Origin of the sequence: uncultured Gordonia sp., assembly GCF_937858515.1 — a bacterium.
Taxonomy (GTDB): Bacteria; Actinomycetota; Actinomycetes; order Mycobacteriales; family Mycobacteriaceae; genus Gordonia.
This window is the reverse complement of sequence record NZ_CALLZT010000169.1, coordinates 56,782-102,135: the sequence shown is the minus strand read 5'-3', so window position 1 is coordinate 102,135 and position 45,354 is coordinate 56,782. Positions and strand designations below refer to the sequence as shown.

Below are 45,354 nucleotides of genomic sequence, written 5' to 3'. Positions count from 1 at the left end.
CGCACGTCCGGTGGTGTGAGAGGAGGGCCGGGAAACCCGGCCCTCCTACTCGATTCCTACGGCCAAAGGACTGGCGACCGCAGGGTCACCTGGTGTCACACGTCGGGGCAAGGTAACTTGTATTTGTGCAGAACGATCCGCGGATCGCGGCCACCGCCTACCGGCACGGCATCGACTCCGCCGACATCCTGCATGCCTGGCGCAACGTGATCAGCGCCGGTATCGGGACCAACGACATGGACATTGCCGTCGGTCCCGCCGAAGACGGCACCCTCCTGGAGATCGGCTTCATCCGCTCGGGCGATGAGGTCGTGATCCTTCACACGATGACCGCCCGACCCAAGTTCCTTCGATGAAAGGTGTGATGACCATGCCCCGCACGGTTGACGAAATCCTGGCCCACGCCGAAGAACTCGCCGACCGGTTCGAGTCCGACGACTTCGACGCCGACATGATGACCCCAGCCGAATACGAACTGGCCTGCGCTGCGCGTGAACGCGCCGCCGTCGAAGTGCGTGTCCGCAACGCCGTTACCGCACTGCGGGGTACCGGTGTCCCATGGGCTCGAGTCGGTGAGCTCATCGGCACCAGCGGCGAAGCCGCCCGCCAGCGCTACAGCGCCTGACAGCGGACTCTCGCGACGTGACCAGCGCGGCCGACGAATTTACCGGTTCCATCCGCGCCACCCGGTCCGCCCAGCCCGATCCGGTTCCGGCCACCAACAGCAGGGTGGTCAGCAGCAGACCCAACGCGGCCTTGGAAACCTACCTCGCTGAGCACTCGGCTTAGGGGAGAGATTGGGGCGCTTGTGCGCGTGGCCTGAGACCATACCCGGCGGCATAGCCCCAGGGCGTCACCACACGCCCGGTACTCACGTCATCTGACCAGTGTCTTGAGTCGCGTGGTCAGCGTGGTCTGCAGTGCTGCGAGTGCGTCGCCGATCGTGTTCCCGACGAACTGAGGCCAGCCGATACCGGCCGGGTTGCGGAGTTGGTCCACGATCTGCTGCACCAGATCTGGCTGCGCCGCAGTCGTCGGCCCCTTCGCGTAATCGACGAGCTTGTCGTACGGGAAACCCGGGCCGGGGTCGGTGTGGTCGGTGCCGCCCCACACACGGGTGTCGTCGTGTCCGCAGATGCCGGGTAGCTCGGCCACCGAAACCTTGCGCAGCGGGATGTCGTAGCGGTCGGACCAGTACCGCACCACGGATGCGGCGGCACGCAGCATCGTGTCCTGCGCAAGCCATTCCCAGCGCGTCTGCTCGGCGTTGCCGACAACGCACAGGTGCAGCAGGATGTTGTTTCCCTGATTCCCGGTCGACCATGTCGCCCAGTCGTCGGTGTTCTGCCGAATCCGTTTGCCGTCCACGCCGACCATCACGTGATACGAGCCCGTCCGAGTCCGCACCTGGTAGGAGGTCACAGCGTCGGCTGTGGAGCTGGTCGCGGTCGCGGACTTCCCGGACTCGGTGGTGTGGATGCAGATCCCCTGGATTCCTGCCGTCGAACGTGGGCCCCCGAATCCGAATTCGTCCGAGCGGTCGCTGTCGTAGTAAGTCTCAGACATGGCCCCGATAGTAGGGGTCGGCCCGTCGTCGCTGCCCACCGATGCTCTTGGTGTGCTCAACGCCACGCCGCGGACTGCACTCCGCGATCTGTTCGGGGCGGTGCGTCGAACACAGTCGTCGTGACACAATCGGGCAGGTGACACGCGCTGATGAGGCCGCATGGGTGGCAGCCCTGATCGATGCGGAGAACCGTGCCGAAGAACTGTTCGGCGAGGTCGTGGCGAGCGGGCTGATCACGCCGGGGATAACCGAACGAGAATTGAGTACCGCAATCCGGGATCTGGCCGCCGACGCCTTCGGAATCACCCGCTACTGGCACAAGCGGATCGTGCGGGCCGGGACCAACACCCTGCACCCGTATCGCGAGAATCCACCGGACCGCGTTATCGCCGCCGACGACATCGTCTTTCTCGATTTCGGTCCGCTCCTGGCCGACTGGGAGGCCGACTTCGGCCGCACTTACGTGCTCGGCGACGACCCGGACAAGCTCGCAGTGCGCGACGCACTCGAACCGGTGTGGCTGGCGGGGAGGGCGGTTTTCGACGCCGATCCCGACATCACCGGTGAAGAGTTGTATGACGCGGTGGTGGCGATCGCCGAAGACGCCGGGTTCCTCTTCGGTGGCGATATCGCCGGACACCTCGTCGGCGACTTTCCGCACGAATCGATTCCCGGCGACAAGATCGCCTCCTACATCGCCCCGGGTTCGACGACGCGCCTGCGTGATCGGTTACCCGACGGCACCCTTACGCACTGGATCCTCGAAATCCATCTCCTCGATCCCGACCGGCGTTTCGGTGGATTCCACGAGCAACTGCTCGATATCCGCCGCCACTGAATCCCGTACCAGGATCGGAGGTGACCGACAATTCGGTAATCTACTGTCAGTATGTGGCACCTGGATTCCGAATTAAGTTCTAGGAGAGCCATTTCCAGAGTTTGGGGGGGCGGCCGCCGGTGGCGGCGGCGGTGCCGGCTTCGGTGAGGTTCGGGTTCTTGGCGAGGTCGCGGTTGAGGTTGGCGCGGTGCGGGGGGCTGCCGTCGAGTTGTTCGGTGATGGCGACGGCGTCGGTGGCCGAGAACACCGGTCCGGTGAGGGCGCGGGTGAACGTCGTGTCGCGCCACAGCTTGTCGGCCAGCAGTGATCGTGTGGCGACGACCATCGCGGTGTGGTCGAAAGCCAGCTTCGGCACCGCGTCGAAGGTGATCCACTGGGCATGGGCGGCGTTGCGGGCTGCCGTGTCATCGAAGACCGCCCACATGGCGATCGACAGGGACGGGCCGCGCGGGTCTCGGGCGAGTTCATCGAAGGTGAGCAACTGGCCGAGTGCGTCCGGCGCACCCAGCCCGAGTTTGGTGAGGGCGCGCAGCGCGGCGTCGCGCAGACGTTCACCACTGGTCACCACCACCCCCGGCAGGGCCGGTTTCCCGGTGAACGGTTCCTTGTCGCGCCGGTGCACACCGACGACGACGCGACGGTCGTCGCGCCGATAACTCAGCGCGACGACGTCGACACACACGATGCTCAGCAGATGAGGTTCGGGCACAACATCCTTCGGTCGGTTCGCTGTGGGCCGTCCGCGGCGAGGACCGTCGGGCACCCGGTTGCCGAACCTATCAGCTCGAGCACGCCTTCGGGAGTGCCGGGCAGTGGCCGGTAGTCCGGTCGTGCCGCCCACGCCCGCGCCGTCAGCGTCTCCAGCTCGGCGATGCCGGTGCCCGACGGCTGCGGCAGTGGGTCGGTGACCCCGGACCAGCCGGTGGCCACGAGCAGTTCCCGGGTACCCACAGCATCCAGGTGCGAAACCCCGATACCGTCGACTCCGCCCGCCGCCCTGATCGCATACCGGAGTGCGGGAAGATCCAGATGCCCTGTCCGCCAGCCGCCCTGGTAGCGGCCCTCGCGGTTGTGGACGTCGGGCAGATCGAGGGACGGATCCTCGGTGGGCATGGGGCCCGCGCCGTGCCGGGTCGCGTAGCTGCGGGTCAGCCCCAGGACATACGGACGATGACCAGCAGCCCGGAGTTCACCGGCGAGCCCGGCAGGGGTGATCGTCGACCATGTGGTGTACGGGTGAAAACCGAACCATTCGTCGAGCAGCACGCCCTGGCTGCCCTCGAAGATCACCGTGCCCGACGACAGCGCCGCCACCAGGTGCGCGTCGATGTCGTCGACGATGGTCAGCAGCACCGCGATGTCGCACAACGCGTCGGCGATCGCCACCACTGGCTCGTGGGTCGCGTCTGGGTGATCGGCCGAATCCAGCAGCGGCCGTGCGTAATCGGCCAGTGCGTCCAGTGCGGCGACGGTGGCCGTGCGGTCCCGAAGCATGCCGACGGTGAGCGCGGGGGAGGCGGGCGCATCCGCGTGTACCGGGAAGTTTCCGATCGAATCACCCTGCCGTGCATGAGCTTCGACCGCCAGTGCGTAGGCACGGGTTTCGCCGATACCCTCTCCGCACGAACCGTGCCGGCCATCGCCGCGCGCGATCTCGCGCGCTCGATTCATCGCCACATGAATCGGCGTCGTCACCAGAGCGCCAGGGTCGACGGTGACCAGCCCAAGCGGGTCACCGACCCCGAGAGCCGCCAGTTCGGCAGCCTCGGCGGCCAGCGAGATCGGATTGACCATCATCGGTGCCCGCAGAATCGTGCGCACGCCCCGCAGCGTGCCCGACCCGAACTGCCGGAACGTGTGCTGCCGCGGCCCGTGACACACGTTGTGCGCGGCCTGCGCTCCCCCGGACCAGCGCACCACCGCCGCGGTGTCGCCGATCGTGGAGGCCAGATAATCGACTGTGGCGCCTTTGGATTCGTCGCCATAGCCGAGACCGACCACCACGATGGGCGAGCCCTTCGGGCGCACTATCGGCGAGCCCGTACGCCGCACGGTCACAGATCCGCCGGCAATCGGCCGCCACCGGTGGTGACCGAGCGCCCCGCGAACGGTTTCAGGGCCTTACCGACGGCGCCGTGGGTGGTGGAACCGGCGGCCTTCAGATCCGCCAATCCGTCCTTGAGGTCGATGGCGTCCTCGGTCATCCCGATCGTCAGCGCGATCAGGTCGGCCACCCCGTCGGGGTCATCGAGTTTGAGGAAGCGCTCACCGACCAGCGGTCGCCAGTGGTTCTCGATCTCCGGATCGTCGTAGTAGCTGGTCAGATTGGGCAGCACGTAGAACGTGTGCCACCGCTGGGCCAGCTCCCGGTACACCTGGTCGACCCGCAGGTCCTCGGTGAGGTCGTCGCCGATGATCCGTCGTACCGACTGCGCGTACACGGCGGCTTTGTTCATCTCGTCGCCGATGAAGAACACATACCCCTTGCGACCGCGTTTATCCCAGGCGTCGGTCTGGGCGCGGGTGTTCAGGAAATAGGCGGCGAGGGCGTAGCCTTCGCGTTTGTCGCCACCGCCACCGCCTTCCAGGAAGATGTCACGCAGTTGGTCGTCGATGCGGTTGTCCGATTCGAACTGTCCGACTTGCAGTGGCACGTCGTCGAATTGATCGTCACCGATCGCCCCGATCATGATCTGCGGATCGGCCACGTAGCCACCCCGGGTGAGTAGTCCGAGCAGGTCGCCGAGCCGCTTCTGCACGGTCACCGGCACCATACCCATCGATCCGGTGACGTCGAACAGGACGACGATCGGTGTCGACGCGGGGTGTTCGTCGCTGTCGCGGGCCTCGCGGCTCTGCGCACCGAACACGTCGAGCGCGGGGGCCGCGGTGCGCTGATCGCGCGGCAGGTTGCGCATGGTGTTGCTGTATCCGAAGTCGGGATCTCCGGCCGCCTTGCGGGCCGCCGCGGCAGCCTGGAAAGCGCTTGTGTCCCAATATCCTCCACCCATGATGGGCCTCCTATCAGTTGTTCTTGGATCTGCCGGGAATGGTGAACGGCCGGAATCGTCTGCGGCCGTACACGTGTCGTAGCAGCAGGTCGTATTCGGCCAGCTGCCTTTCGGGGGAAAGCCGTTGCGCCGCACGCATGAACTGCGACTGGCGCGGTTCGCCCGGTGCGAGCATGGCATCGGTGAGATCGGCCAGGGCCGCACCGTCGCCACCGAGCGCGGCTGTCCATCCGGTGAGCAGCACACCGTGCTGCTCGGGTTCGATGAGGACGGTGTCGACGGTGAGGGCGCCGTGCGCGCGGCCGGCGGCGGCCAGCGTCATCAGGATCCGGCGCAGCATCCACGCCCAGTCCCGGCCGTCGAGGCCATCGGGATAGGCCTCGCGCACCTCACGCAGCGACGCCATCGTCTCCGGTATCCGGTACGCGATCCAGCCGCGTCCGTCGGTGACCGCGGCGTCGACGGTGTCGGGGACGAATGCCGACATTCCGCGCGCCGCGACATCGGGCCACACCTCGCCGAGTGCACTCGTGCATCGGCCGCCGGCGGTCCGGTCGAGTTCGACCCGCTCGCCGGGCTCGCCGGTGCCGTAGCAGGCGACACGATCGTTGGCCCACAAGCGGTTTCGCAGCGCGTAGGTGCCGCCGGCGCCGACCACATGCGGACTCGATGCCGCATCGGTGCCCCGTCGCCAGTCCGCGTACAGCTCCGACAGTCGCGCCGCCACATCGGTGTTGTCGCGCCCGGTCGTGGCGCCGCGGTCGGGGTGGACCGCCATGAGCAGTGATCGGAACCGGAGACGGGCGGCCCTGCGGTCGGTATCGCTGCCGGGGTCGCCGTCGAACAGGTCGCGGGCGGTGCCGGCACGGCAGATCAGGTTGATCGCCTGTCCGGTGGTCGTCTTCCTCATATCTTTTACTCTAACAGAGTAAAAGATTCTGTCAACAGATCTCTGCCCGCCGCCGGATTACGGGTCTACGGTGGATGGATGAGTACGGAAATTCCGGTTCCGCCGCCGACCCTCGCCCTCGACCCGGAGCCCGCGCTGCGCGACAACCGCGCCAGGGAACGGTTCGAGCTGTGGTCCGGTGACGAGCTCATCGGCTTGGAGGGATACCGGCGGCACGATGACGGCACCATCGTTCTGCTGCACACGGTTGCCACCGATGCTTACGAGAGAAAGGGTTTCGCCCGATTTCTGGTGCATTCGGTGCTCGACGAGGTTGCCGCGGAGGGGCTCAAGATCGTCCCGGTCTGTACCTATGTCCAGTCGTTTCTGACGCGCTTCCCGCAGTACCAGGCGTTGGTCGCCGACGACCCCGACGACCCCGACGACCCCGACAACCCCGGTTCGTGAGCTATGCCCGGGGTGTGAGCATCGCGCGCACCGACGCGTAGCCGTCGGGCCGGATGGCCGACGACGCGTCGAAGATCTGTACCGGGCTGCCCGGCTCGTCGTAGCGTGACCAGCCGGGCTCGCCCTTGGTTACGAAACTAACTGCCGCACAATGTAGTTCATCAGCCAGCTGTTGCGGCGGGTAGGGTCCGGCGATGGGCTCCACCGCCGGGCCGTCGAGGCAGTCGAAGAAGAACGGCACATCGATGCAGTGCCCGGCCACTCCGTTGTTCGCCGACGGCCACGAGAACCGGTACGCCCAGGTGGGTCCCGGTCCGCGGGCATGCAGCATCCGCAGCACGTTGGCCCGGAAACACGCGTCGGTCAGTACCCGGCCCGCCAGCCGCACCTTGCCCAGCGCCGCCACGTCCGCGTTGTCGGCGAGGTACGCGGTCCGGCTGTCTCCGGTCAGTCCGGCCAGTCGCAGGACACCACTACGGGGAACCCACCGCAGTATCTTCGCGGCCCGGTCGGGCATCATCGTGAATTCATCGTCGGCGGAACCGACCACGAACGGCTTGTCGCCGCCGACGCCCTGGCGCAACGACGCCAGCGGTGATCGCGGGATAAGATCGCCGTCGACGGTCGGGCCCAGCGGCAATCCACCGGTCCTCATCGATTTCAGTGTGCGCAGGTTGATCGACGTCTCGGCCTCCTGTAGCTCGAGAACGCGTTCCTCGGTCACGGCCGACCATCCGGCGCGGGTCGGGGATACTTCGGCCCGTTCGGCCAAGGACCGTCCGAGTGACTGCGCCCTGGCCGCGGGTAGCGCATTCACCGCCCCCGACATGCAGTACGCGCCATGGAACAGATGCTGCGCGGCTTCCATGCCGAGCAGCGTGGTGACCGCACCGCCGCCCGCCGACTGCCCCGCGATGGTCACCCGGCCGGGGTCGCCCCCGAACGCGGCGATGTTGCGCTGGACCCATTCCAGCGCCAGCAGCCAGTCGCGCACGCCCCGGTTCGACGGCGCCCCTTCGATCCATCCGAAACCATCGAAACCGAGGCGGTAGGAGATGGTCACCGTGACCACGCCGTCTCGGTTGAAGTTGCGGCCGTCGTACCAGGGGCTGGCCGGCGATCCGGCACTGTAGCCGCCACCGTGAATCCACACCATCACGGGAAGACCCGGAACCTGTTGCCGCGGAAGGGGAGTGAAGACATTGACGTTGAGGGTGCTCGCACCCGGCACGCTCGGCTCCGGGATGAGTGTGACACCCGGGTCGCCGCGCTGCGGGGTGGCGCCGAATCCGGCCGCATCGAGAACACCGTCCCACGGCGCTTTCGGGACGGGGGCGGCGAATCTGAGCTCACCGACCGGTGGCTCGGCGAACGGGATCCCCAGAAACGCCGCAGATAGGGGCGTGCCGGACAAAGGTTCGCCCGACAAGGATGCGCCGGTGGTAGGCCGCCACCGCCCGCGCACCCGGCCCTCCGCCGTGACGACCTCCGGATGCTGTGCCGGCTGCGGCGAGTCCCAACCCATGGCACGAATGTACCCGGCGCCGCGGCCGGCGCGTACGGACCGGACCGACGCGTCCGTCAGTCGCGCAGCAGAGGGAGCAACTCGGTGCCCTGGCGTTCGATCTCGCGGAGATACGGGGTGTCGGACAGCACGAACTGAGTGATACCCAGGTCGGCGTATTTGCGCAGGGATTTGGCGACGTCCTCGGCGGACCCGACCAGCCAGGTGGTGCCGGCGCCGCCACCCCCGAATTTGCCGGGCGTCGTGTACAGGTTGTCATCGAGCACTTCGCCGCGCGAGGCCAGATCGAACAGGCGACGCTGGCCGACGGCTTCGCGTCGGCGCACGAAATCGGTGGTGGCGGTCACGGATTCGGCCATCTTCACCACTCTGGCCTGCGCCTCCTCCCACGCCTGGTCGGTGGTGTCCCGGATGAAAGTGGTGATGCGCAAACCGAATTCGAGTGGAGCGTGCTGCCGGTCGACGGTCTCCGACAGTTTCTTGAGCCGGTCGATGCGTTCGGCGACACCGTCGAGCGGCTCGCCCCAGAACAATTGGACGTCGGCCTCGGCGGCGGCCACCCGTTCGGCGGCCTCCGACGCCCCGCCGAAGTAGATCTTCGGGTGCGGCCGACCTTCGCGTGCGGCGATTCTCGGTACAGCGGTGGAGTTTTCGACCGAGAAGTGTTCACCGCGATAGGTGAGGTTCTCTTCGGTCCACAGTCTGCGGATGATCTGGATGAATTCGCGGGTCCGGTCGTAGCGATCGGCCTGCTGTGCCTCGCCGTCACCGTAGGCGCCGAGATTGTCCTTCCCGGAGACGATGTTGATCCGTACCCGGCCGCCGCTGAGATGGTCGAGCGTTGCCACCGACGACGCGAAGTTGGCCGGCCGCCAATAACCGGGCCGCACCGCGATCAGTGGCTCGAATGTGCTGGTGCGCGCGGCGAGTGCGGTGGCCACCGTGAAGGTGTCCGGACGTCCCCACGAGGTGCCGATGAGCGCGCCCTGCCAGCCGTTGCGTTCGAGGGCCAGCGCGTGCTCGGTGAGTGTGTCGAGACTGTTGTGGCCGTCGACGGCGGTGTCGCCGCGATGACCGGGCTCGTTCTGATTGGGGATGTACCAGAGGTATTCGGTGTCGGCGATGCTCATGACTGCTTTCCCGCTCGGCGATGGCTGAGGACTCCACGAAAGCTAGTGCCGCACAGTGGTTTCGCGTCGACTTGAGATCACCGCGGGCACAACAGGTGACGACGAATGCTGCCGGGTGGTTGTCTGTCGGCCGGATCGCCCCGCCGATGACCCACTCGACCGGAAGGAAGCCCGTGTCCCACGGACCCACTGAACTGACCTACACCGCCGACCCGGATCGCTACGACGACGCGTCGTTCCGGCGTACCGGACGCTCGGGCCTCGACCTTCCCGCGTTCTCCTTCGGGCTGTGGCAGAAGTTCGGCAGCGACTACCCCTACCAAACGCAGCGCGAGATCATCCTGCACGCTTTCGATCTGGGTATCACCCATTTCGACAACGCTGACCGCTACGGTCCGCCGCATCGGTCCGCTCAGCAGAACTTCGGCCGGGTGCTGGCGAAAGACCTTGCGCCGTACCGTGATGAGCTGATCCTGTCCACCAAGGCGGGCAATCCTATCGGGCCGAGTCCGTATCTGAAGGGCGGCTCACGCAAATCGCTGCTCGCCTCGCTGGATCACAGTCTGCGCGACCTGGGCACCGACTACGTCGACATCTTCTATCACCACAGCCCCGACGAGTCCACGCCGTTGGAGGAGACCGTGTCCGGTCTGGTGTCGGCGGTGCGGCAGGGTAAGGCGCTGTACGTCGGCATCTCCAACTATCTGCCCGAACGAGCCCATGCCATCTCCGAAGCCCTTGCCGCCGAGCATGTTCCGCTGCTCATTCATCAGCCGCGGTACTCGATCTTCGACCGGCGCATCGAACAGAACGGGCTACTCGACACCGCCGAGCGTGACGGCTTCGGGCTTATCGTGTATTCGCCTCTGGCTCAAGGACTTCTGACCGACAAATACCTGGAGGAGATTCCGGACGGTGCGCGGGCGGTCAACTCGACATTCCTGAACCCCCGTGTCATCGATGACACCTACCGGCAGCGTGCCCGCGAGCTGAACAAGCTCGCCGAGTCCCGTGGACAGTCGCTGGCGCAGCTGGCGTTGCAGTGGGTGCTGCGCCGCCCGCAGGTGACCTCGGCGCTTATCGGTGCCAGCTCCACCTGGCAGCTCGATCACAATGTGGCGGCCCTGAACTTCCCCGATTTCACGGACGAAGAACTGGCCCTTATCGACGAACACGGCGTGCACGGAACCGGGCTCGGCCTCTGAGACCTCCGAGTCTCTGGGGCTTCCGAGTCTCTGGGGCCTCGAATCTGGGACCTCTGAGCGGGACCGGACACGGGTCGTTCGACGTACTCGACGGGACTTTGGTCTGGTGAAGCTGAGCCTTGCCTGAGCGTACATTTCTCATCTGAGGTGAGAAATGTCTGAATCAGCCCAGCACACAACGACGTCCGCCGATGCCGATGGCCCCGCCCGCATCCGGCGCAGCACGCTCGATCGTGTGCATCCCGGCCACACCGCGACCGTCGTGGGAATCTCCGGCAACGCGGAACCACATGTGGCACACCGTCTCGCGGTGATGGGTCTCGTGCGCGGGACCGAGGTGACGGTATTGCGTGCGGCGCCGTTGCGTGATCCGCGCCAGTATCGTTTCCGGGACACCTCGATCTGCCTGCGCGGGGCGCAGACCTCGCTGATCGAGGTCGACATCGACGAGCCTGCCGGGGCGGCATCATGAGCGAGCACTGCGAACACGGCCACGAGACCGAGACAACTTGTCCGCATTGTGATTCCGGAACGGCGGTCTCGACGAAGGTGCTTGCCTCGTCGTCGGCGAAAGTGGCACTCGTCGGTGCGCCCAACACCGGAAAGTCGACGGTGTTCAACGCCGTCACGGGGCTGAAGGCGAAAACTGGCAACTATCCCGGCGTCACGGTCAGCAGAACCGTCGGCATCGTGAAGACCGCCGACAAACAGATCACCCTCGAAGACCTTCCCGGTACCTACGACCTGACGCCCGTCAGCATCGATGAGAAGGTCGTCTCCGACGTGCTCGCGGGAAAGATCACCGGCGTGGCCAAACCCGACGCCATTCTGCTGGTGGCCGACGCCGGAACCCTGCGCCGCTCGTTCGGCCTGATCGCCGACGTCATCTCGCTCGGCCTGCCGACCGTCCTGTGCCTGACGATGATCGACGAACTCACCCGCCGTGGCGGATCAGTCGACTCCGGCAGACTCGCCACGGCACTTGGTATTCCGGTGGTGGCCATCGACGGCCGGCGCAAAGGCTCGGGCACGCAGGTACGTTCGCTGCTCGGCGACATCACCGGCTGGGCGCATCCGGTGATCGGCCCGCCGTCATCGGGCACCGAGGAATGGGCGGCGTGGACCGAATCGGTACTGGCCGAATCCGACTACCGGTCGCCGCGGCCCGACCCGCTCACCGAACGCATCGACCGTTTTCTGCTGCATCCGGTGCTCGGGACACTGATCTTCTTCGCGGTGATGTTCGGCTTCTTCCAGACCATCTTCGCGCTGGCCGCACCGCTGCAGGACTATGTCGAAACCGGATTCGCCGAACTCAGCAGCTGGGTGTACGACGTCGGCGGTGACAACTGGTTCACCGGATTTGTCGCCGACGCGCTCATCGGTGGTGTGGGCGGCGTGCTCGTGTTCGTACCGCAGATCGCATTGCTGTTCGTTCTCATCACATTCCTCGAACAACTCGGATACCTCTCACGCGCGGCGTTTCTGATGGACCGCGTGATGGGCACAGTCGGTCTGGAAGGCCGGGCGTTCGTGGCGATGCTCTCGTCGGTGGCGTGCGCGATTCCCGGAATCATGGCAACACGCACCATGCCGTCGGCGCGGCAGCGGTTCGCCACCATGATGTCGCTGCCGCTGATGACGTGTTCGGCGCGAATGCCGGTGTACACCCTGCTCATCGGAATGCTCATCGCGTCGGACTCGAAGGTGTGGATCTTCAACGCCCAAGGTGCCGTGCTGTTCGGCCTGTATCTGCTCGGCGCGATGTCGACGATGACCGTCGCCAAGATCATTTCGGTGTTCTCTGCGCGCCGCGGGCCGATGATGCCGTTCACGATGGAGATGCCGCCCTACCGGGTGCCGTCGTGGAAGCTGATGCTCGTCGAGATCTGGTCGCCGGTCAAAGGTTTCATCCGCAAGGCGGGCACCATCATCCTGTTCGCGACCGTGGTGCTGTGGGCGTTGCTCAACCTGCCCATGCGCTCGGATGCCGACCTCGTCTCCGCCGGTATCGACCCCACCGACTCGGCCGCGGTGTCGACGTACACGATGAACAACAGCATCGCGGCAAGCCTCGGGCACGGCGTCGAACCGGTCTTCGATCCGCTCGGCTTCGACTGGAAGACCAATGTGGCGGTGTTGTCGTCGCTGGCCGCACGCGAGACGTTCGTCGCGACGCTGGGCCAGATGTCGGCGGCCGAGGATCCCGAGGACCCGGCTTCCCGGCTCGAAGCGGCACGCTACGACGACGGCGAGAACAAGGGGGAGAAGGTCTTCACCCCGCCGACCATCGTCGCGCTGCTCATCTTCTTCGTATACGCGCTGCAATGCACCTCGACGCTGGCCGTGCTGCGGCGGGAGACGGCCACCTGGCGCTGGCCGCTGATCATCTTCGGCGCGTACTCACTGCTGGCGTGGTTGATGGCGTACCTCGCGCACACCATCGCCGTCTGGGTGTGGTGATGCCGGCGGTGCCGAACGTTGTTGCCATGCATCCAGAACCAGGCGAGCTGCCGGGGCAGATCCGGTGGATCATCCCTCCCGGCGTCCTGGATATCCGGGGACCGGTCCGGGCACCGCGCGAGCTCGGCCGGATGCAGAACGAGGGAACGATCGATGAGATCAGCGTGGGTCCGCGTTCGGTGCTCATCACCGCGGACTCGTCGGCGTGGCGGCGGATCGGCCCGGCCGTCCGTGCCGCGCTGACCGACGCACTGCGCACCCCCGGTGACTGGCTCCCGAACGCGATGGTCCCCGACGATCGCGCCTCCTCAGACAGGGCGATAGAAGACATCGCCCGCGACGTGATCAGAACCCAGGTCGGGGATTACGTACGTTCACACGGCGGCCGGATCGAGCTGGTCGACGTGTGCGACGGCGTGGTCACGGTCGATCTGGGCGGTGCGTGCCGAGGATGCCGCGCCGCGCACGACACCCTGCGGTCGGGTTTCGAGGGCGAATTACGTCGCCGGTGCCGCGACGTCGTCGGGGTCCGCGCCCGAGGCGATCGACTGTAGGGGACTGTCGGCGGATCCGGGCTCGTTCCGTCGTTCGATGCGCTCGCCGCCTTCGTCGGGTAAGGATGGGTGACATGATCACAGTCGAACACCTCACCAAGAGATACGGCGACTATGTCGCGCTCGATGACGTGTCATTCACTTCAAAACCGGGACGGGTCACCGGTTTCCTCGGTCCCAACGGCGCCGGGAAATCGACGACGATGCGCATCATCGCAGGTCTGACGCCGGCCACGGCCGGAACGGCCACCGTCGGCGGTGTCGTATACCGCGACATCCCCAATCCCTCCACCCAGGTCGGCGTGCTGCTCGACGCGTCGGCACAGCACGCCGGACGCACCGGTGCCGAGATCCTGCACCTGAGCGCGATGACGCTCGGGGTGAGCCGCGCCCGCGTCGAGCAGATGCTGGCGATGGTCAGCCTCACCCCGGAGGAGGCCAAGCGCCGCGTGCGCAACTACTCACTCGGCATGCGCCAGCGCCTGGGTATCGCGAACGCGCTGCTGGGTGACCCGCGGATCCTGATCCTCGACGAACCAGCCAACGGACTCGATCCGGCGGGAATCCACTGGATGCGGACACTCCTGCGCGACTACGCCGACCGAGGCGGCACGGTGCTGCTGTCCTCGCATCTGCTGCATGAGATCGAGATCATCGCCGACGACCTGGTGGTCATCGGGCACGGTCGGATCGTCGCGCAGGGCACCAAGGATGAACTGCTCGCAGGCAACGGAACCCGCGTGCGGTCGCTCGACGACGGCGCGCTGGCGCAGGCCATGACGGACGCCGGTATCGTTGCCCGGCCAGTCGTCGAGGGCGGCTTCATCGCCGACGCAGCACCCGAGGACATCGGCCGGCTCGCCGCCCGCATCCAGATCCCGCTCGTCGAACTGCGCCCGGGCGACGGGGCCAACCTCGAACAGATGTTTCTCGATCTCACCGCGGCGACCGCGCGTGAGGGTTCAGCCACCCAGGGGGCACCGCAATGACCACTTCAGCCACCCCGACAACCACAGGAGTCGGCGCGGGAAGGTCCGGCATTCCGTTGAGCCGGCTCATCCGAGTCGAGATGCGCAAACTCATCGACACCCGCGCCGGATTCTGGCTGATCGCCTCCATCGGCCTGATCACGCTGGCCGTGATGATCGGCCTGCTCGCAGGCAACCGGAACAAGCCGGAGAATCTGAGCTTCGGCGAGATCTTCGGCCTGATGAACATTCCCACCGCGATCATCCTGCCGGTCATGGCGATTCTGCTGGTCACCGGCGAATGGAGTCAGCGCACCGCGCTCACCACATTCGCGATGGAACCCCGCAGGGAGCGGGTGGTCATCGCCAAACTCGTCGCCGCATTCGCCGCTGCTGTGGGGGCTGTCGCGCTCAGCCTCGTGCTGGGCGCCATCGGCACTGTCATCGCCGGAATTCTCTATTCCGATCCGGCCGGGTCGTGGTCATTCTCGGCCGCCGGTATCGTGAATGCGTTTGTCATCCAGATCTTCGGTCTGCTGCTCGGATTCGGGTTCGCGGCGCTGATCCTCAACACGCCGGGTGCGATCGTCGCCTACTTCGCGTTGCCCACCGCTCTGAGTATCGTCTCGGAGCTGTTGCCCTCGTTCGGCGACAGCGTGGGTGAATGGATTGATTCGGGGGCCACGCAGGTTCCGTTCCAGTCCGGTGACTGGGCCACGGGCGGCGAATGGATGCGCTTCATCGTCTCGGGCATCGTCTGGATCGGAATTCCGTTGGCGTTCGGAATTCTGCGGATTCTGCGGACCGAGATTAAGTAGCCACTCAGGGTACGATCACCCGTCCCAGCACAGATGCGCCGCCGGCTACCGGAGCCGGCGGCGCATCTGTGCTGGGTGGGCGAAGATTCAGCGGGCGGACTCGTATGCCTCGATGACGCTGTGCGAGATGCGGCCGCGGTCGCTGACCTCATAGCCGTTGGCCTGTGCCCACTCGCGGATCGCCTGGGTCTGTTCCTTGGTCCTGCCGCTGCCGCTGCGGGTTGCCACGGCGCGGCGAGCGCCACGGGCGGGCGCGGTGACGCGGGAGACATCGATATACGTCGCGAGGGCGTCACGGAACGCCTGGGCATGTTCCGCCGAAGTGTCGAACTCGTACGTCTTACCGTCGAGGCTCCACTCGATGGTTTCGTATTCATCGAGTGCTGCACCATCCAGATCATCAATGACCTGGATCACTTCCTTCTTTGCCATTCTGCGCTCCGTTCGTGATAGCCAAAGTCGTGACGAACCTATATCGGCCGGACTACGGACCGAAAGGCTGAAACTCAGCATACAACAACAAAACGATGCTTCGGCCATCGCCGTTGTCCGCGAAGGTGTATATGTTCGAAATGCGGCGACGAATGTGTGCGGAGGGGTTCGGCACAGTGTCGAAGAAATGTCCCTGATTCACAGGGAAATGTAAGGTTTCTACCGAGGTGTGGTCGAAGTTACGCCATTGTCGGTGGTGTCGGCACCTGGAGTGCTGTTTTCCGATTCCGTGGAACCCGGATCACCGTCGTCGGTGGTATCACTGTTGTCGGCGGCATCACCACCGGGTTCCGGTGCGGTGTCGGTCACATCCGTCGTGCCGGTATCGGTATCGTCCGGATCGGCGGCCGAGACCATTGATTTCGGTGCCGGATCTGTGGCGTCGAGATAGGCGACCTGGGATCCGGTGATCAGGAATCCGCTCTTGGTACGCGATTCCAGGCAATACAGTCCGGACACGTCCGTGAGGCACGAAATGCGCGACATCGTGATCGTGGTGCCATAGGGCAGCACGGTGCTCCGGTAGAGGAGATTGACATCCTTACCCGCGTCGCACAGTCCCAGACCGGCCCCTTCCGAGTTCAGCGTCACCAGGTTTCGTGACCGGTCGCACGCCATGGCACCACCGCCGGTCGAGGACGTGCCTGCGGTCGGTTCGCCGGTGAGATCGCCGTCGAGGGCCCGGCATACGAGAGTGCGGCTGTCGAGCGAGGTGGAGCAGTTGAGCTGGCGGTCCGGCGTGGAGAAGTGATAGCCCGACGCGTTGCCCCGCGAGCCGTTGCGCGTAGTGGCGCCCATGCCGTAGTCGGCGATATCGGCGCGCGGTGCCATGGAGATGACTCGCCCGATGGTTCCCGCCCGCAGCCGGTTCGGGGTATCGACGCCCTCGTCGCCGCGCGTCCTCGGCGTCGATGTCGACGGTGCCGCGACGGTCGACAACTCATCGGTGGGGGGCAGCTCGATGCGCTCGGGGGGCGAGTTGTCGAGCAGGGAGCACCCGGCGGTCAGCAGCGCCGCGACCACCCCGAGGCCCGCGACGGCGACCCGGCGGCGAGTTCCCGGCCGGGGGCCGCAGTGTGCGTGCCTGTCGGGTTCGTGCGCCCCGAGTCCGTGCCTCCCGTGTCCGTACCATTGCACCGTGGCAACCCCTAAGATCGTGCTGTTCTACGTATTCACCCCCCTGCCGGACCCTGAGGCGATCAGGTTGTGGCAGCAGGCGGTCAGCGAGTCGGCCGGGGTCACCGGCAGGATAATCGTGTCGCCGCACGGGATCAACGCCACGGTCGGTGGCGACATCTCCGCCGTCAAACAGTACGTGAGGGCCACCCGCAAGTACGCGCCATTCTCCGGCGCGGACATCAAATGGTCCGAAGGGACAGGCACGGATTTCCCCAGACTCAGCGTCAAGGTGCGCCCGGAGATCGTTACGTTCGGGGTGCCCGACGAACTCGAGGTCGATGAGTCCGGCGTGGTCGGCGGGGGCGAGCACCTGACCCCCGAACAGGTGCATCAGCTGGTCGCCGACAAGGGCGAGGACGTGGTCTTCTTCGACGGACGCAACGCCATCGAGGCGCAGGTCGGCCGGTTCCGGAACGCCGTCGTCCCGCCCGTGGCCACCACCCGCGACTTCGTGCCGCTTCTGGACGCCGGGGCCTTCGACCACCTCAAGGACCGCACCGTGGTCACCTACTGCACCGGCGGGGTGCGCTGCGAGGTGCTCACGCGGCTGATGAGGGCCCGCGGCTTCGGCGATGTCTACCAACTCGACGGCGGCATCGTGCGTTACGGCGAGACCTACGGTGACGACGGCCTGTGGGAAGGGTCGATGTTCGTCTTCGACGACCGGATGACCGTCGACTTCTCCGACCACACCGAGGTGATCGGGCGGTGCTCCGAATGCGGCGCACCCACCGCCAACATCGAGAATTACCCGGATCGGCTCGGCCGGGAACTGCGCGTCGTGTGCCCGGAGTGCGTGCCCGGCGCGGTTCCCGCGGGGTCGTGAGCTCGCGCCGCGACCGGCGGGCGATCCCGGTCGTCATCGTCGCCGGATTTCTGGGTGCCGGTAAGACGACGCTGCTCAACGCGCTGCTCGGCAACACGGCCGGGGCGCGCCTGGGAGTGGTCGTCAACGACTTCGGGGCCATCAACGTCGACGCGCTGCTGGTGTCGGGGCAGAGTGCGGGGACCATCAGTTTCGGAAACGGCTGTCTGTGCTGCACCGTCGACGCCGACGGCCTGGCCGAGGCGCTGAGCGGGCTCGCCGCCGCGCCGGCGGGGCTGGACGCCATAGTCGTGGAGGCCAGTGGGATCGCCGAACCTCGTGCATTGATCAGGATGGTGGCTCGGGTCGCCGATCCGGCGGTTCGGTACGGCGGGCTCGTGTACGTGCTCGATGCGGTCGCCGCCGCAGGCACGCATGTGCGCCATCCGGAGATCGGCGGCCACATCGCGATCGCCGATCTCGTGGTGATCAACAAGGCCGACCTCGCCGACGATCGCACCCTGGCCGGGGTGCTCGCGATGGTCGGTGAACTCAATCCGACGGCGCCGCGGATCGTGACCACCGAGGGCCGCATCGACTGCGACGCGCTGTTCGACCTGTCGGATCGGCCCGAACCCGGCGACGACCTGCCACGGCAACTGACGCTCGACGAACTGCTGCGTGCCGACGATCGCGGGGCGGGGGAGCAGGGCCACCATACGCACCTGCATGATGCTTTCGATTCGGTATCTGTGCAGGTAGTGGGCCCGATCGATCCCCGGCGGCTGGCCGCCATGCTTGAGCGGCCACCCACCGGGTGCTACCGAATCAAGGGCGTGGTGTGGCCGGCCGGTGCGGCTGAGCAGTTCGCGGTGCATGCCGTCGGCGGGTTCGTGCGCACCGAGCGGACCGGAGTTCGGCGGATGCCCGCCGCGCCCGTAAGCAGCCTGGTTGTCATCGGCACCGATCTCGACGCGGGCCAGGTCAGGGCCGATATCGAGGGATTGTCCGCCGACCCGGACCTCGACGACGAGTTCGGAATCCTGCGCATCACCCGGCATCTTCCGGCCGCGTCACAGCTGTCTAACGATTGATCCCGACGGCTCACGCCGGATTCTCTTCCTGGCGCATCTCTGGTTCACTTGTTACAAATGTGACTGTTGTGACCAAAGTTGCGCAATTGAAGGGAGGCGGCACCGACACCGCGCACGTTGTGCGTCGTCGTGCCCACGCTGCATGATCAAGACCCGATTCGCCCGAGCGCGCACGATTACCGTCGCGGTTTCCATCGCCGCGGCGTCCTCGGTGGCCGCGACCACCCTCGTCGCTCCCGAAGCCCATGCCGCCCCGCTGGCAGGCACCACCGTGTTCCTCGATCCGGGACACCAGGGCAGCGCCGCCGGTCACCGGCTCGACGCGCAGGTGCCCGACGGTCGCGGCGGCAAGAAGGACTGCCAGACCACCGGCAGCACCTCCGTCAACGGAGTCCCCGAACACACCGTCAACTGGCAGATCACCAGGCTCGTGAAGGCAGGACTGGAAAGCCAGGGCGTCAAGGTCGTGCTCAGTCGCCCCAACGACACCGGCTGGGGTGGCTGCGTCGACCAGCGCGCCGCAGCGGCGAGCCGATCCCGCGCCGCGGTGGCGGTGAGCCTGCACGCCGACTCCACCTCCAGAGGGCCGGACGCGGGCAAGCGAGGCTTCCACATCATCGTGCCCAAGCTGCCGATCCCTGACAAGACGGTCAATCGCGTGCAGTCCGGCGCCGGCCGCACGGCATCGGTGGCGATGCGTGACGCGTTCGTCAGCGCCGGCCTGCGGCCCGCCAATTACGCGGGTGTCCGGGACGGGCTGCAGGGGCGCTCGGACATCGCGGCCGTCAACCTCACCACGGTGCCCGCGGTATTCATCGAGATGGGCAACCTGTCCAATCCCGCCGACGCAATGGCGCTGACCTCCAAGGAGGGGCAGCTCAAATACGCGCTGGCCATCACCGACGGCATCACCCGCTATGTCACCAAGACCGCGCCGACGGCCGAGACACCCCCGGTGAGCACGGGTAACCCGCCGCAACCGGCCCCACCGGCCGCCGACGACAATCCGTTCGCCGGCCTGCGGATCGTGCTGCCGTTCGTGCAGAAGCTCATCGCCGCAGGAGACATCGCCGAGGTCATAAAGATTCTCGCGACCGACGGATCGGACGTGTTCTCGCAGGTCCTCAAAGCGATGCTCGAGATCGTGTACGGTCTCGCGGGAGGCAAACTGCCGTTCTGATCCACCCGGGTGCCGGGGTCGCACCATTGCTCACCGGGCGTCGGGGGTGGTGTGAGCCCCGGCCGATCGCTGATTAAGGTCAAGCCATGGCATTGAAGGATCTCGTCCTCATGAAGCCGCCGGTGCCCACGCTGCGCGGTCGTACGGTGCTCATCACCGGCGCGGCCAGCGGCATCGGCAAAGCGACGGCGATCGCCGCCGCCCGCGACGGGGCGCGACTGGTGCTCACCGACCTGCGCGCCGACGACCTCGATGCCGTCGCGGCGGATATCTGCCGGTCCGGGGGCACCGTGGTGTTGCACCGCGCCGGTGACGTCTCGGACTACGACTGGGTGGTGGCCTTCGCCCGTGAGGTCGATGACCAGGTCGGCACCATGGACGTCGTCATGAACGTTGCCGGGATATCGGCCTGGGGCACCGTGGAGAACCTTGAGCATCGGCACTGGCGGTCGATGGTCGATGTCAACCTCATGGGCCCCATCCACATCATCGAGTGCTTCGTGCCGCAGATGGTGCGGCGAGGCGAGGGCGGGCATCTGGTGAACGTGTCATCCGCAGCCGGGCTGCTGGCCCTGCCCTGGCACGCCGCCTACAGCGCCAGCAAGTTCGGTATCCGGGGAGTGTCCGAGGTCCTGCGGATGGATCTGCGCCGGCACAACATCGGCGTCTCGGTAGTGTGTCCGGGCGGCGTGGCCACCCCGCTGGTCGGGACCGTCGACATAGTCGGCGTCGACAGGAACGACCCCAGGGTGCGTAAGCAGATGGACAACTTCCACAAGATCGCGGTCAGCCCGGAGAAGGCTGCCGCCGCGATCATCACCGGTGTCGAGAAGAACCGGTTCATCGTCTACACCTCGTTCGACACCCGCTTCGGCTACTGGTGGAAGCGTAAGTTCGCGCTGCCCTACGAGGTTGTGATGCGGATCGCCAACAATCGTTTCAGCAAGGTGGCGGCCCGCGCCCGTGCGTAGCCTGACCGGCCCCGCTGCCGGGCCCTGCTGCCCGGCTATTGCGGCGATGGCAGCATAGGCGCGTGACCTCATTCGATCCCGGCGTCCTCCTCGTATCCGCGACCCGATCGGAGGCCCGCTACGTTCCCGACGGCGCGCGCCTGCTGATCACCGGCATAGGCAAGGTGGCCGCAGCCCTTGCTCTCACCCGTGAGTTGGCATCGGGTGCGCCGACACAGCGGATCGTCAATATCGGCACCGCGGGTGCACTGCACGATCACCATGCCGGCCTGTTCGTGCCGTCGACCGTGATCGAGCACGACATCAGCAGTGACGCCCTCACCGCGATGGGCTATCCGGTGATCGACAGCTGGGATCTCACGGGCGGCGACGGAACGGTGCTCGCCACCGGCGACACCTTCGTCGCCGACCCGGCGCATCGGGCGGAGCTGGCCACCCGCGCCGACCTCGTCGACATGGAGGGTTGTGCGATCGCACACGTCGCGGCCGCATTCGAGATTCCGGCGACGCTGGTGAAGGTGGTCAGCGACAGCGCCGACGAGAAGGCGCTCGACTGGCCGCAACTGGTCGATCAGGCAGCGCGGGAACTCGGCGAGTGGGTGCGCGGCGAACTCTGACTCAACCCGGTCGCGTCAGGAGCGCTCGGGGGGCGGTGCGTCGAACACCTCGGCGCGGATATCGGCGGGCGATCCGGGGATGAACGACTTGGCGGCCGCCGCCCGGGACACCTGCCCGGCCGTGGCCCGGCGCTGACCACCCTGGGCCGGGGTGCGTGCGGACCCCGAGCGTGGTTTGGGCGCGTTCGAGCGGGTCGGCGATTCAGTGCGGGCGGCTCGTGCCGGTGCGGGGTCGCCGCCCGGTCCGTGTGGACGTGCCCGGCGGCCACGGCCGCGACCGGGCGGTACGACCACTGGCTGCTCGCCCGACGTCGGCTCGGATGCGTCCGGCGTGTCCGGGCGTTTGCGGCCGAGTCTTCTCGACGACCGCGCGCGTGCACCGTCTTTCGAACCGGTCTGCGACGAGTCCTTCGCCGGCGATGAGTCCTTCTTCCGCTCCGGTGCCCGCTCCGCGGCCGGTGGTCTGGTGACGAACCAACGGGCCACCACCAGCGCCAGCGTCACCAGGAAAGTGATCGCCAGCCATGGAAACACGTCGGCGATCGGCAGCAGGACCTGCAGGATCAGGCTCTTGAGGCTGGCCGTGGAGCGGTCGGCGTTGACCGTGTACAGGGTGATGATGCCCACGCCGAACGCCACCAGCGGCGGCTGGGCCGCAGCGGTGAACAGGGCCCGACGGCGCACCAGCAGTGCCGCGGCGACACAGCCGACGAGGAAGCAGAACTTGAACGTCGCGCCGAGTTCGTCGGTGCTGCGGGCGTCGATACCCGCGCCGACCGCGGTGATCGCGACGGCGATCAGAACCGCACCCCACCAGGGCACGCCACGCAGGGTGGGCAACACCGACTGCTGGCCGGCGGGCACCGCCGATGCGGTTCGTTGCGCAGAAAACACACCTAGACGGTACCGGTTATATGCCCGGATGCGTCGCAGCGCTGCCCCATGTGTTTCTCCGGTGCGGCTGTGTTCTCGTTCGATGTCCCGGTGTTCGGAGTTCAGTGTTGCTGGGCACGACTACCGGGAATCATGGGACGCACGGTGTCGTCGCCGGTCTCACGGGCCCGGACGGCCGATCGGGGTACGGAGTCGACTTCGCCTGGTGTGGTGGGTTCTGCCAGGTCACCGAGCGCTTCGAGGCCCGCGAGTTTGCGGGCGGTGACCGCGACCCGCGTGTCGATCACCCCGACCGCAGAGTTGTACGACTCGACGGCCCGTCGTAGAGACACCCCGACACGGTCGATGTGGGTAAGGACACTGTCGATGCGCTGGTGCAGTTCGACACCGAGCCGGTGGATCGAGGCAGCGTCCTGGGCCATCGCGTCGGTCCGCCACGACAGCGCGACCGTGCGCAGCAGGGTCATCAGCGTTGCGGGTGTGGCGGGGACCACATTCAGGCCGAAGGCGTACTCGATCAGGTCCGGGTCGGCGCGGGCGGCGGCATCGAGCACCGGGTCGCTGGGCAGGAACAGCACCACCAGTTCGGGCGTGTTGTCGAACGACGACCAGTACGCCTTTGACGAGAGCTGTTTTATGTGCCCGCGCAGGGCCCGCGCATGCGCCGTCAGCGCCTCGGCGATCGCGTCAGGGTCGGTTTCGGAGGCGGCTTCCAAGTAGGCGTGCAGCGGCACCTTGGAATCGACGACGATGTCGCGGCCCTGTGGCAGATGCACCACCATGTCGGGACGGATGCCCGACGGGTCGTCGCCGCGGCTGCCCGCCCGCGACACCTGCGTCGAGAAGTCGCAGTGCCTGCTCATTCCGGACAGTTCGACGACCCGTTCGAGCTGCACCTCGCCCCAGCGGCCCCGCACATGCGGCGTGTGCAGGGCGTTGGTCAGCGCGCGGGTCTGGTCCTGTAGCCGGTGCGATGTCTGATGCATGCCCCGGACCTGCTCGGACAGCCCCGCGTAGGCGTTGATGCGGCCGTGTTCCACCCGGCGCAGTTCCTCGCCGAGCTGGTTGAGGGTGCTGCGTAGTGGATCGACGAGGTGGCCCACCGCGGACCCGATGGCCGCCGACTGCCTGCGGGCGGCGTCCTCGGACGCGGCGGCCAGCGATGCCGCGGCCATCTGATGCGAGGACCGCAGGGTGGCGGCCTCGGCGCGGGCGGCGGCCAGTTCGGACCCACCGCGGGCGGCGTGCGCGGTCCACCCCAGCGCACAGCCCACGAGCAGCGCGACCACGGCCAGAAGAACAGCGGCGAGACTCATGTGACACATGATGCATGCCGGGTACGACAATCATCGATACCGTTGCAACCACGATGGTGATGTGCATTACACCGCATGTAAGAATGAGGGTATGAGCACACCGTTTCGTCTGGGCGGCACCGATCCGGGAGCCGGAGACGTACCCCTGTCGGAATACCCCGAGTGGGCGCGCGACCTGCTGACCGGCCTCTACGGAGCCGACGCCGTCGACGCCGAGACCCGGCGTGAGGAACGCCTGTCGGCACAGCCGCGTCCTGCCGCCGACGTGACCGCCTCCGCCACCTGCCTTGAACTCGAGGCGATCACCCACCTGGCACGAGCCATCGAAGGCTGGTTCGGCCGCCGCCGCCGCTCCCGGCACTCGTAAGTCCGCGCCGCGCCTGAATCGTTCACTCTTTCTGCCGCCTGTTCCGCCGGTTGAGGCGCGAGGAGCGTAAGCGACGATCCTCTAAACCCCGCAAGATGGCATCGTCCTCTCACCGGATTTCACCGGAATGTGTGAGGATGCGAAGGTGACCGACACACCCGCTGACGCGCAGGCCGACGTGCCCGAGCTGTACCCGACCCGCACCGAGATCATGTTGCGCGGGCTACGATCGACCGCTTTCGTCAGCCTGCAGGTGGTGGCGTGCGCGCTTGGTCTGTGGGTGCTGTTCTGGGTGCTGGGCCAGGCCTGGGTGGTGCTGCTGCCGGTGCTGTTCGCTGTCGTCCTGTGCACGGTGCTGTGGCCGCCGGTCCGCTGGATGCGCGCACATCGCGTACCCCCGGCCGCCGCGGCCGTGGTGATGATGCTGGTCGGTCTCGGCGTGATCGCCGGAATCCTCGCGATCATCGTCCCGTCGATCATCGACCAGGTTCCCGACCTTGCGAGCAAAGCCACCGACGGCATCAACAAGGTGTACGACTGGCTGCAAGGCCCGCCGCTGAACATTGACGACGAGCAGGTCGACAACGTGGTGGCCACCATCATCAAGAAGGTGCAGTCGAGCGCCACGACGATCGCCGCCGGTGTGTTCACCGGTGTCGGTACGGCCACCTCGATGATCGTCACGATGTTCACCACGCTGATCCTGGTGTTCTTCTTCCTCAAGGACGGGCCGAAGTTCGTTCCGTGGCTCGACCGCAGCATCGGCCGTCCCGCCGGCTACCACATCGGTGAGGTGCTGCTGCGGATGTGGAACACCCTCGGCGGTTTCATCCGCACCCAGGCGCTGGTCAGTTTCATCGACGCCTTCTTCATCGGCGCAGGCCTGTTGATCCTGCAGGTACCGCTGGCCGGGGTGCTGACGGTGATCACCTTCATGGGCGGCTTCATTCCCATCGTCGGCGCATTCGTCGCCGGTGCGCTGGCCGTGCTGATCGCGCTGGTTACCAACGGCATGACCACCGCCCTGATCGTGCTGGGCATCATCCTGGCGGTGCAGCAGTTGGAGGGCAACGTGTTGCAGCCGTGGCTGCAGGCCAAGTCGATGGATCTGCACGCGGTGGTGGTGTTGCTCGCGGTGACCCTCGGCGGCACGCTGTTCGGTATCACCGGCGCCTTCCTGGCGGTGCCCGCCGCGGCGTGCATCGCGGTTACGTTGCGGTACCTCAACGAGCAGATCGCGGATCGGGCGGGGGAGACGCTGCCGCCGGTGGGCGCCCCGATCACCGAGGCGATCGGCGAAGACTACGAGCTGACGCCCGACGATGACGGGCCCTCCGGCGAGGATGACGACTCCGGCGCCGACGCGGACGTTCCCGCGGGTTCCGGCGGTTCAGCCGGAAAGCCGGAGTCCGGGGAGGACGGCGGGTAGCCGGTCCGCAGCGCCCGATAGACTGACCCCCCGTGAGCCTCACCCTCGGGATCGTCGGTCTGCCCAACGTCGGCAAGTCCACCCTTTTCAACGCCCTGACCCGTAACGACGTCCTCGCCGCGAACTATCCGTTCGCGACGATCGAACCGAACATCGGTGTCGTCGAATTGCCCGACGTCCGCCTGACCAGGCTCGCCGAGATCTTCGGTTCGGTGCGGATCCTGCCGGCGACGGTGTCGTTCGTCGACATCGCCGGCATCGTCAAGGGCGCCTCGGAGGGCGAGGGGATGGGCAACCAGTTCCTGGCCAACATCCGCGAGGCCGACGCCATCTGCCAGGTGGTGCGCGTGTTCGCCGACGACGACGTGGTGCACGTCGACGGCCGCGTCGACCCGCTCGCCGACATCGAGGTCATCGAGACCGAATTGATCCTCGCCGACATGCAGACCCTGGAGAAGGCGATCCCGCGACTGGAGAAGGAGGCGAAGAAGAACAAGGACCTGGCCGCCGAACTGACCGCCGCCAAGCAGGCCCAGGAACTCCTGAACTCGGGCAAAACCCTGTTCTCCCAGCATGATTCGTTCGATCTCTCGTCAGTGCGCAGCCTGCACCTGATGACCGCGAAACCGTTCCTGTACGTCTTCAACGCCGACGAATCGGTCCTCACCGACGACGCCAAGAAGGCCGAACTCCTCGCCGCGATCGCCCCCGCCGATGGCGTTTTCCTCGACGCCAAGGTCGAATCCGAACTCCTCGAACTCGACGAGGAAGACGCCCAGGAACTCCTGGACTCCATCGGCCAGACCGAACCCGGCCTACGCTCCCTGGCCCGCGCCGGCTTCCACACGCTCGGTCTGCAGACCTACCTCACCGCCGGCCCGAAAGAGGCCCGCGCCTGGACCATCCACCAGGGCGACACCGCCCCCAGGGCCGCCGGTGTCATCCACACCGACTTCGAAAAAGGCTTCATCAAAGCCGAAATCGTCTCCTTCGACGACCTCGACACCAACGGCTCCATGGCCGCCGCCAAGGCCGCCGGCAAGGTCCGGATGGAAGGCAAGGACTACATCATGAAAGACGGCGACGTCGTGGAGTTCCGTTTTCAAACAACATCAGGCGGCAAAGCCGCTGCCAAGTAGGCGGACTGCGCGGGTGCTGGGCAACTGTTGACCTTACGAAACGAGGTGCGGCATGACGTCCGTTCCACTATCTCCACGTCCGCTTAGTCAGTTCATTCACGTACCGGACATGCGATACAACAATCGCTATTTCGGACCCGATTCCGATGATGACTGCCCGTGCGGGTCACGGCGTCGTGCTCGCAGCTGCCATCGCGCCCGTGACCAATCCTGGGTTGCGCAACCCCCTCGACCCCTCGTCACCGGCCCCAGGACCGGTTATGCCAACCCGGACTGCTATGGGAATGTGAGCGCGGACTGCTCTCGGGATACCACACGTGAACACTGGCTTAGTGCCGAGACGCTGCGGCACATCGCGGCCGATGGAAGTGTCGTCAGAGTGGGCAACGCGGCGTGGCTGGGTGAACGGCCATATGCCGACGTGGGGGTCAACTCTCTGTCCTCTCGGATACTCTGTGGACGACATAACGGAGCGCTGAGTCATCTCGATACCGTGGCGTCGGCATTCTTCCAGGCTTTTCGGGATGAACAAGCCGAGATGATGCTGCATCGCGAGACCGATACTGAGTTCCGTTGCGCGTTTGCCGTGCTGAACGGTCCAACTCTGCAACTCTGGCTGCTCAAGGTGTTATGGGGTGCGCTCGTTTCCGGTCTCGCAACGGTCGATGGGCGGATTGCCAACCGATTCAGGCTCGGTGTCGATTCGGCGCAGCTGGCGGAGATTCTGTGGAGAGGAGCGGCGTGGCCCATTACCTGGGCGTTCTACATGTTCCCCCGTAGTTTCGAGGGGCCGGTACGCATGAACTCGGCCGGACTCCGATTCATCAATGTTGGACCCGAGATCGTAGGTGGCACCGTGAAACTCAGCGGGTTCGACTTTTGCCTCGCATTTGAGCGCCCGCACGTTCCTTTTATTCGCCAGCCTGGCGCAATAATATTGCAGCGCAAAGGCTTCAGACACTGGAAGATGTTCGCGTTCTGCTGGCCAGACGAAGGACATCAACCAATACATGCGGGATGTAAGGTGCCCCCCGGTGCGGATGTCTACGAACGCCCCGAGTGTCGTCCAGGTGGCGGTGTAATCGACCTTTCTCAGCTAAGGCATACCCGCTCCACGCTTGACTAACGTGCGATTCACCCATTTAGCGAAGATGAGCGGTGACCCCTTCACGATCACGATGCAATGGGTCACGCATGTGCGCCGCTCCGGCGCTCCTCGGACGAGCGCTCGGGTGGCGTCGCAGTAGGCGGCTTGATCGGCGACCAGAGGCGAAGGTCTTCTCGTGCAAAGCGATCTCCGATCCGGCGGCCGGGTGATTGTCAGTTCGGTGATGGCGATCTCGGTGAGCACCTCGTTGCGGTCGCACACGATGACGTTCGTCGTAGGGGCCGCGGTGCGCGGCATCCGGGGTGATCACACCGAGCCGGACGTTCGGGCGGTCCAGTTCGCCGCGGAGGTGTTCGAGCTGCGCCGCCATCACCGCGCCGTCGCCGACTGTCCGGTGCAGCGCCGCTTCGCCGATCAGGATGTGGAAGCGGTGCCCGCCGCGCTGCAGGACGAGCTGGCGGACAATCCGCATGTGGACGGCCTCGTCCAGGTCGTCACGTCCACCGGTGATCGCGGTGCAGGCGTGCAGGATTGCGTGGGCGTAGTCCCGCTCAGAATCGCGGCGATGCAGTCGTGCTGTTGACCGGTGAGTGACGGCGCGGGCGTCTACCAACCTCACGATGAAGTCGGCGTACGGGGGTGCGTGGATCGGCCACCGGAGGAAGGCCAGCTCGGGCTCTGCCTCCAACGCGTCGAGGTCGCCGGGATTGACCCGGATCAACTGCCCACGCGTATGGACGGAAAGGTTCCGTCAGCGACGCGGCGCTGAATGGTGGTGTAGCTGCAACCAAGGTCGCGGCGGTGCGGCTTTCATGCTGACGAGACGGCAAGGATGGGACATGGAACACGCTCCACGCTGGATATCGAAGTCCCGTAGTCAGCGGGGTGCGAGCGCGAGCGCGGGTGCGTGTGTGGGCGGCACCGGGACATCTAGTGATGCCGTGACGGTAGCTCAGAGCAGTGGATACAGTCAGACGACGGCACCGTGCCGCGCATGGGAGAGGTGGGTTAATGTGGCCGAGCAACGCGGGCCTGTAGAGGACGACGATATCCGCGCGTTCATCTGCCCGAGCTGCTCCCAAGTCGCAAGCAGTCGCGTCATCGGCAGGTTCGTGCAGAACGTATCGTGGGAGCCGCCGGCCGAGTTCGCGCTTCTTGCGTGCAGCTCGGCGGAGTGCCAAGCTCCCGTCGTACAAGTCCGCGAGGATTTCGGCGGAGGGTACGAGTTGGATACACCTGGCATCTACTTCCCGACGCCGCGCCGCCTCAACCCTGCCATCCCCGAAGAGCTGCGAGCAGAGTTCAGCGAGGCCCGGACTTGCTTTGACGCGAAGGCGTACCGGGCGAGCGTGATGATGGCCCGGCACGCGCTGGAGCGGACCTGTCACATGAACGGCGCGACCAAGGGGACGCTTCAGACGAAGCTAGAAGCCCTTGAAAAGCAGGGCACCATCAGCGGCGATCTCACGGAATGGGCTGACCTCCTGCGGCTTACGGGCAACGCAGGTTCGCACGATGACGACGACGTGTCACCCGAAGACGCCAAGGACATGCTCGACTTCACTGAAGCACTGCTCAATCACCTCTACGTGCTGCGTGCCCGGTTCGATGAGTTCAAGGCCAGGAGGCAACAGAAGGCCTCCCCGAACAACACCTAATTGGCTGTCTATTCGCGCCAGATGACCTGAACCATCTTGGGGTCGAATACCTTTCAGCCCCGCGTTCCTCGGCGCAGCCCACCGTGCACAGGGTGTCGATCATGGCGCGCTGCGACATCAGGCCCACATCCAGGAAGGCTGCCGAGGGGTTGCCGGTGGCGAGGAGTTCCCCGAGTGCGCTGCCGGTGCGTTGCGTGGACGGCTTCGGTTCGGTGGCTTCGAGTTCGACGCACACGCGGTCGGTCGCGGAGCGGTGGCGCAGCCCGTCGATGATTCCGGCGCCATAGTCGGCGTCGATGGTGGCGAGCCGGGCGCGTAGCGATTCGACCCGTTCGAGATGGAAGGTAAGGACTACATCATGAAAGACGGCGACGTCGTAGAGTTTCGCTTCAACGTCTGATCTGACCACCTCGAAGTCCCGGTCTTGTTCGTCGTGCAGGTTCGTCGGATTGTCGTAGGCACCTGGTATCCCTGAGCTGGCAGGTCGCATCAATGACAGCCGTCCGATGCGTCGGGACATGAAGGGGTGGGCGATGGCTGAACTGGCGCGGTCAGGTGACTCCGGCGATCTGTTCGATCAGGTGTCGGCGCTGATCGAACAGACGCGTGCGGCCGTCGCCACGCAGGCGAACGCGGCGCTGACGCTCATGAACTGGCAGATCGGGCACCTCATTGAGACGGAGGTCCTGGCGGAGCGGCGTGCCGACTACGATCAGGAGATTGTCGCTACGCTGTCACGACAATTGACTAAGCGGTACGGGCGAGGGTTTGACCGCCCCAACCTGTACCGGATGATCAAGTTCGCACAGGTGTTCCCCGACCCTGAGATTGTGGTCTCACTGGGACAACAATTGAGCTGGACCCACTTCAGGGCACTTTTGCCCGTGTACTCGGCCGAGGCGAGAGCCTTCTACATCCAGCAGACGCTCGACGCCCGCCTCAGTGTTCGCGCGCTACGTGAGCTCATCGGGCGCCAAGGATACGAGCGTCGCGAGATCGCAAACGCGCAGACCCCGGGCGGATCAGCGGTGCCGATGGACTCCTTCAGTGATCCGTACTTCCTCGACTTCCTCGGGTTGAAGGACACCTTCGCCGAACGTGACCTCGAAGAGGCGCTGATCCGTGAGATGGAGGTGTTCCTTCTCGAAGTCGGCAACGGCTGGGCGTTCGTTGCACGCCAGAAGCGGATGACCGTCGACAACGACGACTTCTTCCTCGATCTGCTGTTCTACTCACGTCCGCTGCATCGGCTGATCGCCGTCGAACTGAAGATCGGCAAGTTCCGTCCCGCGTACAAGGGGCAGATGGATCTCTACCTCAAGTGGCTCAACCGCTACGAACGCCGCAACGACGAAGATGCACCGCTGGGTCTGATCCTGTGCACCGAGACATCCCGTGAGCAGATCGAGCTGCTGGAAATGCACAAGGACGGCATTGTCGTGGCCGAATACTGGACGGTCCTGCCACCCAAAGAAGAACTGCAGCAACGGATTACCGAGATCTACCGGGCAGCGAAAGAACGGGTTGCGCGGCACGCACTCGACCAGGTCCGTGGCGACGAGGACGACGAATGAGTAAGCCACCCACACTCGCCGACCATCTTGCGGCCCGCGTCGAGAACAAGCGCATCGTGGTGTCGCGCGACCCCGACGGCGTCCTCCTCGACGCCAAGGTGGAATCGGAACTCCTGGACTCGACCGGCCAGACCGAACCCATCAACGTCTGAGAAGTATGGCTCCCTGCCTCCGCAGCTCAGTGCACGATCTGACGATGACAGGCATCGATCCGCCTCGTCCAGCCGCGTGCATCGAGATGTTCCAACAGCGGGATCGCCACCCGCCGAGACGTGTCCAGCGCCTGGCGGGCCTGCGAGGTGGTGAACGGCTGAGGCAATCGCGCGAGTTCACGCATCGCCAGCGCCGGGGTTCGAGGAAGGACCATGACGCCGTCACCGAGGCACAGTAGTCGGCCTGCACGTTGAGCGGCGGCGAGTTCCTTTGTGCCCAGATGCAATTCGGCGAGCTCCTCCGCAGTCGGTGCGACGAACGGCGACTCCGCCAAGCGCCGTTCCACCTCGGAGACCGCCGATTCGGCAGGGCCTAGGTCACCACGATGATCGGGAAGGAACAGCCGGCCGCCCTCGGCCCGCACTCCCGCGCCTGAGATCACCGCCGGCAGCAGCGCCACGTCGGGAAGGGCCAGCAGATCCCGGGCCGCCCCGTCGCTCAGCCCGGCCGAGAGCGGGTCGCGCCCGTGCAATGCCACCACGGCCCCGCGCAGGCGGGCCTGCCAGTCGTCGAGTTGCTGCTGCGACACCCACCAGCGGCCGACCTCCTCGACTCCGTCGGGCAGTGCGTCGACGGCGAATCCCGACTCCGCCAACCGGTTGCGCTCGACGGCGCCGCGGCGCGCCACTTCCTCACCCACAGCCGAGTCATTGTCGCGAAAGGCCAGATCCTCGCCGCGCCGCACGCCGTCCCCGCGGCGGCGCAGCGGCGGCGGATCCAGGTCGAGCACCCGGGCGCCGCCGACGATCCGGCCCGCTCCGGGATCGCGCAGCACCAGTTGGTCGCCGACATGCAACGGGAGCGGTGAGGCAAGCGTCAGACGATGGTGGTCGTCGTCGAACGATCGTGACCGCGCCGGAACGGCGGCCGACCCGGCATGCACGGTGAGCCATTCGGGAACGGAACCGCCGCCGGACGTCCTGCGCACATCGATCAGTGGCACACGCACGACGGTCCCCGGTGTCACCAGCGCGTCCCCGCGGTGCACGTCGTCGGCGCTCACACCCCGGACATTCACGGCGACACGGCTGACGGGTCCGGCCACGTCGCAGTCGCGTCCGTGGGTCTGCAGGCCGCGCACCGTGACCTCGCGGGTCCGGGTTCCGCCGAGCAGTTCCAGCCGGTCGCCCGCCGTCAGCGTTCCCGCCGGCAGAGTTCCGGTGAGGACTGTGCCCGCACCGGTGATGGTGAAGGCCCGATCCACCCAGAGCCGGACCGGCCCGTCGGCACGCGGCGTCGGGAGAGCACCCAGGACCGCGTCGAGGGTCGTCGCGAACTCGACAATCCCGGTACCCGCGACAGCCGACACCACGACCACCGGTGCCTCGGCCAGCCCCGTATCCGACAGTTCACGTCGGGTCTGCGCGATCACCTCCGCGACCCGTTCCGGAGCCGCCCGGTCGGCGCGACTGATCACGACCAACCCGTGCGAGATCCCCAGTGCGGCAATCGCATCCCGGTGATCGGACGACTGTGCCATCCAGCCTTCGTCGGCTGCGATCACGAAGCAGACGACAGGCGAGGGGCCGAGTCCGGCGAGCATGTTGCCCACGAACCGTTCGTGCCCGGGCACATCGACAAAGCCGACCTCGCGTCCGGACGGCAGCGTGGTCCAGACGAAACCGAGATCGATCGTCAGACCGCGGCGACGCTCGGCCTCCCATCGATCCGGTTCCATCCCGGTCAGTGTTTTCACCAGCGTCGACTTCCCGTGATCGACGTGACCGGCGGTGGCGACGACGTACACGGGTCAGAGCCCGCGCAGCGCGGTCCGCACGGCCTGGAGGAGGTGGTGATCGTCCGCCTCCGGCACGCACCGCAGATCAATCAGGGTGGCACCGTCGTGCACCCGCGGCAGCACTGCGGGTGAGCCGAGTCGCAGCGGCCGGGCCGCCGCTTCGGGCAATCGCACCGCACACGCGTGCAGCGGAACACCCGGTGCTCCGCCGCCACCGACCCGGCCGTCGTGATCGACCACCGTTCCGCCGACGGCCGCTGCGAGCGCCTCGGTGCGTTCGCGCAGCCGCGCCGGGTCCGCATGCAGATAGTCGGTGACCGGCGGCCGTGGGCCGGACAGCGTCGCCTCCAGTGCTGCCAATGCCAGTTTGTCCATCCGGACCGCACGCGCCAGCGGATGGCGAGCCATCGACAGCACCGTCTGCGCGCGGCCGAGCACGATGCCGGCCTGCGGGCCGCCGAGCAGTTTGTCGCCGCTGGCGGTGATCACGTCGGCGCCGTCGGCCAGCGTGGTGGCGGCGTCCGGTTCGTCGGGCAGCACCGGGTCGGGTGCGAGCAGTCCGCTGCCGAGATCGACGACGAGGGGAACGCCATGTTCTGCGCTCAGTGCGGACAGCTCGCGGACCGAGACGCCTGAGGTGAAGCCGGTGACGCGGAAGTTGCTGGGGTGCACCTTGAGTATGCAACCGGTGTCCGGGCCGATCGCCGCGGCATAGTCGTGCAGGTGCGTGCGGTTGGTGGTCCCCACCTCGCGCAACCGCGCCCCGGTCGAGGCGATCAGATCCGGCAGGCGGAATCCCGCGCCGATCTCGATCAGCTCGCCGCGCGATATCACCACCTCGCGGCCGGCCGCCAGTGTCGTGGTCGCCAGCACGAGCGCCGCGGCGCCGTTGTTGACGGCGAGTGCTTCTTCGGCCGCCGGGCAGGCCGCCAGCAGCGCGGCCCGCGTGCCTCGCCCACGTTTGCTGCGCGTGCCGGTGTCCAGATCCAGTTCGACGTCCACGTAGCCGGCCGCCAGGATCAGCGCCTCCACCGCAACCGGCGAGAGCGGTGCACGCCCCAGGTTGGTGTGCACGACGACTCCGGTTGCGTTGAGAACCGGGGTCTGGGTGGAGGTCGTTGCCGCCGCCAGTTCGGCGACGACGACGGCCTCGACCTCCTCCGGTGAGATCTCCCCGGCTCGCGCACGTTCCTGCGCCGAGCGGATCACCGACATGATCACGTGGCCGGCCACCCGCGAGCGTGCGCCGGCCACCTCGGGCAAGGCGAGCAGTGTATCGGTGCGGGGAATGTGGCGCCGTGAATCCTGTTGCTGCACAGCGTCATCCACCGCAGAACTCCTCCTGTGACCGGAAAGCTGGCGGAGACGGACGGGAATCGAACCCGCCAGACCGAGATACTCGGCCTCACTGGTTTTGAAGACCAGGGGACCCACCAGGAATCCAGACGCCTCCGCCGCTCACAATAGCCGCCTATCCTCTGGAGGGTGACTGAGATGCCCAGCGAACTCCGACGCCTCACCTCCTACGCTCACGGCGGAGGCTGTGCGTGCAAGATTCCCGCCGGGGAGCTGGAGGATGCGATCCGAGACCTCATCGGACCCGCGGCCCCCGATGTTCTGGTCGGACTGGACGACGGCGATGACGCCGCCGCGGTCCGGGTCGCCGACGGCCTCGCGGTGCTCTCGACCGCCGACTTCTTCACCCCGGTCGTCGACTCGCCCTACGACTGGGGCCGGATCGCCGCCGCCAACGCGCTGTCGGATGTGTACGCGATGGGCGGCCGGCCGGTCGTCGCAATCAATCTGGTCGGCTGGCCGCGCGGAGTCCTGCCGATGGAGATGATGACCGAGGTGCTCCGCGGCGGTCTCGATGTCGGGGCGGAGGCCGGCTGTCCGGTGATCGGCGGACACACCATCGACGACCCGGAGCCGAAATACGGCATGGCGGTGACCGGCATCGCCGACCCCGACAGGTTGCTGCGCAACGATGCGGCGCAGGCCGGGCTGCCCCTCACCCTGACCAAGCCGATCGGTGTCGGACTGCTCAACAATCGGCACAAGAGCACCGGTGAGAACTTCCCGCAGGCAATCGCCTCGATGACCGCACTCAACCGGGATGCCTCCGCCGCCGCGCTCGGCGCCGGGGCCCGCGCCGCCACCGACGTGACCGGTTTCGGTCTTCTGGGACACCTGTACAAGATGTGCCGGGCCTCCGGTGTCAGCGCGGTGATCGATGCCGCCGCCGTCCCGGTGCTCGACGGCGCACGGGAGGCGCTGCGCGACGGGTTCGTCTCCGGCGGCACGCGCCGCAACCTCGACTGGGTACGCCCGCACCTGGTGACCGGCACCGGGATCACCGAGGACCACCTGCTCCTCCTGGCCGATGCCCAGACCTCGGGCGGTCTGCTCGTCGCCGGCGAGGTTCCCGGCTACCCGATCATCGGCCACCTGACTGCCGCCGAGCCTTCCGCGCCGGGGGAGCCGGCGATCCTCACAATCCGATGATCGAGTCGTCGGTGATCCCGGCCGCACGCCGGGCTTCGAGTCGCCGGCGCTGCGGCTCCATCGTGTAGCGCGGGTCCTTCGCCGACTCAAGCCCGGCCTCGAAGACCCCGAAGCGGGTGCAGGCCGAGGCCGCCATCAGGGTGATACCGGACGCTGCGGCGAGGAGCCGTCGTGCCCGGCCGCTCCGCCCACCGAACAGCGTCGCACCCAGACCCCCGGCGACGGCGAGCCGCTCGGCCCAGCGCATCAGGTTGCCCGGTGTGCCATGGTGCAGGGGTTCGGCGGCCACCGGATCCATCCGCTTCTCCATCAGACGGGTGGCGACGACGTCGCCGATCACCCCCAGCACCGCCAGGTTGCGGGCCGGGCCCACCTCGTTCGCCGGTGTGGTGACCAGCGCCAGGCCGCCCGCGGCCAGGCTTGCCGAACTGACGAAGACGAAAGGCAGATCGCGGTGCGCGGCATGCCAGGTCGGCATGGCGGTGTCCCCGAGCAGTACCGCCGTGTACGCGGCCAGCGGCGCGCCCATCAGACCTGCGCCGAGCCCGGACACCGGTTCCACGGCCCGCAGCACCGGCCGCAACGGACCGAGCGGCAGCCGGTCGCCGGTCATCCGGTCCACCTCGCCGACGGCGGCGACGCCGACGAGTCCGCTGTACCCCGTCAGAATCCAGGAGCCGACACTCATCGGCGAGGTGACCTTGAAGGTGCGCATCATGTGCAGGAAGCGTTCGGGGCGGCCGAGGTCCGCCACCAGCGCAAGGGCGCCGAGCGACGCGGCACCCAGCCCTGCGAGACGGGTGTTGCGGCGCAACGTCTCCCGGCCGGTGAGCTGAGCGCCGGCCCCCAGCACCGCGGATCCGCCGGCCACACCGCCGAGGAACAGATACAGGCCGATCGGCCACTCCCACGGCGGCGCCTTCACCACCGGACGGCCGTAGTAGCCGTGCTCGTCGAGTTCGGCCACCTCCACCGTCGGCACCATCAGATCGGCGGCCCGGCCGGATCCCTTGCGGCCGTTGTCCTTGCGGCCGTTGTCCTTCCGGCCGCCTCGACGCTCCGGCCGAGGCGGCCGGAACTGGTCGTACTCGGAGCTGGTCATCGACGCCGGTCCTTCCACGAACCCAGGAACGAGACGGCCGCCGCTGCGGCCATTCCGGCCACCGCGAGCCCGGCACGCTTGTACATGGCCGGCAGATCTGCTGTCGGCACCCGCGGGTCCGGCGGAAGTCCGTACACCTCCGGCTCATCGAGCAGCAGGAACACCGAACCGGTGCCGCCCACGCCGTCGTTCTCGTTGGCGCCGTACAGCCGCGCTTCGGTCATGCCGGCCGTGTGCAGCTGCGCCACCCGGTCGTGCGCCTTGGCGACCATCTCCGCCCGATCGCCGAACGAGATCGACGTCGTCGGACAGGTCTTGGCGCAGGCCGGGGTCTCGCTCGCCCGCAGCCGGTCGTAGCAGAGCGTGCACTTCTGCGCGATGCCCCTCTTGGGCACAGCGGGCTGCTCACCTTTGCGCTCTCCGTCGCGAGTGGTCGGTGCGACGGTACCGTCGCTGCGCCGCTCGACCACGCCGAACGGACAGCCCGCCACGCAGGTTCCGCAGCCGTTGCAGATGTCCGACTGCACCACCACGGTCCCGAACTCGGTGCGCATCATCGCACCGGTCGGACACACGTCCAGGCACCCGGCGTGCGTGCAGTGTTTGCACACGTCCGACGACATCAGCCAGCGGAACTCGGGAGTGTCCGGGGGTGTCGGTGCCGCGGTGGGTTCGGCGGCAGCGGGCTCGGCATCGACGCTCGTGCGCAGCTGCGGCATCCCCAGCCCGACGAGCCGCGCGCCCGATTCACGCGCGGTCTCGATCCGCTCGGCATTCTGCTCGATGAAGGCGACGTGACGCCAGGTGCTGGCGCCCAGGGCCACCGAATTGTCGTACGACATCCCGGTGAATTCCAGGTCGCCGTGGCGCGGATTGCGATTCCACTCCTTGCACGCCACCTCGCAGGCTTTGCAGCCGATACAGATCGAGGTGTCGGTGAAGAAGCCGCGCCGCTCTTCGATGATCGGCCAGGCGGCGTCGGCGCTCGGGTCCGTGGGGCCGGTCAACTGTCCCATTGCCGGTCTCCTTCCTGCACCCGGGGTCCCTCGGCATCGTCGGTCGCGGTCACTCGCTCATTGTCCGTCTCCATGGTGACACCCGCGCGCCGCTGGTATTCGCGAACCAGATCGAGTGCGGCTGCACCCCGCGGACGCCGGCCGGCGATCATCGCGCACGACCCGACCTTGGACTCCTGGATGAACACGTTGGGGTCCATCGTGACACCGATCAGGTCGTTCGCCGCGTCACCGGTGACGACGGCGTCGCCGCCCTGCCCCCAGTGATATGGCAGACCGATCTGGTGGACCGCACGCCCGTTGATGTCGAGCGGCCGCAGCCGGTCGGTGACCAGCACACGCGCCTCGATCGCCGCGCGGGGCGAGATGATCGTCGCCCAGCCCTCGTTGACCACCCCGACCTCTGCGGCCAGGGCCGGTGAGATCTCACAGAACATTTCCGGCTGCAGTTCCGCGAGATACGGCGACCATCGACTCATCCCGCCGGCCGTGTGGTGCTCGGTGAGCCGATAGGTCGTGAAGACGTACGGGTACACCTCCACGCCCGGATCACCGGCGCTGGGCGCGTCCAGATTGTCCGCGCGCGGCATCATCACGCGGGCCGGCGCCTGCTGCTGCGGGTACAGCGCATTGCGTACCGGCGACTCCTGCGCCTCGTAGTGCGTGGGCAGCGGCCCGTCGACCAGCCCGCTCGGCGCGAAGAGCCAGCCCTTGCCGTCGGACTGCATGATGAACGGGTCGTCGCCACCGATCGCGTCGGCGCCGACCGCACCGGGCTCCGGCTGATGGCCGGGCGGGGTCGTCGCCGGGAAGTCGGGAATGTCGTCGCCGGTCCAGCGACCGGCCGCTTCGTCCCACCAGAGGTACTTCTTGCGTTCACTCCACGGACGGCCCTGCCGATCGGCGGAGGCACGGTTGTAGAGGATCCGGCGATCGGCCGGCCACACCCATCCCCACTCCGACTGGGTCACGCTCGGCCCGCCCCGCGGTTCCCGGCGGGCCGCCTTGTTGACGCCGCCGGCGGCGACGCCGGCGTAGATCCAGCAGCCGGCCAAGGTCGAGCCGTCGGCCTTGAGCTGGGTGTACGAGTCCAGCGGGGCGCCCGCGTCGGGTCCCGTCGCATACCGCCCGTTGATCTCGGCGAGCACCGCTTCGGGATCGACGTCACCGTGGTCGTTCAGTGGATAGTCCCAGGTCATATCCAAGATCGGCCGATCACGCGGATCGTCCGAATCAGCCAGCCGCGCCCGGATCCGGGCGCCGAGATCGTGGTAGAAGTCCAGTTCGCTCTGCGCCTCTCCGGGCGGCGACAACGCCTGGTGCCGCCACTGGACCATGCGTTGGGTCTGTGTGAAGCTGCCCGCCTTCTCCACGTGCGTCGCGGCCGGTAGGAAGAACACCTCGGTGCCGATCTCCTCGGTCTTGAGTTCGCCCGACGCGATCTCCGGTCCGTCCTTCCACCAGGTCGCGCTCTCGATCATGTTGAGGTCGCGCACCACGAGCCACTTGAGCTTGGCCATCGCCAGGCGCTGCTGGCGGGCGTTCGCCGAACCGACGGCCGGGTTCTGGCCGATGATGAAATAGCCGTCGACCTTGCCCTCCAGCATGTTCACGACGGTCTGGTAGGTCCCGGCCGGGCCGTTGAGGCGGGGCAGGTAGTCATAGGCCCAGTCGTTCTCCGCAGTCGCCGCATCACCCCACCACGCCTTGAGCAGGCTGACGGTGTAGGCGTCGGCGTATGCCCAGTAGCCCTTGCCGGTGGCCGGGGTGACCGCCCGCACGTAATCGGCGAAGGTGTCGTGCTTGCCCACCGACGGCATCGGCAGATATCCCGGCAGCAGATTGAACAGGGTCGGGATGTCGGTCGACCCCTGGATGCTGGCGTGACCGCGCAGCGCCATGATGCCGCTGCCCGGGCGTCCGACATTGCCCAGCAGAAGTTGCAGGATACCGGCGGTACGGATCACCTGCGCACCCATCGTGTGCTGGGTCCAGCCGGTCGCGTACCCGAAACAGCCGGTGCGTTCGGGGCCGGAATTGTCGGTCAGCGACCGCGCCAGGTAGTCGAAGTCGGCCGCCGAGACGCCACACATCTGCTCGACCATGTCCGGCGTGTAGCGGGCGAAGTGCCGCTTGAGGATCTGGAACACCGACTGCGGATCGGTGAGCGTCTCGTCCCGGCCACCCGTGTACTGCCAGCTGGCTGTGTCATACGTTCCGGTCTCCGGGTCGAAGCCGGAGAACAGCCCGCCGAGGTCTTCGGGGTCGGCGAAATCGGCGTCGATCAGAGCCGCCGCGTTGGTGTACGCGACGACGTAATCGTGGAAGTGCTTGTCGTGGGTCAGCACGTAGTTGATCAACCCACCGAGCAGCACGATGTCCGAACCCACCCGCATCGGGATGTGTTTGTCGACCACCGCCGAGGTACGGGTGAAACGCGGATCGACGTGAATCACGCGTGCACCGCGGGCCTTCGCTTCAGCGACCCACTGGAATCCGACGGGGTGCGCCTCCGCCATGTTGCCGCCCATGAGCACAATGCAGTCGGCATTGGCCATGTCCTGCAGGGACTGGGTGGCACCACCGCGGCCGAACGAGGCTCCCAGACCGGGAACCGTGGCGGAGTGTCATATGCGCGCCTGATTCTCGATCTGGATGGCCCCGGCCGCGGTGAAGAGCTTCTTGATCAGATAGTTCTCTTCGTTGTCCAGCGTGGCGCCGCCCAGCGAGGCGATCCCGAGGGTGTGCCGCAGCGGCCTGCCGTGCTCATCGGTGTCGCGCCAGTGCTCGCGGCGCGCCTGGATGAACCGATCCGCGATCATGTCGATCGCGCTGTCGCGGTCGAGGTCCTGCCAGTCGGTGGCATACGGTGCGCGGTAGCGAACCTTGGTCTGCCGCAAGGGACTGTTGACCAACTGCTCGCTCGATGCGCCCTTCGGACACAGCCGGCCCCGCGAGATCGGCGAATCCTCGTCACCCTCGATGGCGATGACGCGCTCGTCCTTGACGTACACCTTCTGGCCGCATCCGACAGCGCAGAAGGGACAGACGCTCTGGACGACACGATCGGCCGAGACCAACCGGGACTCGAGGGCTTTGGTAAGTGGCGACTCGACGGCAGGACCGCGCCCGAGTTTGTCACCGGAGCGCAGTTGCCGGATGACCGGCCATTCGAGGGGGCTGAACCTCGCCATGCGTCCAGAGTATCCAGCGCGGAACCCTGATCTGCCAGAACGGCGTTTCGACGTCGGATGAGATTGCGGTCGTGCCGCCCGCGCTGCCGGGTCCGTGATTTTCCTTGGCTACGGAACGCCGTCGAGTTCCGCCCTAGTTCTTCGGCTCTGGCATGAGCGGGACGACCAGGTCTACGGCCAGATCGATGGGATCGGTCGAACGCTTCACGCGCGAGATCATGATCGCGCCCTCGATTGCGCTGATCGCTACGAGTGCTGCATCGGCGGCCGCAGATTCGTCGAATCCGGCTTTGACCATCGACTGCGCCAGGAGGCTCGCCCAGTCGTCGACCACTTCCGCCACCACTGGGCCGAGGTCTACGTCGTCGTAGGCATCCAGGGCGGCGGCACCCACCGGGCATCCGGCATGAAAATCGGTCTCGGCCAATTGATGCTTGTAGTACTCGCCGATGCCGCGGATCACGTCGGCGGGGGGAGTTCCGGCTTCGACGGCCGCGCGGAGCAGCGTGCTGACCGAGTCGCCGGCCAGGTGTAGCGCTTCGGTCAGCAGTTCATTGCGCCCGCCGGGGAAGTGGAAGCTGACAGACCCGCGTGGCGCCCCACTGCGGTGCAGCACGGTAGCGATGGTGGTGCCGGCGATGCCGCGCTCACGCATGACCAACGCTGCCGCAGTAATCATGCGTTGTCGAGTGTCTGTCTTGACGCCCATGACGCACCTCCCTAATATGCTATGCAGCATATCATAGTAGGGATAACCGATGCGTGAGCTCACCTTCATCAAAACCGGTCGACTCGAATGGCGTGAACGGCCCGCGCCGGTCATCACCGCGCCGACAGACGCACTGGTCCGGCCGTTTATCGCAAGCCGATGCGACGGCGACACCCTGCCGCTCCACTCGCACGTCTCCCGCCCGATGCAGGCCGGCCTAAAGCTCGGCAAGATCGACCCGGTGATCAGCGGCATCGTCGGCGACGTCCCGTTCCGGGGGCCGTGGGCGATCGGGCACGAGGCCGTTGCCCAGGTCACCGAGATCGGTGCCGAGGTCGACGACCTGGCCGTCGGCGACATCGTGGTGGTTCCGTGGGCGATGGCCTGCGGTTCCTGCTACGAATGCGGGCTCGGCCTGACCGCCAAGTGCTCGACCCTCGGAGTACAGACGCAAGGTAAGACGCTGTCGGCGTACGGCTTCGGCCCCGAATGCGGAACCTGGGGCGGCATGATCGCCGACTGCTTGCGTATCCCGTTCGCCGACTTCAACCTCGTCAAAGTCCCCGATGGCGTCGACCCGCTGCGGGTCGCAGCTGCCGGCGACAACCTCACCGACGCCTGGCGATCCGTAGTGCCGCCGCTCGCGCAACGCCCCGAAGGAAAGGTCCTCGTCATCGGCGGCGGAGGTCAGAGCATCGGCCTCTACGCCGCCGGCCTCGCTGTCGCAAACGGCGCGTCGCAAGTCGACTACCTCGACGACCGAGACGCTCGCCTTGAGGTGGCCGCCGGATTCGGCGCCGTTGTCCGCAAGGTTTCCAAGAACCGCAAACGTTCGCTCATCGGCGCGATCCCGGATCGGTACGACGTCGTCGTCGAAGCATCGTCGAAGCCGCAGGGTCTGCGGGATGCGCTGCGTGCACTGCGGCCGGGTGGGACCTGCACCGGCACCGGCTATTACGTCGACACCGGGACCAAGCTGCCCGTGATGGACATGTACGCGACGAGCGCCACCTTGAACGTCGGTGTCTCGCACGTCCGACCACACCTCCCCGACCTCCTGAGTTTCATTGCGACTACCGGATTCGAAGCCGAACGTGTCACTTCTCTGCTCGCCGACTGGGACGACGCGCCGGAGGCCTACCTCGCCCGCACCACGAAGGTCGTGCTGCAGCGTGACCGTCTGGATGTGGCCGGGCATGCCTGAGTGCTGGCTTCCCGAAGGCTACTGCGCCGGATCGGGGGATTTGCCGATGTCGGGCCCGACGTTCAGGTGCAACCGGTGGTGCCGGTCTTACGAGACCGGCACCACCGGGTGGTGATCGACGTGGTCAGTCGGGGTTCTGCGCCCACAGGTCGGGCCCGAATACCTCGTACTGGATGCGGTCGGCGGGCACACCACGTGCGATGAGCTGGTGCCTGATCGCCTGCATGAAGGGCAGCGGGCCGCACATGAACACCTCGGCGTCGTCGGGCAGTTCGACGTCGCTCAGATCCATGAAGCCGCTTCGCGCGGGGTGCAGCGTTGGAGCCTCGTCCGCACCCTGCTCGTACCAGTTCTGGGCCCTGGCATCGCTCATCGCGAGCACCTGGCGGCGTAGCCCCTGGTAGAGAGCGTGATGGTCGAACGAGGTGTCGGCGTGGAAGAGTCGTACGGTGCGGTCGGGCTGGCGGCGCGAAAGGTCCTCGAGGATCGCGGCGGCCGGGGTGATGCCGATGCCGGCCGAGACCAGCACGATCGGTCGGTCGGAGCCGTCGAGCACCACGTCGCCGGCGGGCTGGGAGACCTTCAGCACGGTGCCGGGTTTGGCATTCTCGTAGAGCCAGCCCGAAACCTGGCCGTCGGGCGCGCCGTTGATGCCGCGCACCCGCTTGATCGTCACCCGCAGGCTGTCGCCGCGAGGTCCCGACGAGATCGTGTACTGGCGGGGCTGGAGCCGCCCGTCCGGCAACTCGACCTGGATCGCGACGTACTGGCCGGTGCGGTGCGCCGGAACGTCGCCTGCGACGGGAGCGAGCAGCAGCGAGAAGACCTCGTCGGCTTCCTCGAAGCGCTCGACCACGCGGTAGTCGCGCCAGGGGTGACCCGGATCGGTGCCGCCGAGCGCATACAGCCGCGCCTCTTCGGCGATCAGCGTGGTGGCGAACAGCCAATAGACCTCGTCCCACGCGGCCCCGACCTCGGGGGTGACGGCGTCGCCGAGCACGGTCTTCACGGCCTTCATCAGGTAGTGCTCGACGATCGTGTACTCGGTGGCCTGGATGCCGAGCGACACGTGCTTGTACGCGATGCGCTGCATCACCGGGGTGAAGTCGGGGGCAGCGGGGTCGATGAGCTGCACCGCGAAGGCGACGACCGAGGCGGCGAGGGCCTTGGGCTGCTCGCCGATCGCCTGGTTGGCGGTGTTGAAGATATTCAGCAGTTCGGGGTGGGCTTCGAACATGTCGGGGTAGAAGGTGGCGGTGATCTGGTCGGCATGTTCGGCCACGACCGCCGCTGTGGCGGTGATGATGGCTTCGGACGCTGGGGACAGTTGCATGACCGTGACTCCTGGGGGCTGATTCGGATGAGGTCGCGCGATGAGCGTGAGTCGATCATGCAATGCAGATGCAACCTGCCGTGGACTTTCCGCAACTTCCATACAGTCCGGTTTGGTAGCCAGGACGAACGCCTTTCGGTGCACCCTCACCGAATCGTGTCGGCCGATGTCTTACGTCTTGTGAGACACTGCACTTATGGCTATGACGATCACCTTCCGTCCCGACGATGACACCAGGCTCGCACTCGAAGAGTTGACGGCCGACGGCACGCCGGTGTCGCGGGTGGTGCGTGATGCTCTCGTCGAGGCCGCGGCCAGGCATGTGAAGGTGCGGCTTCGCACTGAGGCACAGACTCTGGCTGCTGACCCTGACGACTGTGCCGAGGCCGCTCAGGTCCTGCGCGACATGGAGTCCCTGCGTGCGTGGTGACGTCTATCGTCTCCGCGCGCCGCGCGGCACCCGCGGCCACGAACAGCGCGGATCCCGCTACGCGATTGTGGTGCAGTCCGACGATCTCGACGTCCTCTCAACCTGGCTGGTCGCGCCGACGTCGACCTCGGCGCGTCCGGCAACGTTTCGGCCGGGCATCGAGATCGATGGCACCCCGACACGGGTCCTCGTCGAACAGACGAGTGCGGTGGACCCGAGCCGACTCGGCGAGTTGATAGGGCACTTGGGCCTCGATGAACTCCGTGCGGTCGACGCAGCCCTTCGGCTGGTGGTGAGTCTGTAAACAGCGGCGAACGAGTAGACCTCCGCGGCAAGACGGTCGATCGATTCTGAGTGCGAAGCATCAGCCCGGACCTATGCGATTGTTGCTGTGGGTTTGGTCCAGGCGATGGTGTGCCGGAACCCGAGGTGATGCTGCAACTTCGCGCCCGGCATGATCGATCGTGTACCGGCGTCGATCTCGGCGAAGGTCAGTTCCGGGTCCCGCACCGGGAACGGGGGCGGCCACGCCGGTGCCGTTGACGGCCACGGATGCCGCACGAACCCGATGATCGGATTGGTGATCATGGAAGCGGCGTCCCACATACGGTCGGTGACGGATTCCGGCCGCGCGAGACCTACGCAAAGGAA

Annotated in this window: 48 protein-coding genes and 1 tRNA gene (1 of these 49 only partly in view); 28 read left to right on the top strand and 21 right to left on the bottom strand. The window is 66.8% G+C overall.

Annotated features, from left to right (window positions below):
- The first annotated feature begins 125 nt into the window (after positions 1–125).
- The 3 genes from Q0627_RS16715 to Q0627_RS16705 are packed head-to-tail and all read left to right on the top strand — an operon-like array spanning position 126 to position 789.
- Positions 126–356: a hypothetical protein gene (locus tag Q0627_RS16715; protein ID WP_298811522.1), complete on the top strand. Its 231-nt coding sequence runs from the start codon at positions 126–128 to the stop codon at positions 354–356.
- A 14-nt stretch (positions 357–370) separates the two neighbouring features.
- Complete coding sequence (locus Q0627_RS16710) at positions 371–625, top strand: hypothetical protein (protein WP_291014813.1); 255 nt, start codon at positions 371–373, stop codon at positions 623–625.
- A gap of 17 nt (positions 626–642) precedes the next feature.
- Positions 643–789, top strand: coding sequence for a hypothetical protein (locus Q0627_RS16705; protein ID WP_291014810.1), 147 nt, complete (start codon positions 643–645; stop codon positions 787–789).
- An 87-nt stretch (positions 790–876) separates the two neighbouring features.
- Here the strand turns inward: Q0627_RS16705 and Q0627_RS16700 are convergent, their stop codons facing one another.
- Complete coding sequence (locus tag Q0627_RS16700; RefSeq protein WP_291014808.1) at positions 877–1,566, bottom strand: peptidoglycan recognition family protein; 690 nt, start codon at positions 1,564–1,566, stop codon at positions 877–879.
- A 137-nt stretch (positions 1,567–1,703) separates the two neighbouring features.
- On the opposite strand from Q0627_RS16700, the gene Q0627_RS16695 reads away from it, so the two are divergent.
- Positions 1,704–2,405: a M24 family metallopeptidase gene (locus Q0627_RS16695; protein ID WP_291014806.1), complete on the top strand. Its 702-nt coding sequence runs from the start codon at positions 1,704–1,706 to the stop codon at positions 2,403–2,405.
- A 79-nt stretch (positions 2,406–2,484) separates the two neighbouring features.
- Here Q0627_RS16695 and Q0627_RS16690 read toward each other — a convergent pair whose 3' ends face one another.
- The 4 genes from Q0627_RS16690 to Q0627_RS16675 are packed head-to-tail and all read right to left on the bottom strand — an operon-like array spanning position 2,485 to position 6,326.
- Complete coding sequence (locus tag Q0627_RS16690; RefSeq protein ID WP_291014804.1) at positions 2,485–3,114, bottom strand: NUDIX hydrolase; 630 nt, start codon at positions 3,112–3,114, stop codon at positions 2,485–2,487.
- A complete protein-coding gene (locus Q0627_RS16685; RefSeq protein WP_298811517.1) occupies positions 3,093–4,463 on the bottom strand; it encodes an adenylosuccinate synthetase in 1,371 nt (456 codons plus the stop codon). The genes Q0627_RS16690 and Q0627_RS16685 overlap by 22 nt, the downstream gene beginning before the upstream one ends.
- Complete coding sequence (locus Q0627_RS16680; RefSeq protein WP_298811515.1) at positions 4,460–5,416, bottom strand: hypothetical protein; 957 nt, start codon at positions 5,414–5,416, stop codon at positions 4,460–4,462. Before Q0627_RS16680 ends, Q0627_RS16685 begins: the two co-directional genes overlap by 4 nt.
- Positions 5,417–5,429: 13 nt before the next feature.
- Positions 5,430–6,326, bottom strand: a complete 897-nt coding sequence (locus tag Q0627_RS16675; protein ID WP_298811512.1) for a hypothetical protein — start codon at positions 6,324–6,326, stop codon at positions 5,430–5,432.
- A 78-nt stretch (positions 6,327–6,404) separates the two neighbouring features.
- Here Q0627_RS16675 and Q0627_RS16670 point away from each other — a divergent pair, with 78 nt between their 5' ends.
- Entirely contained in the window at positions 6,405–6,773 is a 369-nt protein-coding gene (locus Q0627_RS16670; protein WP_298811511.1) for a GNAT family N-acetyltransferase, read from the top strand.
- A 1-nt stretch (position 6,774) separates the two neighbouring features.
- Here the strand turns inward: Q0627_RS16670 and Q0627_RS16665 are convergent, their stop codons facing one another.
- Together Q0627_RS16665 and Q0627_RS16660 are read right to left on the bottom strand one after the other, a co-directional pair.
- Positions 6,775–8,298: a carboxylesterase/lipase family protein gene (locus Q0627_RS16665; RefSeq protein WP_291014794.1), complete on the bottom strand. Its 1,524-nt coding sequence runs from the start codon at positions 8,296–8,298 to the stop codon at positions 6,775–6,777.
- Positions 8,299–8,354: 56 nt separating this feature from the next.
- A complete protein-coding gene (locus tag Q0627_RS16660; protein ID WP_298811508.1) occupies positions 8,355–9,428 on the bottom strand; it encodes an LLM class flavin-dependent oxidoreductase in 1,074 nt (357 codons plus the stop codon).
- 173 nt (positions 9,429–9,601) lie between these two features.
- Between Q0627_RS16660 and Q0627_RS16655 the strand changes: the two genes are divergently transcribed.
- From Q0627_RS16655 to Q0627_RS16630, 6 genes are all read left to right on the top strand, one after another.
- Positions 9,602–10,633 carry an aldo/keto reductase gene (locus Q0627_RS16655; protein WP_291014790.1) on the top strand — a complete coding sequence of 344 codons (1,032 nt, stop codon included), beginning with the start codon at positions 9,602–9,604 and terminating at the stop codon, positions 10,631–10,633.
- Positions 10,634–10,787: 154 nt separating this feature from the next.
- A complete protein-coding gene (locus Q0627_RS16650; RefSeq protein ID WP_291014788.1) occupies positions 10,788–11,105 on the top strand; it encodes a FeoA family protein in 318 nt (105 codons plus the stop codon).
- Entirely contained in the window at positions 11,102–13,096 is a 1,995-nt protein-coding gene (locus Q0627_RS16645; protein WP_298811505.1) for a ferrous iron transporter B, read from the top strand. The genes Q0627_RS16650 and Q0627_RS16645 overlap by 4 nt, the downstream gene beginning before the upstream one ends.
- 26 nt (positions 13,097–13,122) lie before the next feature.
- A complete protein-coding gene (locus Q0627_RS16640) occupies positions 13,123–13,650 on the top strand; it encodes a NifU family protein (protein WP_298811504.1) in 528 nt (175 codons plus the stop codon).
- Positions 13,651–13,715: 65 nt separating this feature from the next.
- On the top strand, positions 13,716–14,639 hold the full coding sequence (locus tag Q0627_RS16635; RefSeq protein ID WP_291014781.1) for an ABC transporter ATP-binding protein: 924 nt from the start codon (positions 13,716–13,718) through the stop codon (positions 14,637–14,639).
- Entirely contained in the window at positions 14,636–15,436 is an 801-nt protein-coding gene (locus tag Q0627_RS16630; protein WP_291014780.1) for an ABC transporter permease, read from the top strand. Before Q0627_RS16635 ends, Q0627_RS16630 begins: the two co-directional genes overlap by 4 nt.
- An 87-nt stretch (positions 15,437–15,523) precedes the next feature.
- Here the strand turns inward: Q0627_RS16630 and Q0627_RS16625 are convergent, their stop codons facing one another.
- Complete coding sequence (locus Q0627_RS16625; protein ID WP_291014778.1) at positions 15,524–15,868, bottom strand: Lsr2 family protein; 345 nt, start codon at positions 15,866–15,868, stop codon at positions 15,524–15,526.
- A gap of 219 nt (positions 15,869–16,087) precedes the next feature.
- Complete coding sequence (locus Q0627_RS16620) at positions 16,088–17,065, bottom strand: hypothetical protein (protein ID WP_298811498.1); 978 nt, start codon at positions 17,063–17,065, stop codon at positions 16,088–16,090.
- Between the two features lies 1 nt (position 17,066).
- Here Q0627_RS16620 and Q0627_RS16615 point away from each other — a divergent pair, with 1 nt between their 5' ends.
- From Q0627_RS16615 to Q0627_RS16595, 5 genes are all read left to right on the top strand, one after another.
- Positions 17,067–17,933 (top strand): rhodanese-related sulfurtransferase, encoded by an 867-nt coding sequence (locus Q0627_RS16615; protein ID WP_298811497.1) that lies wholly within the window; start codon positions 17,067–17,069, stop codon positions 17,931–17,933.
- Entirely contained in the window at positions 17,930–19,006 is a 1,077-nt protein-coding gene (locus tag Q0627_RS16610; RefSeq protein ID WP_291014769.1) for a GTP-binding protein, read from the top strand. Before Q0627_RS16615 ends, Q0627_RS16610 begins: the two co-directional genes overlap by 4 nt.
- 142 nt (positions 19,007–19,148) lie before the next feature.
- The gene (locus Q0627_RS16605; RefSeq protein WP_291014767.1) at positions 19,149–20,186 is read left to right on the top strand and encodes an N-acetylmuramoyl-L-alanine amidase; all 1,038 of its coding nucleotides are present in this window, start codon (positions 19,149–19,151) and stop codon (positions 20,184–20,186) included.
- A gap of 86 nt (positions 20,187–20,272) precedes the next feature.
- Positions 20,273–21,157 carry an SDR family oxidoreductase gene (locus tag Q0627_RS16600; RefSeq protein ID WP_291014765.1) on the top strand — a complete coding sequence of 295 codons (885 nt, stop codon included), beginning with the start codon at positions 20,273–20,275 and terminating at the stop codon, positions 21,155–21,157.
- A gap of 62 nt (positions 21,158–21,219) precedes the next feature.
- Positions 21,220–21,774: a nucleosidase gene (locus Q0627_RS16595; protein ID WP_291014762.1), complete on the top strand. Its 555-nt coding sequence runs from the start codon at positions 21,220–21,222 to the stop codon at positions 21,772–21,774.
- A 15-nt stretch (positions 21,775–21,789) separates the two neighbouring features.
- Here the strand turns inward: Q0627_RS16595 and Q0627_RS16590 are convergent, their stop codons facing one another.
- Together Q0627_RS16590 and Q0627_RS16585 are read right to left on the bottom strand one after the other, a co-directional pair.
- Positions 21,790–22,668, bottom strand: a complete 879-nt coding sequence (locus Q0627_RS16590; protein ID WP_291014759.1) for a DUF6542 domain-containing protein — start codon at positions 22,666–22,668, stop codon at positions 21,790–21,792.
- Between the two features lie 101 nt (positions 22,669–22,769).
- Complete coding sequence (locus Q0627_RS16585) at positions 22,770–23,984, bottom strand: DNA recombination protein RmuC (protein WP_291014756.1); 1,215 nt, start codon at positions 23,982–23,984, stop codon at positions 22,770–22,772.
- Between the two features lie 91 nt (positions 23,985–24,075).
- Between Q0627_RS16585 and Q0627_RS16580 the strand changes: the two genes are divergently transcribed.
- The 4 genes from Q0627_RS16580 to Q0627_RS16565 all read left to right on the top strand — a co-directional run bounded on the left by Q0627_RS16580 (position 24,076) and on the right by Q0627_RS16565 (position 28,045).
- Positions 24,076–24,351: a hypothetical protein gene (locus tag Q0627_RS16580; RefSeq protein WP_291014754.1), complete on the top strand. Its 276-nt coding sequence runs from the start codon at positions 24,076–24,078 to the stop codon at positions 24,349–24,351.
- Positions 24,352–24,478: 127 nt separating this feature from the next.
- Positions 24,479–25,780, top strand: a complete 1,302-nt coding sequence (locus Q0627_RS16575) for an AI-2E family transporter (RefSeq protein ID WP_291014752.1) — start codon at positions 24,479–24,481, stop codon at positions 25,778–25,780.
- Between the two features lie 32 nt (positions 25,781–25,812).
- Complete coding sequence (gene ychF / locus Q0627_RS16570) at positions 25,813–26,919, top strand: redox-regulated ATPase YchF (RefSeq protein ID WP_291014749.1); 1,107 nt, start codon at positions 25,813–25,815, stop codon at positions 26,917–26,919.
- Between the two features lie 493 nt (positions 26,920–27,412).
- Positions 27,413–28,045, top strand: coding sequence for a hypothetical protein (locus tag Q0627_RS16565; protein ID WP_291014747.1), 633 nt, complete (start codon positions 27,413–27,415; stop codon positions 28,043–28,045).
- Between the two features lie 16 nt (positions 28,046–28,061).
- Here Q0627_RS16565 and Q0627_RS22540 read toward each other — a convergent pair whose 3' ends face one another.
- Positions 28,062–28,646 (bottom strand): Scr1 family TA system antitoxin-like transcriptional regulator, encoded by a 585-nt coding sequence (locus Q0627_RS22540; RefSeq protein WP_366851970.1) that lies wholly within the window; start codon positions 28,644–28,646, stop codon positions 28,062–28,064.
- Positions 28,647–29,040: 394 nt separating this feature from the next.
- On the opposite strand from Q0627_RS22540, the gene Q0627_RS16555 reads away from it, so the two are divergent.
- The 4 genes from Q0627_RS16555 (at position 29,041) to Q0627_RS16540 (ending at position 31,411) form a co-directional block, all read left to right on the top strand.
- Entirely contained in the window at positions 29,041–29,685 is a 645-nt protein-coding gene (locus Q0627_RS16555) for a DUF4145 domain-containing protein (protein ID WP_291014741.1), read from the top strand.
- A 337-nt stretch (positions 29,686–30,022) separates the two neighbouring features.
- Positions 30,023–30,085: a DUF933 domain-containing protein gene (locus Q0627_RS22535; protein WP_366851968.1), complete on the top strand. Its 63-nt coding sequence runs from the start codon at positions 30,023–30,025 to the stop codon at positions 30,083–30,085.
- A gap of 133 nt (positions 30,086–30,218) precedes the next feature.
- The gene (locus Q0627_RS16545; RefSeq protein WP_291015760.1) at positions 30,219–31,259 is read left to right on the top strand and encodes a YhcG family protein; all 1,041 of its coding nucleotides are present in this window, start codon (positions 30,219–30,221) and stop codon (positions 31,257–31,259) included.
- A complete protein-coding gene (locus Q0627_RS16540; protein WP_291015759.1) occupies positions 31,256–31,411 on the top strand; it encodes a hypothetical protein in 156 nt (51 codons plus the stop codon). The genes Q0627_RS16545 and Q0627_RS16540 overlap by 4 nt, the downstream gene beginning before the upstream one ends.
- A gap of 26 nt (positions 31,412–31,437) precedes the next feature.
- On the opposite strand, the gene selB is transcribed toward Q0627_RS16540, so the two are convergent.
- The 3 genes from selB to Q0627_RS16525 all read right to left on the bottom strand — a co-directional run bounded on the left by selB (position 31,438) and on the right by Q0627_RS16525 (position 34,663).
- Positions 31,438–33,219 (bottom strand): selenocysteine-specific translation elongation factor, encoded by a 1,782-nt coding sequence (gene selB, locus Q0627_RS16535; RefSeq protein ID WP_291015757.1) that lies wholly within the window; start codon positions 33,217–33,219, stop codon positions 31,438–31,440.
- A gap of 3 nt (positions 33,220–33,222) precedes the next feature.
- Positions 33,223–34,527, bottom strand: coding sequence for an L-seryl-tRNA(Sec) selenium transferase (gene selA, locus Q0627_RS16530; protein ID WP_291015765.1), 1,305 nt, complete (start codon positions 34,525–34,527; stop codon positions 33,223–33,225).
- A gap of 40 nt (positions 34,528–34,567) precedes the next feature.
- Positions 34,568–34,663, bottom strand: a tRNA-Sec gene (locus tag Q0627_RS16525).
- Positions 34,664–34,704: 41 nt separating this feature from the next.
- Between Q0627_RS16525 and selD the strand changes: the two genes are divergently transcribed.
- Positions 34,705–35,715, top strand: a complete 1,011-nt coding sequence (gene selD / locus Q0627_RS16520; protein ID WP_291015763.1) for a selenide, water dikinase SelD — start codon at positions 34,705–34,707, stop codon at positions 35,713–35,715.
- On the opposite strand, the gene nrfD is transcribed toward selD, so the two are convergent.
- From nrfD to Q0627_RS16500, 4 genes are all read right to left on the bottom strand, one after another.
- A complete protein-coding gene (gene nrfD, locus Q0627_RS16515; RefSeq protein ID WP_291015756.1) occupies positions 35,702–36,817 on the bottom strand; it encodes an NrfD/PsrC family molybdoenzyme membrane anchor subunit in 1,116 nt (371 codons plus the stop codon). The genes selD and nrfD overlap by 14 nt on opposite strands.
- On the bottom strand, positions 36,814–37,833 hold the full coding sequence (locus Q0627_RS16510) for a 4Fe-4S dicluster domain-containing protein (protein ID WP_291015755.1): 1,020 nt from the start codon (positions 37,831–37,833) through the stop codon (positions 36,814–36,816). Before Q0627_RS16510 ends, nrfD begins: the two co-directional genes overlap by 4 nt.
- Positions 37,821–41,027, bottom strand: a complete 3,207-nt coding sequence (fdnG, locus tag Q0627_RS16505) for a formate dehydrogenase-N subunit alpha (protein ID WP_291015753.1) — start codon at positions 41,025–41,027, stop codon at positions 37,821–37,823. Before fdnG ends, Q0627_RS16510 begins: the two co-directional genes overlap by 13 nt.
- Positions 41,028–41,160: 133 nt before the next feature.
- On the bottom strand, positions 41,161–41,706 hold the full coding sequence (locus Q0627_RS16500) for a TetR/AcrR family transcriptional regulator (RefSeq protein WP_291015752.1): 546 nt from the start codon (positions 41,704–41,706) through the stop codon (positions 41,161–41,163).
- 79 nt (positions 41,707–41,785) lie between these two features.
- On the opposite strand from Q0627_RS16500, the gene Q0627_RS16495 reads away from it, so the two are divergent.
- On the top strand, positions 41,786–42,940 hold the full coding sequence (locus tag Q0627_RS16495; protein ID WP_291015751.1) for a zinc-binding dehydrogenase: 1,155 nt from the start codon (positions 41,786–41,788) through the stop codon (positions 42,938–42,940).
- Positions 42,941–43,064: 124 nt separating this feature from the next.
- Here Q0627_RS16495 and Q0627_RS16490 read toward each other — a convergent pair whose 3' ends face one another.
- Positions 43,065–44,273, bottom strand: coding sequence for a globin domain-containing protein (locus tag Q0627_RS16490; RefSeq protein WP_291015750.1), 1,209 nt, complete (start codon positions 44,271–44,273; stop codon positions 43,065–43,067).
- A 202-nt stretch (positions 44,274–44,475) separates the two neighbouring features.
- On the opposite strand from Q0627_RS16490, the gene Q0627_RS16485 reads away from it, so the two are divergent.
- Positions 44,476–44,703, top strand: coding sequence for a hypothetical protein (locus tag Q0627_RS16485; RefSeq protein ID WP_291015749.1), 228 nt, complete (start codon positions 44,476–44,478; stop codon positions 44,701–44,703).
- The gene (locus tag Q0627_RS16480) at positions 44,693–45,007 is read left to right on the top strand and encodes a type II toxin-antitoxin system PemK/MazF family toxin (protein ID WP_291015748.1); all 315 of its coding nucleotides are present in this window, start codon (positions 44,693–44,695) and stop codon (positions 45,005–45,007) included. The genes Q0627_RS16485 and Q0627_RS16480 overlap by 11 nt, the downstream gene beginning before the upstream one ends.
- A 71-nt stretch (positions 45,008–45,078) precedes the next feature.
- Here Q0627_RS16480 and Q0627_RS16475 read toward each other — a convergent pair whose 3' ends face one another.
- Positions 45,079–45,354, bottom strand: partial view of a class I SAM-dependent methyltransferase gene (locus Q0627_RS16475; RefSeq protein ID WP_291015747.1) — the final stretch only. It continues 408 nt past the right edge of the window; the window shows 276 of its 684 coding nt (coding positions 409–684); the start codon falls outside the window, past its right edge — the gene reads right to left on this strand; the stop codon is at positions 45,079–45,081.

Bases quoted from the DNA above. Each gene is read 5' to 3' on its own strand.
- Q0627_RS16605 (WP_291014767.1), top strand. From the start codon at position 19,149: ATGATCAAGACCCGATTCGCCCGAGCGCGCACGATTACCGTCGCGGTT.
- Q0627_RS16650 (WP_291014788.1), top strand. From the start codon at position 10,788: ATGTCTGAATCAGCCCAGCACACAACGACGTCCGCCGATGCCGATGGC.
- Q0627_RS16680 (WP_298811515.1), bottom strand. From the start codon at position 5,416: ATGGGTGGAGGATATTGGGACACAAGCGCTTTCCAGGCTGCCGCGGCG.
- Q0627_RS16510 (WP_291015755.1), bottom strand. From the start codon at position 37,833: ATGGGACAGTTGACCGGCCCCACGGACCCGAGCGCCGACGCCGCCTGG.
- Q0627_RS16600 (WP_291014765.1), top strand. From the start codon at position 20,273: ATGGCATTGAAGGATCTCGTCCTCATGAAGCCGCCGGTGCCCACGCTG.
- Q0627_RS16670 (WP_298811511.1), top strand. From the start codon at position 6,405: ATGAGTACGGAAATTCCGGTTCCGCCGCCGACCCTCGCCCTCGACCCG.
- Q0627_RS16675 (WP_298811512.1), bottom strand. From the start codon at position 6,326: ATGAGGAAGACGACCACCGGACAGGCGATCAACCTGATCTGCCGTGCC.
- Q0627_RS16485 (WP_291015749.1), top strand. From the start codon at position 44,476: ATGACGATCACCTTCCGTCCCGACGATGACACCAGGCTCGCACTCGAA.
- Q0627_RS16540 (WP_291015759.1), top strand. From the start codon at position 31,256: ATGAGTAAGCCACCCACACTCGCCGACCATCTTGCGGCCCGCGTCGAG.
- Q0627_RS16575 (WP_291014752.1), top strand. From the start codon at position 24,479: ATGTGTGAGGATGCGAAGGTGACCGACACACCCGCTGACGCGCAGGCC.
- Q0627_RS16545 (WP_291015760.1), top strand. From the start codon at position 30,219: ATGGCTGAACTGGCGCGGTCAGGTGACTCCGGCGATCTGTTCGATCAG.
- Q0627_RS16640 (WP_298811504.1), top strand. From the start codon at position 13,123: ATGCATCCAGAACCAGGCGAGCTGCCGGGGCAGATCCGGTGGATCATC.
- Q0627_RS16500 (WP_291015752.1), bottom strand. From the start codon at position 41,706: ATGATTACTGCGGCAGCGTTGGTCATGCGTGAGCGCGGCATCGCCGGC.
- Q0627_RS16630 (WP_291014780.1), top strand. From the start codon at position 14,636: ATGACCACTTCAGCCACCCCGACAACCACAGGAGTCGGCGCGGGAAGG.
- nrfD (WP_291015756.1), bottom strand. From the start codon at position 36,817: ATGACCAGCTCCGAGTACGACCAGTTCCGGCCGCCTCGGCCGGAGCGT.
- Q0627_RS16490 (WP_291015750.1), bottom strand. From the start codon at position 44,273: ATGCAACTGTCCCCAGCGTCCGAAGCCATCATCACCGCCACAGCGGCG.
- Q0627_RS16665 (WP_291014794.1), bottom strand. From the start codon at position 8,298: ATGGGTTGGGACTCGCCGCAGCCGGCACAGCATCCGGAGGTCGTCACG.
- selD (WP_291015763.1), top strand. From the start codon at position 34,705: ATGCCCAGCGAACTCCGACGCCTCACCTCCTACGCTCACGGCGGAGGC.
- Q0627_RS16645 (WP_298811505.1), top strand. From the start codon at position 11,102: ATGAGCGAGCACTGCGAACACGGCCACGAGACCGAGACAACTTGTCCG.
- Q0627_RS16635 (WP_291014781.1), top strand. From the start codon at position 13,716: ATGGGTGACATGATCACAGTCGAACACCTCACCAAGAGATACGGCGAC.
- Q0627_RS16585 (WP_291014756.1), bottom strand. From the start codon at position 23,984: ATGAGTCTCGCCGCTGTTCTTCTGGCCGTGGTCGCGCTGCTCGTGGGC.
- Q0627_RS16700 (WP_291014808.1), bottom strand. From the start codon at position 1,566: ATGTCTGAGACTTACTACGACAGCGACCGCTCGGACGAATTCGGATTC.
- Q0627_RS16580 (WP_291014754.1), top strand. From the start codon at position 24,076: ATGAGCACACCGTTTCGTCTGGGCGGCACCGATCCGGGAGCCGGAGAC.
- Q0627_RS16660 (WP_298811508.1), bottom strand. From the start codon at position 9,428: ATGAGCATCGCCGACACCGAATACCTCTGGTACATCCCCAATCAGAAC.
- Q0627_RS16625 (WP_291014778.1), bottom strand. From the start codon at position 15,868: ATGGCAAAGAAGGAAGTGATCCAGGTCATTGATGATCTGGATGGTGCA.
- Q0627_RS16710 (WP_291014813.1), top strand. From the start codon at position 371: ATGCCCCGCACGGTTGACGAAATCCTGGCCCACGCCGAAGAACTCGCC.
- Q0627_RS16495 (WP_291015751.1), top strand. From the start codon at position 41,786: ATGCGTGAGCTCACCTTCATCAAAACCGGTCGACTCGAATGGCGTGAA.